Source organism: Clostridium hominis, assembly GCF_014287825.1.
In the GTDB taxonomy this organism is placed as follows: domain Bacteria; phylum Bacillota; class Clostridia; order Clostridiales; family Clostridiaceae; genus Clostridium; species Clostridium hominis.
Window position 1 is genome coordinate 1 of the sequence record NZ_JACOOO010000029.1, and the last position, 42,464, is coordinate 42,464.

General features: G+C 29.2%; 40 protein-coding genes and 2 pseudogenes. 7 read left to right on the forward strand and 35 right to left on the reverse strand.

Annotated features, from left to right (window positions below):
* The coding region (locus H8S20_RS12785; protein ID WP_186860374.1) for a hypothetical protein at positions 1–374 on the reverse strand (374 nt) is incomplete at its 3' end.
* A 468-nt stretch (positions 375–842) separates the two neighbouring features.
* On the opposite strand from H8S20_RS12785, the gene H8S20_RS12790 reads away from it, so the two are divergent.
* Entirely contained in the window at positions 843–1,646 is an 804-nt protein-coding gene (locus H8S20_RS12790) for an EcsC family protein (protein WP_186860375.1), read from the forward strand.
* 103 nt (positions 1,647–1,749) lie between these two features.
* Here the strand turns inward: H8S20_RS12790 and eutM are convergent, their stop codons facing one another.
* From eutM to H8S20_RS12900, 22 genes are all read right to left on the reverse strand, one after another.
* The gene (gene eutM, locus H8S20_RS12795; RefSeq protein ID WP_032118422.1) at positions 1,750–2,037 is read right to left on the reverse strand and encodes an ethanolamine utilization microcompartment protein EutM; all 288 of its coding nucleotides are present in this window, start codon (positions 2,035–2,037) and stop codon (positions 1,750–1,752) included.
* 41 nt (positions 2,038–2,078) lie between these two features.
* The gene (locus H8S20_RS12800) at positions 2,079–2,726 is read right to left on the reverse strand and encodes a phosphate propanoyltransferase (protein ID WP_032118421.1); all 648 of its coding nucleotides are present in this window, start codon (positions 2,724–2,726) and stop codon (positions 2,079–2,081) included.
* 1 nt (position 2,727) lies between these two features.
* Complete coding sequence (locus H8S20_RS12805; RefSeq protein ID WP_186860376.1) at positions 2,728–4,248, reverse strand: acetaldehyde dehydrogenase (acetylating); 1,521 nt, start codon at positions 4,246–4,248, stop codon at positions 2,728–2,730.
* 47 nt (positions 4,249–4,295) lie between these two features.
* A complete protein-coding gene (locus tag H8S20_RS12810; RefSeq protein WP_186860377.1) occupies positions 4,296–4,994 on the reverse strand; it encodes a cupin domain-containing protein in 699 nt (232 codons plus the stop codon).
* Positions 4,995–5,049: 55 nt separating this feature from the next.
* The gene (locus tag H8S20_RS12815) at positions 5,050–5,598 is read right to left on the reverse strand and encodes a BMC domain-containing protein (RefSeq protein WP_032118418.1); all 549 of its coding nucleotides are present in this window, start codon (positions 5,596–5,598) and stop codon (positions 5,050–5,052) included.
* Position 5,599: 1 nt separating this feature from the next.
* Positions 5,600–6,928, reverse strand: a complete 1,329-nt coding sequence (locus H8S20_RS12820) for a 4Fe-4S dicluster domain-containing protein (protein WP_032118417.1) — start codon at positions 6,926–6,928, stop codon at positions 5,600–5,602.
* An 18-nt stretch (positions 6,929–6,946) separates the two neighbouring features.
* Positions 6,947–7,210, reverse strand: a complete 264-nt coding sequence (locus H8S20_RS12825) for a EutN/CcmL family microcompartment protein (protein ID WP_032118416.1) — start codon at positions 7,208–7,210, stop codon at positions 6,947–6,949.
* Positions 7,207–7,509 (reverse strand): BMC domain-containing protein, encoded by a 303-nt coding sequence (locus H8S20_RS12830; RefSeq protein ID WP_032118415.1) that lies wholly within the window; start codon positions 7,507–7,509, stop codon positions 7,207–7,209. The genes H8S20_RS12825 and H8S20_RS12830 overlap by 4 nt, the downstream gene beginning before the upstream one ends.
* A 5-nt stretch (positions 7,510–7,514) precedes the next feature.
* Positions 7,515–8,360, reverse strand: coding sequence for an ethanolamine utilization protein EutJ (eutJ, locus tag H8S20_RS12835; RefSeq protein WP_032118414.1), 846 nt, complete (start codon positions 8,358–8,360; stop codon positions 7,515–7,517).
* Positions 8,342–9,016 carry an ATP--cob(I)alamin adenosyltransferase gene (locus tag H8S20_RS12840; protein WP_032118413.1) on the reverse strand — a complete coding sequence of 225 codons (675 nt, stop codon included), beginning with the start codon at positions 9,014–9,016 and terminating at the stop codon, positions 8,342–8,344. The genes eutJ and H8S20_RS12840 overlap by 19 nt, the downstream gene beginning before the upstream one ends.
* A complete protein-coding gene (locus tag H8S20_RS12845; protein ID WP_032118412.1) occupies positions 9,000–9,473 on the reverse strand; it encodes a EutP/PduV family microcompartment system protein in 474 nt (157 codons plus the stop codon). Before H8S20_RS12845 ends, H8S20_RS12840 begins: the two co-directional genes overlap by 17 nt.
* Positions 9,470–9,823: a BMC domain-containing protein gene (locus H8S20_RS12850; protein ID WP_032118411.1), complete on the reverse strand. Its 354-nt coding sequence runs from the start codon at positions 9,821–9,823 to the stop codon at positions 9,470–9,472. The genes H8S20_RS12845 and H8S20_RS12850 overlap by 4 nt, the downstream gene beginning before the upstream one ends.
* Positions 9,824–9,859: 36 nt before the next feature.
* Positions 9,860–10,813 carry a choline TMA-lyase-activating enzyme gene (cutD, locus tag H8S20_RS12855; protein ID WP_186860378.1) on the reverse strand — a complete coding sequence of 318 codons (954 nt, stop codon included), beginning with the start codon at positions 10,811–10,813 and terminating at the stop codon, positions 9,860–9,862.
* Positions 10,814–10,902: 89 nt separating this feature from the next.
* The gene (gene cutC / locus H8S20_RS12860; RefSeq protein WP_186860379.1) at positions 10,903–13,443 is read right to left on the reverse strand and encodes a choline trimethylamine-lyase; all 2,541 of its coding nucleotides are present in this window, start codon (positions 13,441–13,443) and stop codon (positions 10,903–10,905) included.
* Positions 13,444–13,483: 40 nt separating this feature from the next.
* Positions 13,484–14,971, reverse strand: coding sequence for an aldehyde dehydrogenase family protein (locus tag H8S20_RS12865; protein WP_186860380.1), 1,488 nt, complete (start codon positions 14,969–14,971; stop codon positions 13,484–13,486).
* 57 nt (positions 14,972–15,028) lie between these two features.
* On the reverse strand, positions 15,029–15,328 hold the full coding sequence (locus tag H8S20_RS12870; RefSeq protein WP_032118407.1) for a BMC domain-containing protein: 300 nt from the start codon (positions 15,326–15,328) through the stop codon (positions 15,029–15,031).
* Between the two features lie 27 nt (positions 15,329–15,355).
* Complete coding sequence (locus tag H8S20_RS12875; protein ID WP_032118406.1) at positions 15,356–15,652, reverse strand: BMC domain-containing protein; 297 nt, start codon at positions 15,650–15,652, stop codon at positions 15,356–15,358.
* A gap of 383 nt (positions 15,653–16,035) precedes the next feature.
* A complete protein-coding gene (locus tag H8S20_RS12880; protein ID WP_032118405.1) occupies positions 16,036–16,302 on the reverse strand; it encodes a hypothetical protein in 267 nt (88 codons plus the stop codon).
* A 4-nt stretch (positions 16,303–16,306) separates the two neighbouring features.
* Positions 16,307–17,398 (reverse strand): DMT family transporter, encoded by a 1,092-nt coding sequence (locus tag H8S20_RS12885; RefSeq protein ID WP_186860381.1) that lies wholly within the window; start codon positions 17,396–17,398, stop codon positions 16,307–16,309.
* Between the two features lie 244 nt (positions 17,399–17,642).
* Entirely contained in the window at positions 17,643–18,491 is an 849-nt protein-coding gene (locus H8S20_RS12890) for a MerR family transcriptional regulator (RefSeq protein WP_186860382.1), read from the reverse strand.
* A 408-nt stretch (positions 18,492–18,899) separates the two neighbouring features.
* Positions 18,900–19,556 (reverse strand): FMN-dependent NADH-azoreductase, encoded by a 657-nt coding sequence (locus H8S20_RS12895; RefSeq protein WP_186860383.1) that lies wholly within the window; start codon positions 19,554–19,556, stop codon positions 18,900–18,902.
* Positions 19,557–19,719: 163 nt separating this feature from the next.
* Entirely contained in the window at positions 19,720–22,995 is a 3,276-nt protein-coding gene (locus H8S20_RS12900) for a DEAD/DEAH box helicase (RefSeq protein ID WP_186860384.1), read from the reverse strand.
* Positions 22,996–23,184: 189 nt separating this feature from the next.
* Between H8S20_RS12900 and H8S20_RS12905 the strand changes: the two genes are divergently transcribed.
* Positions 23,185–23,886: a YoaK family protein gene (locus tag H8S20_RS12905; protein ID WP_032118401.1), complete on the forward strand. Its 702-nt coding sequence runs from the start codon at positions 23,185–23,187 to the stop codon at positions 23,884–23,886.
* Between the two features lie 126 nt (positions 23,887–24,012).
* Here the strand turns inward: H8S20_RS12905 and H8S20_RS12910 are convergent, their stop codons facing one another.
* The 11 genes and pseudogenes from H8S20_RS12910 to H8S20_RS12960 all read right to left on the reverse strand — a co-directional run bounded on the left by H8S20_RS12910 (position 24,013) and on the right by H8S20_RS12960 (position 33,862).
* Positions 24,013–25,437 carry a PTS transporter subunit EIIC gene (locus H8S20_RS12910; RefSeq protein ID WP_032118400.1) on the reverse strand — a complete coding sequence of 475 codons (1,425 nt, stop codon included), beginning with the start codon at positions 25,435–25,437 and terminating at the stop codon, positions 24,013–24,015.
* A gap of 533 nt (positions 25,438–25,970) precedes the next feature.
* Positions 25,971–26,279, reverse strand: a complete 309-nt coding sequence (locus H8S20_RS12915) for a nucleoside triphosphate pyrophosphohydrolase (protein ID WP_186860385.1) — start codon at positions 26,277–26,279, stop codon at positions 25,971–25,973.
* 91 nt (positions 26,280–26,370) lie between these two features.
* The gene (locus H8S20_RS12920) at positions 26,371–26,754 is read right to left on the reverse strand and encodes a hypothetical protein (RefSeq protein WP_186860386.1); all 384 of its coding nucleotides are present in this window, start codon (positions 26,752–26,754) and stop codon (positions 26,371–26,373) included.
* 167 nt (positions 26,755–26,921) lie between these two features.
* Positions 26,922–27,497: pseudogene (locus H8S20_RS12925) on the reverse strand (ATPase).
* 398 nt (positions 27,498–27,895) lie between these two features.
* Positions 27,896–28,204, reverse strand: coding sequence for a nucleoside triphosphate pyrophosphohydrolase (locus H8S20_RS12930; RefSeq protein ID WP_186860387.1), 309 nt, complete (start codon positions 28,202–28,204; stop codon positions 27,896–27,898).
* Between the two features lie 26 nt (positions 28,205–28,230).
* Complete coding sequence (locus H8S20_RS12935) at positions 28,231–28,689, reverse strand: hypothetical protein (protein WP_186860388.1); 459 nt, start codon at positions 28,687–28,689, stop codon at positions 28,231–28,233.
* 32 nt (positions 28,690–28,721) lie between these two features.
* Positions 28,722–30,299 (reverse strand): annotated as a pseudogene (locus H8S20_RS12940) (DEAD/DEAH box helicase); the annotation flags it as partial.
* 16 nt (positions 30,300–30,315) lie between these two features.
* Positions 30,316–31,365 (reverse strand): hypothetical protein, encoded by a 1,050-nt coding sequence (locus H8S20_RS12945; RefSeq protein ID WP_186860389.1) that lies wholly within the window; start codon positions 31,363–31,365, stop codon positions 30,316–30,318.
* A gap of 124 nt (positions 31,366–31,489) precedes the next feature.
* Positions 31,490–31,954, reverse strand: coding sequence for a hypothetical protein (locus H8S20_RS12950; RefSeq protein ID WP_186860390.1), 465 nt, complete (start codon positions 31,952–31,954; stop codon positions 31,490–31,492).
* 78 nt (positions 31,955–32,032) lie between these two features.
* A complete protein-coding gene (locus H8S20_RS12955; RefSeq protein ID WP_186860391.1) occupies positions 32,033–32,977 on the reverse strand; it encodes a helix-turn-helix transcriptional regulator in 945 nt (314 codons plus the stop codon).
* A gap of 93 nt (positions 32,978–33,070) precedes the next feature.
* Positions 33,071–33,862 carry a dCTP deaminase domain-containing protein gene (locus H8S20_RS12960; protein ID WP_186860392.1) on the reverse strand — a complete coding sequence of 264 codons (792 nt, stop codon included), beginning with the start codon at positions 33,860–33,862 and terminating at the stop codon, positions 33,071–33,073.
* Positions 33,863–33,972: 110 nt separating this feature from the next.
* Here H8S20_RS12960 and dndB point away from each other — a divergent pair, with 110 nt between their 5' ends.
* From dndB to H8S20_RS12985, 5 genes are read left to right on the forward strand one after another with little or no spacing between them, the layout of a single operon-like run.
* Entirely contained in the window at positions 33,973–35,052 is a 1,080-nt protein-coding gene (dndB, locus tag H8S20_RS12965) for a DNA sulfur modification protein DndB (protein WP_186860393.1), read from the forward strand.
* A 15-nt stretch (positions 35,053–35,067) separates the two neighbouring features.
* Positions 35,068–36,696 carry a DNA phosphorothioation system sulfurtransferase DndC gene (gene dndC, locus H8S20_RS12970; protein WP_186860394.1) on the forward strand — a complete coding sequence of 543 codons (1,629 nt, stop codon included), beginning with the start codon at positions 35,068–35,070 and terminating at the stop codon, positions 36,694–36,696.
* On the forward strand, positions 36,686–38,845 hold the full coding sequence (gene dndD / locus H8S20_RS12975) for a DNA sulfur modification protein DndD (protein WP_186860395.1): 2,160 nt from the start codon (positions 36,686–36,688) through the stop codon (positions 38,843–38,845). Before dndC ends, dndD begins: the two co-directional genes overlap by 11 nt.
* A 2-nt stretch (positions 38,846–38,847) precedes the next feature.
* Complete coding sequence (locus tag H8S20_RS12980; protein ID WP_186860396.1) at positions 38,848–39,237, forward strand: DndE family protein; 390 nt, start codon at positions 38,848–38,850, stop codon at positions 39,235–39,237.
* Positions 39,234–40,421 carry a cysteine desulfurase family protein gene (locus H8S20_RS12985; protein ID WP_186860397.1) on the forward strand — a complete coding sequence of 396 codons (1,188 nt, stop codon included), beginning with the start codon at positions 39,234–39,236 and terminating at the stop codon, positions 40,419–40,421. Before H8S20_RS12980 ends, H8S20_RS12985 begins: the two co-directional genes overlap by 4 nt.
* Before the next feature lie 63 nt (positions 40,422–40,484).
* Here the strand turns inward: H8S20_RS12985 and H8S20_RS12990 are convergent, their stop codons facing one another.
* On the reverse strand, positions 40,485–42,287 hold the full coding sequence (locus H8S20_RS12990) for a DUF262 domain-containing protein (RefSeq protein WP_186860398.1): 1,803 nt from the start codon (positions 42,285–42,287) through the stop codon (positions 40,485–40,487).
* Between the last annotated feature and the right edge of the window lie 177 nt (positions 42,288–42,464).

Consider the following 42,464-nt stretch of genomic DNA (forward strand, 5'->3'; position numbering starts at 1 on the left):
TAAAGAGATAATTTTACAATCATATTTAACTTAGTATTATTAAATATTCCAAATTTAATTTCAAAGCTTTCTAATGATATTTGTTTAGAATTTAAATATTCAAAAGCTAAATAAATACCTATTGATAATATGATATTTATTATTATACCTATATAATTAACTTTACCTACCTCTAACATGTCCATAAATGGAGCTTCACCCAAAAAAAGCTTATTTAATGTACAAACTAAAATTATTGATAACATATAAAATTTAAAAGAATATAATGTTGTAATTAAAATTCTTACTAATCCTTCTTTAATAAATATACAAATTAGAATTAATAATAAAATAATAGATACAATCAAATAATCACCAATTAATAAAAATCTCAAAAAAGTATCTACTAAAAATAGACTGGCTAGTATACTTATGAACGTATACTTACTCGTTTCTAAATTGTTCGATCTTTTTAGAGTATTTAATCTATAATTTATAATTATACAAATTAATACTATTTACATAATACACCATAACATTAATAACTTCATCTATTACTCCCTCTTTTTAAAATCATAATTATACTAAAATCTTAAACTTAATAATTTTAGTTAATACTTAAATTATTCTAATCTCTATTAATTTCAACTATTCAATTCTTTCATAAAAATAACTATAGAAAAAATAATTGTATTATCACTTTATCATAATTGGACATTAAAAAAAACTTTTTTATTTATACTTGGATAGCCTTAATATAATTATAAAAAAGTACAACAACTTATAAAATAATTGCATTTTTTATATTTACTATTTCTCTTATGATATAATTCTTTTATAGAATAAATTCTGGAGATATTTTTATGAGTAAAGAACGCAAAATTAATAATTTAATAAATAAGCAAATGAAACTAATAGAGAAAAAAGAAGCTAAGCTTTTAAAAGAACCTAAGGATAATTACATAAAAACTAAACTCTTACCTATTAAGGAAAAAATAGAATATAAAATACCTGATAAATTAATATCCACTCTTGAAGTAGCATTTCAAAAAGGATTTAAAACAGTTTTTGATAAAGGTGTTGGGATTATAGAAAAAACTTATAATAAAGAAGAAATAAGTATGGAATATGATATTAATGCTTATGCAGTTAATAAATATCCAACAAAAAAGAACTTAAAGAAGATAGATAAATCCGCAGGTAAAAAAACACTTATAAATAAATCTATAACTGTTTTAGAAGGTGGTGGACTTGGCGTTTTAGGCATTGGGTTACCTGATATTCCAATTTATATTGCAGTAATATTAAAATCAATATATGAAATTAGTTTAAGCTACGGCTTTGATTATTCATCAGCAAATGAAAGAGTCTACATCTTAACTTTAATTAGTTCAGCTGTTACAAAAGGTGAAGAAAGACTATCTTATTTTAATAAATTAGATATGATGGCTAATGAAATAGATAATAATATGATTTGTAATTATGATATTGAAGAAATACTACTTGATACTTCAAGTAAAATTTCGGCCTATATGCTAACATCAAAATTTATACAAGGTTTACCTATAGTTGGTGTTGTTGGTGGAGTTACTAACTTTATAGTTTTGCAAGATATTACGGATATAGCTAAAGTTAAATATAAAAAGAGATATTTAAATAGGTTGTAATAGAGAATTACCATTAACTATTTATTATACACTTCAAAAATTAAAATAAGGTATAATGATTTTTTGATCATTATACCTTATTTCACAGTATAACTTAATTTAACTATTCAATAGCTTTAGTTGATGGAAGAATTCCTTCAACTTCTGAGTGTGGTCTTGGAATTACGTGAACTGAAACTAGTTCCCCAACTCTTTGAGCTGCAGCTGCACCAGCATCTGTTGCTGCTTTAACAGCTCCAACATCTCCTCTAACCATTACAGTTACAAGTCCCCCACCTATATATTCCTTTCCAATTAGATAAACATTTGCAGCTTTTACCATAGCATCTGCTGCCTCTATTGATCCTACAAGTCCTTTTGTTTCAATCATTCCTAATGCATCATACTTCATAAATTTACCCTCCAAAATTTTATTATATTTATATTTTTTAATTACTTAATTATTCTTACTTTCGACTTACTATTAATGCACATTGCATTTGCTTCCTCTATATCAATATGACATTCAAGTACCGATTTTTCAGTAGCACGAACTATCACATTATTATATACTCCACCTCGTATATTATTAAACTCTATAGATACAACTTGACCATCATGAACACCAAATTTTTCTGCATCCTTAAATGACATGTGAATGTGTCTTTGGGCTACTATAGTGCCTTCACTTATTTGGACAGATCCTTTAGGTCCTATTAAAGTAATACCTGGTGTATTATTTAACTCTCCTGATAATCTTGCTTTTGGAGAAATTCCTAACTTAAAACAATCTCCTAACAATACTTCAACTTGTGTTTTATGCCTTAGTGGTCCAAGAATCCTTACCTTTTCAATTGCTCCTTTTGGTCCACATATAGTCAAAGTTTCATTACAAGCATATTGACCTGGTTGAGATAAATCCTTTATTTTAAATAATTTGTACTCATCTCCAAAGAGCACATTCAAATCTTTTTCGCAAAGATGTATATGTCTATTAGATACACCTATTGGTACCTCTTCATTATTATTTGCCATATCATTACTCTTAGAGTTCTGCGCTACTTCTAAGAAAAGTTTTAATATAGCATCGTAATTATTCATTTCACTGTTCCCCTTTCATAGTGAGAACGATTTGATTTATTAGTTTTATTAATTCTTCATTGTCATTACAATTAATATTTTCTTTAATAGCCTTAATAAATTGCTCTTGACTATTTCTTTCTATTTTACTATTAATACTGTTAAAATTCGGATCCGAAGATGCTAGTGTTTCACAATCTTTTAGTCCATATGCTACCTTTTTTATATTAATAAGATGCATTGGCCCTACATTCTCCGATACAGAACTTCCACCCCAAGTACCACATCCTAAAGTAAAGGATGGCATCAATCCTGTGCTCGCTCCAGTTCCACCTTGGCTTCCTCCTGTATTTACTAATATTCTAGCTGCAGGTTTTCTTGTAAACTCCATTACAATATCCCTATCCTCTGTATGAATACTCATGGTATGCCCTATTCCATTTTGTAATAATTCAATGCTTAGATCACAAGCTTCTAGCCAATTCTTAACTGTATAGAATGCTAAAACTGTTGTAAGTTTCTCGTATGATAAAGGATACTTTTCTCCTACTCCTTTTTGTTCCCCAATTAAAACTTTGATACCATCTGGGATACTAAATCCTGCTGCCTCAGCAATAACTTTAGGAGATCTTCCTACAAATTTGGCATTCATACTATGTCCATTTTTGAACAATAAATTACAAACCTTCCTAGTTTCATCTTCTGTCATAAAGTATCCACCTTGTTTTTTAAATTCAGATATAACAGCCTCTCTATTGCATTCTTCACATATTATTGATTGCTCCGAAGCACAGATTGTTCCATTATCAAATGTTTTACTAGCTATTATATTTTTAACAGCCTGCTCTACCTTAGCTGTTCTTTCTATATATGCAGGTGAATTTCCAGCTCCAACTCCTAGTGCAGGCTTTCCAGCACTATAAGCTGCTTTTACCATACCTGGACCACCTGTTGCAATTATGATATCTACTTCCTTTGACTTCATTAATTCATTAGTTGAAGCTAAAGTTGGCATAGAAATACATCCTATAATATCTTCAGGTGCACCTGCTGCTACTGCTGCTTCACACATTAACTTAGCTGCTCTAATTGTGCAAGCTGCTGCTGAAGGATGTGGTGAAAACACTATTGCATTACGAGATTTTATTGATATCATAGATTTAAAAATTGTAGTTGATGTTGGATTAGTTGATGGAACTATTCCCATTACTAATCCAACTGGTTCTGCTATTTCGATTATTTTCTTTGCTTTATCTTCGTTTATAATTCCAATAGTTTTAAGCTCTTTGATAGAATCATATAAAATGGTTGATGCTAAGTAATTTTTATAGGTTTTGTCCTCTACTTTTCCAAAACCTGTTTCATCAACAGCCATTTTTGCTAATTCTAATGAATGTTCTATAGCAACTTTAACCATACTTCTTAATATTTTATCTATTTGCTCTTCATTAAAGGTTGCAATTTTCTTAGCTGCTACTTTTCCTAAACGTGCTAAATCTCTTGCTTCCTGTATTGAACGTAAATCTTTATCAAAATTAACCATTTTTAATCCCCTCCTTTTACCTAATCTCATATACTAATCAAAGCTTATTATAAAAGGTCTGCCCAATTAGCTGGATATGTTGCATAGAATACCTTTGCTCTATCAGGTGATCCCCATACAACTTTAGACCCTGAAGGAACAAATAAAACATCTCCTGGATAAGCTACAAAGGTCTTTCCATTTATTTCGATAGTTAATGTACCTTCTATAACAAAATCTATTTCTTCATAAGTAAGTTCCCAATCAAATCTTGAGTTTTCAATTATAAGAAAGCCTGCACTCATTTTAGATTCTTCTTTACTTACAAGCTCCTGGAAATAAGCTTTAACATTTGGATCTCCAACATCGAAAACATCCATTTTAACTGTATTCCCTCTTATAACCTTTAAACCATTTGTATCTTTTTCAGCTTCGTATGGAGTATTGGAAATATTACTTAATGATGCTAATATATCTTTCATTAACCCTTTTTCCACAATTGCTTTGAATACATTTATTATTGTTTCAGTATCTATATTATCTGAGCTTATTTTGCAAGTATCATTTCTTTTTTCAACTTCTTCACTCTTTAATACTGATTGATCTTTTACATTACACACAGGTAATTCAGTAGTGAATATAATATTATTAATCTTTGCAGCATCTTTTGCCGCAGGGGTAATTATCATATTTCCATCATCATAAAATTCCTTTTTCCCACTCTTAATAAAATCTTCAATATCTTTTACACAAATTAACCTTTTCATTTACTCACACCCTTTCATTTAAAAATAAATTTATAAATCAAATCTGTTAATATTATTAAAGTAGCGACTCAATAAGTAGTCTTGAAGGTGATGGTATTATTTCACAATTAACTAATAAGCCTTTTTCTTCAAGAATACTCTTACCAGCTTCTGTTCCAGCTTCAACGGCTGCCACGTCACCAGTAAAAACAAAATATGATTTACCTCCAAGTCCAGTACCTAATCTTAAATCTATCGGTTCTAAATTTGCTGCTTTTAAGATTGCATCTGCAGCAATTACCATAGTTGCTAATGAAAATGATTCAATAATTCCTAGTGCCTGTATTCTCTCTGGCATAGTTGCCCCTGAAATAGCAGGAAAAACAAGCGGATTAACATTGGGAATAATAATCGAATCAACCCAAAACTCATTAGCTACTGATTCTCCTAATCTTACTGATTCATTTACAGCTGCTACATCACCATGGACTATAGCAATATATTTTCCTGGACACACAGTATTAGCTGTTACTATTTCTACTTCAGCAGTTTTAAGCATTTGATCTGTGGCATATATGCCACGAGAAATACTTGTAAACTCTACCATACCTATTGCTTTTGACATACTATTCCCTCCTTATTGATATAAATTCATCAGTAATTTCTGTAATAACTCCTGGTATACTTGCATGTATAGTAGCACCTAATGACTTTTCAGGAATACTTCCAATAACTTGTCCTTCTTCTACATAATCATCTATTTTCACACAAGGTATACAAGGTGCTCCTACATGCTGTGATGTTAGAATTTTTACTATATCTGAATTAATAGTTACCTCTTTCATAGGTGCCTTTTTATCAAAGACTTTCAACCCTAATCTTGCAATTAATCTAGCACTAGGTACTAATCTAAACTCTCTAGCATTTCTTACTGTATAATCATTTTGAACTTTATTAAACCTAATATTTCCTTCCATAAGCTTTTGCTTAAAATACATATTTGCTGCCTTTGGATAAAGCCCTGCTGGACACGAAAATAATTCACATAAATTACATTGGCAACATAAATATGAATTTTTAAGTTCTTCTAAGTTATCAAGATTATAACTTATAGCTCGCATCATCTTATGTGGCTGTGTATTATGACCAAGTAAAAAACGAGGGCACATGTCTGTACACATACGACATTGTTCACAACTAGTCTTATTTATCCTTTTTGATCTTTCCATAGTAACTGTTTTTTTTCTTATTAACGGATGACTATTTTTAAGTATTATAAATCCTTTATTTTTTTTAGTAATAGATCCTTTTAAATCTTTCATTACCGGTCCCATCATTGGACCTCCATCAATAACTTTAAAGTCATTAAAATCTTCTATTCCACTTAATTTTAAAACTTCCATTATTGGTGTTCCTACTGGTACCTTAACAGTTATAGGATTCGGTATATCTCCTGCTACTGTGATGTATTTATAAATTACAGGCTGTCCTAAAGATGCATTATATATATTTAATGCAGTTTCACTATTTAAAACTACACAACCTACCTGTATAGGAATTCCACCTTCAGGTACTATTCTTTTAGTTAATTCATAAACTAAAACTTGTTCATCACCTGCAGGATATATATCTGGAATTTCCTTTACACTGATAAATTCTTCAAATTCTAACTCTTTAATTTTTTCTCTAAGAATTTGTATAACTTTTTTATGTTTACCTTTAACGCCAATAATACCCTCTTTAGCATCTACTAACTTCCTAGCTTCTTCAAAACCTATTAGGATCTCTTTCGAATAAAATTCCATCAATTGTTGGTCTACTCTAAGAAGTGGTTCGCATTCTGCTCCATTTAAAAGTATATACTCTGACTTAGATGAAAGTTTTACATGAGTTGGAAAACCTGCTCCACCAGCTCCTATTACGCCAGCATCTTTTATCATATCTAAAAGACTCATATAAATCCCTCCCTAAATTTATTCAAATAGGCAATCTTCATCAATTATCCCTACAACAACTGCATCTACAGGAATATTATCATCCTCTAGCATCCTTCTTGCTGAAGATCCCTTTGTTACTATTACCCTATCTCCAATACCTGCACCAATAGTATCTATAACTACTAACCGTTCTCCCCCTTTACTTCCACAAATTTCTTCAGCTAACATTAGCTTAAATCCATTAAGTGACTCTACCTTTCTCGTTGACCATATATTACCAATAAGTTTTGCTGTTATCATTTAACTTTCCCTTCTCCCATCTTGAGTTTTATCTCTGCTATTGCCGTTTCGACAGAAGCTGTGTCACCAAATATACCAATAAGTATCATATTTTGTGGGCAACTACCTCTAATATCCTCTACTGTTACCCCTACTGCTTTTTCAGCAATATCAGCTGCATAAATCATATCTATAATTTTCCCTTGAACTAAACCTATTGCTGAAATATCTTTCAAATTCGTTTTACACTCTAATCCCATTCTTCTCCTTAAAATATCAAGTGTACATTGAGATGGAGATTTAATTATTCTATAATCCATTTATCTTAATCCATTATTTCTTTAGTGCAGCTAAGCGCTATTCCTAAAGGTGTTACGAACATTGGATTTCTAGGCTTATGAGTGTATATACCTGTTTGCTTTTCAATTATCTCCTCAATTCCTGTTAAACAGCAGGTTCCACCTACTAATGAGATTTCTTTTACATCATATCCTTCGATATGATGATTAATAATAGAAGAAACTTTTTCAACAACTGGTTTTAGAACTGGTAATATTTCTTTATGCTTTTCATTATTTCTCTTAAATTTATCTGCTTCATTGAAAGTCATTCCATAGGCACCAGATAGTACAAGTGAAAAATGAGTACCACCTGTAGGCTCATCTGCAACATAAATAACCTTTCCATCCTTTAAAATAGAAATTCCTGTTGTTCCTCCACCTATATCTACAACAGCACCATTTTTAATATGCAATACTTCATTTGCTGCTGTTGGCTCATCTAATAGGCTTGTCAATTCAAAACCTGCCGCCTGTACTACATTTTTAATAGCTCCTGAGTCTAAAGCATCAGTTCCTGGTGGTATAGCAGCTGCTGCATATATTAATTCTGCATTAAGCTTTTCTTCCAATTCATTTTTTAATTCTCTTACTATCTTTACTGCTCCAATATAATCAACAACCATACCATCTTTAACTACATCTGCATATTTAAATGCCCCTGCAACAGGGTTATAATCTTCGTCCATAACAGCTAAAACTATACATGCTGTTCCCAGATCTACACCACAATAATAAGTTGATGATTTTTTGTTAATTGGTCTTTTTATTACCTCTTCAAACTCTTTAACAAGCCTATCGCAATATTCAAAAGTTAACTTTTTCTCTGACATACTTTCCCTCCAACAACTGAACAAATAATTTGTGATAATGAGTTGATGAACCAGTTAACATACTTTATTAATTTATCCCCAATTTCATTATCTACTTCACTACCATCAAATTCTTCTATAATCAGTATCTCTAACTCTCGTAATTTACAACGTAATTCATGTAACTCTAAAATCTCTTTACTTTTTGACAATTGCATATAAAACTCTGTTATATCAAAGCAATCATCTATATCCTCAAAAAAGTTTTTACTATTCATTCCTGTACAACCTTTACAATTTGGAAGACTTATAGATTTGTCTCCTGATAATAACAACTTAATAGATGAAATTTCCTTTGATATCTCCATTAAATTTTGTGCCAATATAATATCATCTTCTATAACTTCTCTGATTTTTATAAGAAAATCTACTTCTATAGTTCTAATTTTATATAAAATTCTTTTATTTATATTTCTCTCTTTATTATCATCTTTTTTTGATTTTGGATTATCGATACTATCTTTTAAAGATTGAATATCTTCACATAGTTCTATCCTCTTATCTCTTAAAAATTGACTAGCACCTGGCGTAAGTCGTTGACCTTCTACTAGGCTAAAATTTGTAAAAGGATTTTTTCTATACATATCTCTTAAATACTCTTCAGTAATAAATTTCATCTTTGCCCCCTTCCTCTTCTCTTTTATCAAATAAGTAATTTTTTAACTTTTCAATACTTACCCGATCGTTGAAGCTAATATGAAAATATGGCTCTATGACTCCTGCCAGCTTTAATTGTCTTACACAATTAATTTCATTTTCCGGCATTAAATCACATTTAGTTATTACACCAATTACAGGGCACTTAAATAATCTTGCAAATCCAGGAGAGTATAAATTATCCCTTCTTGTTCTATCCATAAGAATTAACACATGTGATGCATCTTGTGCTGCCGCGATAATATGCTTATACTTATCTCCATTCTCAATATAAGATCCAGGAACATCTATTGTCCTTTTTCCATAAATCATATCTTGAGTTCTCTTTAGCTTACCATTGTAGTCGTTTATAGCATTAACCAATGTAGTTTTACCACAGCTTGAAGGCCCAATTACCATTATTCGTTTCTTTCTCATGTTCTTGTAATAGGGGCCGGTGTAAACCCAAGTAAATTTGTTAAAGTATCATTAACTGAAATAAGAGCAGTTTCAACACTTTCAACATCGCCACTTATAACTACTGATCCTGTAAATCTATCTAAAAAACCAATCTCAACATCTGCTGTCTTTGTTGCAATATCTGCTGCTATTATAGCTGACTCATATGGGCTAAGAGTTAAAATTCCAATAGCTCCTTTTTCATCTATTCCTAAACGATCATAAATATCTTCCATAGGTGATGCTATTATATGAGCAATTGTAATCTGTTTTCCTGGTACTGACTCTTGTATTACACGTTGTATGTTTCTATCAAAAACTTCTCCCATACCCCTTACCTTCCATTTTATTTTCTCTCAAAATTATTAGTGGCGTATTACTTTTACTGGGAAGTTATAATTATTAATCCAGCCTTCAATTTTATCTAAATCTTCATCACTTAAGCTTGGATCATCCACTATAGGATATTCCATATTAAGTTGATTATATTTATTAACTCCCATTTTGTGATATGGTAATAAATCAATTCCTTTAAAGTTCTTATAGTCCTTATACGACATTAAAAACTCTAGAACACTTTCAATATCTTCTTTTTGATCGTTAACACCCCTTAATAAAGGCATACGTATTTTAACATTATATTTACGTCTTAATAGCTGAACTAAATTTTCTAAGATTTGCTCATTTCTAACTCCTGTTAATTCAAAATGTTTATCTGAGTTTATATGCTTTATATCAAATAAAAATAAATCTGTGAATTCTGCAACCTTTAAAACAGATTCTAGTTTTGCATAACCACAAGTTTCAATTGCTGTATTAATACCTTCATGCTTACATGACATCAATAAACTTGTTGCTGCTTCTGGTTGCATTAGTACTTCACCGCCTCCTAATGTAACTCCCCCTCCGGAAACTTCATAAAAACTTCTATCTTCTAATACTATTTCTAATAATTCAGATATTGTTTTTACCTGACCTACTATTCTTAGTGCTGATTTTAGACAAGTATCTGCACATTTGCCACATCCAATGCAATCCTTCTCTCTACTTATTTCATGCTTAAATGTTTTATCGGAAATAGTATGTATTCCTACAGGACAGACAGAAACGCAAGCACCACAATCTACACAAGAATTCCTCTTAAACATGACTCTATATTTTTTTTGCATTCCTTCTGGATTAGAACACCACTTGCATCTTAATGGGCATCCTTGAAAAAATATTAAAGTTCTTACTCCTGGTCCATCATACATGTTATATTTTTGTATATTAAAAATTCTTGCTTTTCGTTCAATTACACCTACTTTTTCATTTACCATACTATTCAATCTCCAGTTCTTTTTATATACCACCAACATAGCCCACTAACGTTGATGGTATATATAATAAAAAAATCTATTAAACCTTCTTAAAAATGTGTAAGCATTGTTCTACTAATTATTTCATCTTGAACATCCTTACATAACTCAACAAAGAAAGCACTATATCCTGCAACACGAACAATTAAGTCACGATATTGCTCTGGATGCTTTTGAGCTTCAATTAATGTTTTATTATCTAGATAGTTGAATTGAACTTCTCCAAGGCCTAAATTACATGCACTACGTAATAATGTAATTATTCCTTCTTCACCTTCTCTAGTATCAAGTAAGCCTGCCATTAACTTAAAGTTATGAACCATCCCAATATTCATATTGTCACAAGCCATCTTAGATACAGATTTAATTATTGAAGTAGGTCCTTTATAATCTGAACCTTGTGATGGACTTATTCCATCAGATAGTGGCATCCACGCTTTTCTACCATTAGCTGATGCTCCTGTTAATTGACCAAATGGTGTATTATTTGATATTGATAAGGTACCATGACTTAGTACTGAATATAATGTCTTATACTTTCTATGCTCCATTTCAGTAAAATTAATTAAATCAGCTGCTATATAATCAGCATAGTTATCATCATTTCCATACTTAGGTGCTTCTAAGCAATCTTTTCTAACCTTTTCATATCCAATAAAGTCAGCCTTTAAAGCTTCATTAAACTCTCTTAAAGTATATTTCTTATCTTCAAAAACTAACTTCTTAATAGCTGCCATAGAGTCTGTATAAGTAGCAAGGCCTGTCCAAATTACACCTGGGCCAAAGTTATACATTGCTCCACCAGCTTCAACACCTCTACCTTTATCCATACAACCTTCATACATAATTGACATAAGTGGTTTCGGAGCAAGATCTTTATGCACACGTTGTGATATTACTGTAGCAACGCTAGTCCATTTAGTTATATATTTAATTTGTTCTTTAACAGCTGCTTCAAACTCCTCATAAGTTTTAAAGCTATCTACATCGCCTAAATTAGGTGTAACTTGCTTTCCATACCATAGTGGTACACCATTATTTAATGCAAGCTCTATACATATTGGCCATTGAGTATATGCTGTTGATGTCCATTGATATAATCTACCTGCTTTTTGAGGTTCAACACATCCCATTAAGCAATAATCCCTTGCATCTTCTATTGAAACTCCTTTAGCTAACATCATCTTTATATGAACATCATCAAAATGGCATGCTGGGAATCCCATTCCAGCCCTTACTACATCAACAATTTTCTTAAGATATTTTTGTGGTGATTTACTATGGATACGACATGCTAAAGAAGGTTGATAAATCTTAACATGACGAACAGCATCCATTAACAAATAAGTTAAATCATTAGTAGCATCTTTACCGTCTCTTGTCACACCACCAACGCACATATTTACAAATGGTTGATATCCAGCGAAGAACTTAGAACCACCCTCACTTGTGATCCACATCATTTCAGACATTTTAATTAGCATACAACCGGCTAACTCAAAAGCTTGGAAATTATTCATTCTACCTGATTCAATATCAGCTTTGTAGTATGGGTACATATATTGATCTACACGTCCAATAGACATCCCTGTTTGATTTTCTTCTACTACTAAAAGAGATTCAATAGTCCAAACAGATTGTATTGCTTCCCAGAAAGTTGTAGGTTTATGAGCTGGTACTTTAGCATTAATTTCTGATATTTTCAATAATTCAGCTTTACGTTTAGGATTAATTTCCTTTGATGCTAATTCTGCTGCATATTGAGATATACGCTTAGCATAAATCATTACACCTTCTGTTGTATCTATAACAGCTTTATAGAAATATATTTTTTCTATATCACCTGGATTTTCATAATCTAATTTCTCTAAATTTTCTTTTGCTTCATTTTGGATATCTAACATACCTTTTTTCATTAATATTACGTCATATCCTGGATTGGAATCTCCACCGCCATTTACAGCATGATATGAACAATCTGAAACAAAAGATTCTCCTGATAATTCCCAAACTCCAGCTTCCCTATATTGATCTTCACAAAACTCATCTACTGATTTTCCTTCCCAATATGGAAATAACTCTTCTTTCATTATTTTTTTATCTTCTTCAGAAATATAGAAAGGATCTTGAGCACGATTTCCTATAGTATCAATTTCATCAACCATCCATCTCCAAGCGATATCTGGTGAAAAAGCTCCTGCTCTAGGTGCCCCACATGGAGCTCCAACAATAAGTTCATTATCTTGGATTACTAAAGGTGCTGTCTCACAGCAATATTTAAAACATTTAGCTCTCAATAAAATTTTAGGCATACCTGGATTTTCTTTAGCAATTTTTGTTATTGCTCTAGCTCTATATGTTGTAATCCTCGGAACTTGCTTTAAATAATTATCCTTTAACTTACTTAATCTATCTGTAATTCCATTAGGTATATCTGTACCTTCATTACATTGACAGCCATTATTTATTTCTTCATCTTTAATTATTTCTTTTGATAGACACTCAAACATCTTTAAAAGACTATCACGCTCGTTTTGAGACATACTCTGAGTAGCTTCTCTAAATTTGGTTGAAAATTCTTTTATATCCAACTCTAATCCCCCTTTTTAATAAATAAACTTTAATCTATATTTACTTATGATTATTATCTAATAACTTTTTTAAAATAATTTCCATTAACTCTAAACTATTTATTCCCTCAGAATAATTTTTATTTGAAGTTATTTTACTATTCTTATTTGCAGCTAAAGATATTACATCTTCTATATTTCGTACCCCATATCCAACCTTACGTATATAAATAAGATTTTCTGGAGATACATTGTCAGAAGTCATACCTTGACCTGCAGAACCACTACCTAAAGTCATTGCTGGAAATAGGTTAGTAGTTGCTCCCATACTACCAAAAACACCTGGCGTATTAACAAGCACTCTTCCTACTGGCTTTTTTAGTGCAAACTGGCGAATAACATCTTCATTTCTAGAGTGAATTATTAAAGTATGTCCTAGCTTTTCATTTAATAATAGCTCAATGCACTTTTCACAAGCATGCATCCAATCATCTTCAACATAATAGGCTAGTACTGGACATAACTTTTCTTTTGAGTATGGATTTTTACTAGTTACATACTTTTGTTGTGAAATTAATACCTTTACAGTCTTATCAACTATAAACCCAGCTCTTTTGGCTAATTCTTGAGCTGTTTTTCCTACTATTTCACTGTTGCTTAATCCATCTGAATTATAAAATAATACTCCAAGTTTGTCCGATTCCTCTTCTGACATGAAATATGCTCCATAATTTTCAAGCTCTTTTTTTACTTCATAATGTATAGGACTGTCCACCACAATTGATTGCTCAGCTGCAGAAAGTATTCCATTATCAAATGATTTACTATCAATGATATCTCTCGCTGCCTTTCTTATATCTGCAGTCCTTTCAATAAATGCTGGTCCATTTCCAGTACCACCGTATATTAGTGGTTTACCTGATTTATATATTGTTTTTAGCAAATTAGGTACTCCTGTATTGATTATCAATGAAGTATACCTATGATAAATCAATTCATTGGTTCCATTAGGTGTTATATTGTGAAGATATGATAACGCTCCTTCAGGCAAGCCATTTTCCTCTGCAACCTTTATTAATATATCTAAGGCTTTAAAAATAGTATTTTTTGCTCTTGGGTGGGGTGAAAAAATTATTGCATTTCCTGATTTTATTGCAATCAACGCTTTATATATTGTAGTTGATATAGGACTTGTAGATGGGCTAAATGCAACTATTACTCCCATTGGAACGCCAATATCCATTGTCATATTTTCTTTATCTTCATTAATAATTCCTATACACTTCATTCCCTTAAGTCTTTGACGAAGAAATTTACATACGAAGCTATTTTTAATACATTTATCTTCATATTTACCGTACTCAGTTTCTTCATTAGACATCTTTGCAAGATCTATAATGTAATTTTCAATTTCATAAATCATTGCATCTACAATCTTATCTAGCATCTCCTGTGAAAACGTCGCTAACTTTTTATGCGCTTCATAAGCATTTTCTACAAGAATTCTTGATTCTTGTATGGAGAGCAAATCATTATCAATAATATTCATTTTTATCTCTCCTAAAAAATATTTTATATATACAAACTTAAATACTTTTTATTATTTCTATAAATTTGTTAATTTATATCTCTCTATTATTTTCTCTAAATCCTGATGTGGTCTCGCTATAACCACATGACTATATAAATTTCCATCTTCCATATTATTCACAGCTTGCACCCCTGCTTCTACTGCTGCTTTACAAGCACCTACATCTCCTCTTACTAAAACAGATATATATCCTGAGGCAACGTTTTCATAACCTATAAGCTCAACATCAGCAGCTTTGCACATAGCATCTGCTGCTTCTAATACAAAAACTAAACCAAAAGTTTCAATCAATCCTAAAGCTTCATATCTAGCCATTAATATTTCACTTCCTTTCAATATCTTTTAAGAATCAATATCATGTACAGAAACTATATCCCCAACTTCTCTAATAGGTCTTGGCATAACATTTTTTGCAGTTAGTTTTCCTATTTCAGATGCTGCTCTAGCTCCGGCATCTACTGAAGCTCTAACAGCAGCCACATCACCTTTAACCATAATAGTTACAAGAGTTGAACCAATATTTTCATAAGAAATTAGCTCTACATCTGCAGCTTTTAACATTTGATCTGCTGCATAAAGTGCTGGTACTAATCCTAATGTTTCTATTAACCCTAATGCTTCCTCTCCATAATATCTCATTTATTATCCCCCTTTCTTTTTAACAACACTAAAATAACTTTATGAATATACTATTAAAAGTCTTAATATTTATCATTTCTACTTTTCAAGTAAATTATAGTCCTTTCCCTTTGGGGGAAAGTCAACAGGTTTTTTCTTTAAATTCATAGACAAATTTTTGTAATAGTTTACAAGATTATTTTCGATTTATAGTTGGTTATTATTTATATCTTCAAAAATCCTATCTCTTTAATATAAAAGTAAGTTACTTAACATCTCAATTTTCATTATTTTTATAATATTTAGATATTGTCCCTTCCCCTTAGGTTAAGGTTGCAGAAATAAAAAAACTCTCTAGAACAATTTTTATAATCATTACTAGAGAGTTTTAATTTTATATTATTTTAATCTTTAATATATTTATTAATTGTTTCTGCACCTTCAGCATGAGCATGATAATACACTCTTAATTCTCCGCCTTTATCTAACTCAAATCTTGTTTCTTCTAAAAGTCCATTAGCTTCTGCTGTCATTAATGCAGTAACTACATCTTTTCTATTTAAAGCTTTAAAGCTACCGTATTCACCTTTTAATGCTTCTATAACATCCTCTGCACAAGCTTCTTCAACTTTAGTAAAATATTTTAATATAGCATAATTAAGTGGTTTCATACTTTTACTCCTCCTTTTTTCTAAATAACTCTAACGGATTCGTTGCTATTACTAAAATACCCAATACCATTAAAATAGCAGCGAACCATACTATAGGAGGCAAAGCCCAACCTTCCATTCCACCAAATACCCCTAATACTATCCAACAACAGAATGGTCCCCAGAATGAAAATGTTCCATTACAAGCCATTCCTAAAGCTGCTCCGCACATACTATTACCATTGTACCAACACATAAATGATACAAATGCACATAATCCAGAAAGAGCAAACCATATCATTGCTGGTCCACTAGTAAATGCTTGTACTATTAAATTAGATGCAAAACCTATTCCATCACCAAATATTATTCCAAACAATGGTACTAATATTATCAAATTTGATAATCCTGATGTTACTTGACGAATTGTAATTCCAATTTCTGAATCTATCATTGATGTTCCATAGCCTGCAACACATCCTTCAAATCCCCAACCTAAAGCCGCTATTAATGCGATACAAATTCCTAAGAACATCCCTTCTGGCGCATCCCCTGAAATACTTGTACTTCCTATCATAAAACTAGCTACTACACAAATAAAAATACCTAGAGCCATTCTCTTATTTAATTCTTGCTTATATAATATCCTACCTAATATTGCGCCAATAGCTGGACAAAGTGCAGCGATTGGGATAACTATTGACCCTGCCATCTGTAACCCTACAACATAAGCTGTACTAGCAATAGGTCCTCCTATCAATGCAGCTAAAATCATCATTCCACCTGGCTTAGTTTTAATACACCTAAAGAAATCTACAATCTTTCCTTTATATGCAGCCCATCCCATAGCCCAAATAGCACTGCAGATATCGTTTACAGCACTTCCAAGTGCACCTAATAAATATGTTGCTACAAGAACAGAAAGTACTGATGTTGTTGGATCATACCATTCAGCCCAGATGCCTTTGCTCATTCCTAAGGTTAAGAATGCTGAATAAAATCCATACATCAATCCTGAAAAAAGAGCAATAGAAATACCTTTTTTAAAAAAGTTAGAAGCTAACTTCTTTTTCGCGGCAACTGCTTTAGCATCAACCGCACGTGTCATTTCACCCATAAACAAAACCCTCCCATTTAAACGTTATCACGTTTTAATATATATTATCATTAAAATTATAATGACCATACTAACTTCACTTATGATTTCATAATAATTCTAATTTAATTATAGGGCTTTCCCTTTGGGGGAATGTCAATAGTTAATTTCCTACAAATTACTAAGCTAATTTAGTAATTTGTATACTAAAATAACTCTTATTAAATACTACATTAGCTTTATTACTTTACCCTTAGGGCAACGTTTACTTTATTTTCCTACACTTATCTTTTGTTAGCTTTACCATTACTTCAGTTACAAATTTATTAGTATCTTTAGTTGTCCAATAATCTATCACATATCTCTCATATGATTTCGAATCACAACTATAATTATTTTCCTTAGCCCACTTTTTAATTTTCATATATGTTTCGTTTAACTTCTCATGAGATCCTATATGATAACATGATGCAAACATACAACCTCCATAGTTAACTGTCAATTCATCTTCACACTCTAAAATTGTTTTTTGTAATATTCTAGCCCTTTTGCAAGTTCCTTTAATTTTGTCTTCTATAGATGGATATTCAATTATAACAGGTCCAGTTATAGCATTTTTTATACTGTCTATATAATTTGTAAATTCTATATTTATAATAGAATCCATGTAATCATATTTAAAATCTTGCTCTAAGCAAACTAATCTAGTTGGCTCTATATATTTTACTGAAATATTTTTCATATTATTTTCTAACACCATTTCTGCCTCTAAAATGAGCTTATACCAATCCTCAATTGACCTAATTTTCAATTTCAAGTCAATTTCTTCTTTTTTTAGTTCATCTATTTTATCTCTAAAACGATGCTCTATTACTGAAAAGTGTGTTCCATTAAGTAAAGCTCTCATTTCTTCAAGCTTAAAACCACTTTGCTTGTAATACTTTATCATTGGTACTGATAACAGTGTTTTTTTACTATAGTATCTATATCCACTTTCATTGGATACCTTATCTGGTGATAGTATGCCCATTTTGTCATAATATCTAAGTGTCTTTTTGGAGAGCCTACATATTTCTTCAACCTTACCTATGCAAAACAATCCATTTTCCTTCATACAGAACCCCCTAATATTAAATTTTCAGACTTTACCAACTATAATTAGTAAATATAACTATTGTTATTTCTGAAACAGTCATAATTAACAATATTCCCTTTTCCTTATAAAAATGCAAAAATGAATAAAAATACAATTTAATCTTTTAAGCTATACTATTCGTTACCTATTTAACATTTCCTTCCATTAAAATTCTTTAATTATATATTGCACAATATAAATACTAAAAAACCAGTATCTATATTGAATTAATCAAATAGATACTGGTTAATTATTTAATCTTAGTTTAAGAAAAACTCTTTATAAACAAATATAAAGTATTTCTTATTTCTACATTTTCATTTAGTATATTTATTGCTGAATCAACAGTTATTCCAATTTTATATAGATGCTATTTAGTACATTTTATTAATTAAAATCTAAGCCATTTATTATATCATTACTTTTTTCTTTAGCTTTATTTATAGAATTTTGTCTTTCTTCCTCAGTAGTTCCTGTTCCATCTACTTTAAGTTCAATAACATCTTTTATTCCCATTAGTTTCATAATAGAAGCTATGTAGTTTTCTCCTTTGTCCATTATTGGATCTAATATCCAAGGAATACTTCCACCTGATGATTGTATATATACTAATGCTCTTTTCTTATCCTCTAGTAACCCTTTAGGCTTCTTATCCTTTTCGATTAATATCGTCTTATTTACTTGAACAATACAATCAATATACTCTTTTAATGGAGCCGGAAATGATACACTCCACATTGGAGCAGCTATAACATACATATCTGCACTTATAAACTGATCACATAGTTCCCTTATTCTTTGTACCTCTTTTTGCTCCTTTTCAGGTAATTTCTTTGTTGCCTCTTCATTAATAATACAGTTACGACTTTCAAAATACTGATACTCTAATCTCGGTATATGTTCTTTATATAAATCTACTTCCTCAACTTCAAAATCTTTGTTTTTTTCAAGAAACTTATTAATAAAATCTCTCGCTACTGATTTAGAAGATGATAAATTTTCTGGTTTTGAATTAACGCTTATATATAATAACTTTCTACTCATAGCTACCACCTTTTGTATTTAAATTCTTTCCTGTAGCTATTTTTTCCTAAAATCAATTAATTATAAATATTATAAAAATATTTTTAACTTATCTATTTATTAAAATCTAAATTTTATTTTTAAATTATATATAGTAATACTTTGTTGCCTAAAGTTAAAATTATTAAAATTTAAATAGCTCTACTATCTCATTATCTTTTAAGTTCTTAAGGAAACTACCTTCCTTGAAATCGCCTTCCATAACTTGATTTATAAGCTCTTTCTTGCTCTCCTGCATAGTAATTATCTTTTCTTCAACAGTTCCTTGTGAAATAAGCTTTATTACTTCAACAATATTTTTTTGCCCTATTCTATGTGCTCTATCTGTTGCTTGATCCTCTATAGCAGGATTCCACCATGGATCAAAGTGAACTACAATATTAGCACTAGTTAAGTTTAGTCCTGTTCCTCCAGCTTTCAAGGATATTAAAAATACCTTTTTCTCTTTATCTGCGTTAAAGCTATTAACCATGTTTACTCTATTACTTGCTTTCGTTTGACCGTCTAAGTAGTAATATCCTATGTTATTATGGTCTAATACTTCTTTTATATTAGCTAAAACTGATGTAAACTGTGAAAATAATAGTATCTTATTATTACTTTCAATATTTTCTTTAATAATATCTAATGCTACATCTATCTTAGCACTTCCTCCTATATATCCATCTACTATTATTGATGGATCAAGACATAGCTGACGAAGCTTTGTTAAGTATGAAAACACAGTAATTTTATCTTTTGAAAAGTCTTGATTTTCCATCTTTTCTTGAATATCCTTAACAAAAGTGCTGTATACTTTTTTCTGTTCTTCTGTCATTTCTACAAAGAACTTTTTCTCTATCTTATCTGGAAGCTCCTTCATTACATTTATCTTTAGCCTTCTTAAAACAAATGGTCTTATTAGTTTTTTAAGCTCTGCTATTGCTCTGTCATCCTTTGCCCCTATAAACTTTTCTTGGAATCTTGATTTATTATATAAGTATCCTGGCATTACAAAATCAAATATTGACCAAAGCTCCATTAAGTTATTTTCAATAGGGGTTCCTGTTAAAGCAAACTTAACCTTTGCTTTAACTTCTTTTACAGCTTCACTACTTTGAGCTAATGGATTTTTAATATTTTGACCTTCATCTATTATGCAATAATCAAAGGCTAACTCTTCGTATCTTTCAAAGTCATTTCTTAATGTTCCATAAGTAGTTAATATTACATCATACTCTTCTACTTTTTCAAAAAGTTCTGCCCGCTCTTCTTTAGTTCCATGAAGTGTACACACCTTCATAGTAGGAGCAAATTTTTCAAATTCATTTTTCCAGTTGTAAATAAGTGAAGTAGGTGTAACTATAAGACTCTTTTTACCCTTTTCTGACAATAAAAAGGCTATAGTCTGTACAGTTTTCCCAAGTCCCATCTCATCAGCAAGGATTCCACCAAAGCCATAATGACTTACTGTCTTAAACCAATTAAAGCCTGTTATTTGATACTCTCTAAGGGTAGCCTTTAACTCCTCTGGAAGCTTATAATCAACTTTATCTAAGGTATCAAAGCTTTCCTTAATATTGTCTGCTACTTCATTTCCGTTTATAAAGTTAAGATTTTTATCTCTTATTGTATCACTTAAATATATAGCCTTATTTTTAGATATCTCGAACTTATTTCCCTTAAGCTTTTTATCTCCTAAAATATTATCAAGAAGCTCTAAAAAGCCTTGAGTTTCCTTTTCTTCTAGACTTATAAAACTATCATTTTTAAGCTTATAAAATTTTCTGTTACTTCTAAAAGCCTTTAAGATATTATTAAACTCATTAGGATCAACTTGGTCTATATCAAAGCTAAACTCTAAAAATCCACCTTTTTCTCCAACAGCTGCACTTATTGCACCTGATTTATAAACCTTCTGCTCTTTAAATCTATCTGAATAATAAACTTCACCAATGCTACTCAAGCTTTCTATACCTTTAAATAGAAAATTATATAATTCCTCATCATCACCGGTAAATTTAAATTTGTCTTTATCTATATAAAACTTAAAATTACTTAAGCTATTTATTACGTCATTTTCTTTTTTCAAATCTCTTATTAAGTACTTTTCGCCTTTATAACCTTGAAGCATATCAAAAACTTCATTTCCATATTTGCACTTAACCATGCACCATGAAGAAGTTCTGTCTCTATCAAAGTAAAATTCAAGCTCTAGCTCCTCTGAAGTCACCTTTTCTTCTATAGCTTCATCAACAACTAACTCATTAGCTATAGCTTTTATAGCAGGAACAAGTGTAGTAAAAACTTTTTCTGCTTGAGCTTTTTTAAATATTGCACTATCATCCCTACTAAATATATTTACAAAAGGTAATAACTGCTCCTTTTGATCATCTGTAGGAATATATATCTTTTCATCATATAAGAAAACTCCACTATTTCTTATTAACTCTCTAGGAAACTCACCATTTTTCTCTAATATAATATTATCATTTTCTTCCTTAAGACTTAAGCTTAAAGGTATATTATCCATAATTATATTAGTTTTCCCTTTAAAATAAGTAGCTTCCATATTTATAGTTTTATCAGAAGCAAGCTCTAAAAATCTCTTTAATGCTGGTCCTACAAGTATCATCACCTTATTTTTTATAAGTCTTGCAGAGTTTCCCCTATTATATCCATAGTATCCAAAACCATATCCTTGATTACTGCCTTCATTTAATGCTTCTGAAATATTAGCATACTCCCTTATGAAATCAATAATCTTCATATCTTCCTTTGAAAACTTATGTATACTACCATCATACACAAAACCTTTTCCGAACTCTAACTGACTCTTATTATCCATAGCCTTTATAAATTCGAAAATATTTTTAACTACATACAGTTTCTTATTTCCAACCTTAAAAGATGCTTGATAACTATTATAATCCTTCTCAATTAAAGAGATTTCAACATTTACAAGCTCTCTATTGCTTACAATACTACTACCTAATCTTTCAAGAAGTTCAAACCCCTTATTATATTTCTCCTGCTCTGCAAGCACCTCTAAATTGGGATAATCTATTTTGTTACATTCAAGCATATTTATATACTTATAATATGTAGCTGCAATATGCTCACAAGCTAATCTCTCACCATCCATTGTACTTTGATAATGATGATAGCAGTCACACTCAAATTCATTTATTTCATTACTTCTTAAATCTATATTAATATGTGTTTCCTGAGAATCAGTCAACCACTCCTTAGACTTCACAACTCCAAAGATATCTAAAAAGCCATCAGAATAATCCTCACTTACATCTATCTCCTTTACAAGATTTATGCCTTTTTTCCCTTTATCTCTTATAATATCATCACTATACTTTAAAAAATCTATTTTAAGCCAATCAGCAATCTTCCTATTTTTCTTTGTCAAATAATCACTTCCTCCAATGTATCCACATATAATTCTGCTCACATTATTATACCATTAAACTTAACCTATTATAGACGAAAGCTTTAATAATTTATATAAACATAAAGAGCTTAAAAGAATTCCATATATCTTATAGGGAATACTATGTACATAAAGTTTACTAATTAAAAGAGTCAAAGGATGAATTACATGAAATATAAAGCCAAAGATAAAAGAAAAGAAATAATTCCACCTTATACAAGGCCTATTTTCCTTATGATAATAACCTTCGTAGGTGGTTATATGAACGGATATACCTATGTTACAAGAAATGAAATACTAGCTAATATGCATACTGCTAATATGTCAAAACTAGGAATAAACATAGGTCTAGGAAACTATATTGAAGCACTAAACTACTTTATTCCCATTATTGCCTGTATATTAGGAGCTGCATTTAGTGCATTAGTAAAAACTATTATTATAAAGACAAAGTTTAAAGGTGAATGGAGAATATTAGCTCTTATTTTAGAAAGTACTTTATTATTTTTCATAGGATTAATTCCTAGCACTTTTCCTGATCTAATTGTAACTAATCTAGTTTCATTTTTAATGGGATATCAATTATGTTTATTTAGAGAATGTCTTGGCATTCCATTTAACACAACTATATGTACAGGAAATATTAGAAATGTTGGTCAACTATTATTCAAAGCCTTAGACCAAAAAAGTATAAAATCATTAGAAACACTTATTTACTTTACATCTCTTACTTTTTCCTTTGCTATTGGAGCTATTCCAGGTACACTAATATCACTACTTTTAAATACTAAGGCTGTATGGGTTTGTAGTATTATTTTGTTTATTCAAGCTATTTGGATATATAATAGCAAATTTAATAAGGTACAATGAAAAATTATCATTGTACCTTACCCACTTTGGGAAGTAGTATATATTGGATTAACAATAGTTTTTTAACAAGCAGTACCTGTAAGTTATTTAAAAATCACTTACATGACATCTCTTTATCAATTTTATCTATACATTCTTTACATCTTCTTCTTTTATTACAAAATAAGTTATAATAAAGCCAGCAATGTATGAAATACAAAGACCAAAAAAGAAATTTAACATTGACTGAGGTTGCATTATTGGAATTGCAACTAAACCTGAAGGCCCCCATGAATTTGCTAAAACGTGTGTAAGCATTACATAGGCTCCACCAAATCCTGCTCCTAACCCAGCGGTTATAAATGGTTTAAACATAGGCAAAGTAACACCATATATTAAAGGTTCTCCGACACCTAAGAATCCTGCTGGCAATGCACCTACAATAACCTTCTTTAATCTATCATTATGAACTTTTTTAGCTATTAGATATATAGCTATAGCAGCTCCAACTTGTCCTGCACCAGCCATAGCAAGTACTGGAAATAAAGAAACTCCACCCATAGCTTCTAATTGAACTGCGTAGATAGGAATTAATCCATGATGTAATCCCAATAAAACCATTGGTAAGAAAAGTGCCGCTAATACATATCCACTAATTATACTTACAACTGGGTTTGAAGAATTTATTATTACACTTAAAGCAGAAACTAATCCATCAGATATAAATCCAGCTACAGGCATTATTATAAATACAAATAAAATAGCTGTTATAAGTAATGTTAATAAAGGTGTTAATATTAAATCCAATACGTCAGGCATTCTCTTATGTATAGCCTTTTCTATTTTTGCCAATAAGTAAACACCCATTATAACACCAATAATTCCACCTTTTCCTGTAGTTAAAATAGAGTTTAGAGGAATCTCTTCATTATACAATCCAAAGGTTTGAGATAAAGCCACTATATTAGCACTAATAGACATAGCACCAATCATTCCACCTAGCCCTTCAGTAGCCCCAAATTGTTTAGCAGAATTAATACCTGTATAGATAGCAAAATACCCTAAAAATCCTCCTCCTATAAGAGAGAATAATAACTGAGTTACATTCCAAAAACCAACTGTCGAAAGTGTTCCTTGCCCTTGTAATGTAGAAATTAAACTTGCTAAACCATTAAAAATCCCCGCAGCTATAATAGCAGGTATTAATGGAATAAATATATTAGCAATAGTTGCAATTATTCTCTTAAATTTACTTTCTTTTTGTGCTCCTTTAATCGCAGACTTATTTTCCTTCCAATCCTCAGTTACTCCACTATCTCTAGGAACTCCTAACTCATCAATACATATATCAGTTATCTTCTTAGCTTTACCTGGCCCTAATACGATTTGAATATAATTACCATTTTTAACTACACCAAGTACCCCATCAATATTTTTTAACTCATCTTCTTTTATTAGCCCTAAATCTTTTACAGTTACCCTTAATCTAGTCATACAATTTGTAGCTTTAACAATGTTTACTTTTCCACCAATAACTTCAACAATCTTTTTAGCTAACTCTAAATTCGACATGTATAAAATCATCCCCTTATTAAATATATTATAAATTCATAAAAAATACATATCGTAGTAAACCTTTACACCTAAAAATTACAGCGTTTTAATAAACTACATTATTATATATTCATCCAAATTTCACTTTATACATATTAAAAGGATAGTTTAAATACAATCTACTAGTCATCACCATTATCAAACTAGAAAATATAACCTGTTGAATTATATACTTAATTTTGATAATATAACGGTACGGGTTTTAGTATCTTACAAGTGGAGAGAATAAATTCTATTTAACACATAGTTGTTAGAGCAGGTAGTGAGTACTGGCATACTCACTTTTTTTGTTTAGATTAATAATATCTATAGTTTTAGTAGATTCAAAATATTGATTCTTCGCACAAATTATATAATACAAAGCAATTTTATTATTATTTTTTAAATTATATCTTTTTAATTATGCTTTATCTTTATACTATTAAAGATGATTATACGTATCAAATAGTAAAATAAGGTACAATGAACAAACTATCACTGTACCTTATTTTTTAATATACCTTTTTTAATACTACTCCCTCTTTAAAGCCACCACGAGCTTTAAACTTTTCATTTCTTTTATTTAATAAATCCTCTTCAGAATATCCAAGATTATGAGCTAATCCAAATAAAACTTCCATGACATCTGCAAGCTCTTCTAAGTTTTTATCTTGAAGATATTCGTTTACTTCTTCCATAAGCTTAGCCTCTAAAAGTTCCCCTCTATTTTCCCTTGAAGCTATTTCTATATCACAGTCTTTACCATCAGCTTTAATTACTTCTGGTATAAGATCTCTAACTAACTTATTATAATTTTTCATAACTTTTATCCTCTCTTATTGCAAATCCCATTAAGTCAAGTTACATCTTATCTTTCATAAATAAGACCTAACGTTTTAATATCTTACTTTTTTATTTATAAAACACAGCAGTAATCATAAAATTAGTACCATATTTTTTATTTTCTATAATCCCACTATCTGACCATTTACCAAATCCAGCTTCCACTGCTAAAGGTCTTAAATCCCCATAAAATGAAAATACACCTTTAGCCCAAACCTTTTTGTAACCATAGCTTTTAACTAACTTTTTAATTTCCTTCAGATTTTTATTTGCTATATTATTTACTTTTAAAACATCTTTTGAAATCTTAAAAAACTTCTTATAAAATAAAGTACTATCACAGTAATGTGCAAATATTAAACAATTAGTATTATTACTTATTTTTATATTTCCTTTTAATATTACATTATTACTATCAGCTATTTTATAAGCCTCATCAACTAAAGAAATCATATTCAACACTCCAAACTTAAACTATACATATTTTACAATTAATATCTGTAAACACAAGCTTTTTATACCTGACTATCTTTAGCTTCCATATATAAAAAAGTGTACCATTATATATAGCACACTTGGTAAAATTCATTTATTCTATAATACTTCTTATCTTTTTAAATTCACATACTACTTTTTCTAAATAGGTTATTACTCCACTGTGGTATTTTGTGATCTTGCCAAATTATTTCTCCATCTTTTATTGAGATAACCAACTTAAACATATCTGAATTGTCATAAATATTAATTTCATCACATATCTAAATAACACTATTTAGATTGTTAAGCGAATCATAATATCTTCTTTCTATAGCCTCATCTGCTATTCCATGTCCACCTTTGCTTACCCTTATAGCAACTCTTTCTTTGGCGATATTAATACTTTCCACTCCTATATAATTCATAACAACATAAAAGTTGTTTTCTTTTGCCTTCTTAATATTATTGATAATACTTTTTCCTGATAAAGTAGTCTCTTGATTAAAAGATATACCTCCCTTAATATATTCTCTAATCAACTTAACAGCCTCTCTAGCACACTTAATCTGTAAGTTATTGTCCTGCCATGAGCCAATTCTAGCTACCATTTCATCAGTATTTATTCTTTTTTCATCTTTATTCTTTTCATAATAAGTAGCTTTATAAATAGATGTTTTCCCTGCTCCATTTACTCCTGCAAAAATTGTATAAGTTGCCATACTACTTACCTATAACCTTTTTAGCTTCTCTTTGAAGTACTAAATTAGATAAAGTAACATAAAAGTCCTGTTCTTCTTTTGTTTTAGCATCTTTAAATAACTTCATTAAATCATCATATGAATAATTTTAAAAAATATCATATAATTTTTGTTTATTATCTTCCACTCTAATCTTCCTCTAATTTATATTTAATTCAATATTCAGTCCCACAAATTCACATAAGTCTATAATTGCACAATGTCATTTATTTCTTACAAACTCACACTTAGCCATATGAAACGTTCTTATACCTATATCTAGATACAATTATATCTAAAAAACAATAATATTAAACAGAAAAAACTATAACAATTATAATTATAAGCTTAGTAACCATAACTAAACTACAAGCTTTTATCTAATATACGTTTTTCAATATAATTCCTTCTTTAAATCCACCACGAGCTTTAAGTTTTTCATTTCTCTTATTAAGTAAATCCTCTTCTGAATATCCTAAATTATTAGCTAATCCAAATAAAACTTCCATAACATCTGTAAGCTCTTCTAAGTTTTTATCTTGAAGATATTCATTAACTTCCTCCATAAGCTTAGCTTCAAGAAGTTCTGTTTTTTCTTCATCCTTAGCTATTTCTATTTCACATTCCTTACCATCAGCTTTAATTACTTCTGGTATAAGATCTCTAACTAATTTATTATAATTTTTCATTTATTGCCCTACTTTCATTTAAATAATTAAAACACATAATTATTTAAATTTTTAGTTATATCAATAGGTGTAGCATCTGATTTTACTCTTGAATCAATACAACTTCTTCCAATAAAATGAGGGTACATATCATAATCTATCTCATCATTTTTCTTTCTTTTTGATATATTGCTAAAATGAGCTACTAACTCATTCCTAGTAAATACTAATGATTTCTCTAGATTATCGCTGCATATTACCACAAAATAATCATTATTCTCTGAATTCTCTAATTCCTCTTTACTAAATGAAACCCATAAACAATGTTTATTTTCTTCATTCTCAGTATAATCTTTACTTGTTTTAATTTTAATATTAATTTTACCACTGTTAGTCATAAAAGTTATATTATTTGCTTTCATTTCTACATCATTAATTTTATCTAAATTAGAGTTTATAAAATTAGATAATACCTTTAATGTGATTTGTCTTCTTGTTAACTTCAAAGTTATCGCTCCTTTATCTTTCATAAATATAGTTATTTATTTAAAAACCTATTTTTATAATAAGTTTCTACTCTTAAATCTATAGCATCCTTCATATGCTTTTTAAATGCTTCATTATTTATAAACTGCTTTAAGTCATCTTGAAGTGCTATAACGCTGCCTTCCTTAACTTTAAAGAAATCGCCATGAGTTTTTAGTAGGAACTTAACTGGATTATTTTTAGCTAAAGCAATATACTTTTTCTTATCCCAGTTAATAAAATCACTTGTATTCTTATCCTTCAACATATCAACTTTATTAGATCCTTTTCTATAGAACTCATAAAAGCTCTTATAAATATCATCTTCTGTAATTTCCATTTTTATGTTACCATCATTATAGAAAGCTAATAAAATAGGCATTTTATATGTTTTACTCATACTTGTAGTTTCTATCATGTTAATAAATTCTCTAGCTCTACTGTTATATAGTTCTTCTTCCTCTAAAGTTAATGTATCATTTTCTTTAATATACTCTAAGTAATTCGAAAATGGATTCATTGCTTTATTTTTAGATTTTATATTTTCATATACTGCATCATCCATATAAGTAAATAGTTCTACTCTAGATGGTCTGTATCCTAGAATATCTTTTACTATTTCAAACTGTTCTTTTATCTTATCTTTAATCTTCATTTCTCTTTCAGCTTGCTTCTTGAATATATCTATAAGCCTAAAATCAAAATCTACTACACAGTTTTCGGGAAATTCATAGTCACTTTGAGTATTTCTCTTTGCTTCTGTAGTTGAATAATCTTTTCCACTTAACAAGAATGGTGCTAAGTTAGCTTTTTTGTAATTCCCTATAAAATCTAATACATTTAAGTATTGCTTGTCCTTAGCTTTTCTTAATCCTCTACCAAGCTGTTGTAGGAATATTGTTGGAGATTGAGTTGGTCTTAAAAACATTACCATATCAATACCAGGTACATCTAAACCTTCATTAAACATATCTACTGAGAAAATAACCTTTAATTCTCCAGAAGTTAACTTTGATAATGCTATATTTCTTTCTTCTGAATATTCTCCAGATTCTCCACTATAAACTGCTGCTGAAGGAATATTATTTTCATTAAACATCTTAGCCATATATTCGGCATGATGTCTTGATGAACAGAAGCCCATAGCTCTCTTTGAATTATATTTAAGGTAATGATTTAATATAAGCTTGCCTCTTTTATTAAGCATTAAAGCTTCTTCTAATTGTTTATCATCATATTTACCATTCTTAAAATCTATATCTTCATAATTAACTGTTTCATCATAGATACCATAATATCTAAAAGGAACTAGCCATCCCTTATTTATAGCTTCCTTTAGTCTTACTTCATAAACCATATTATAGTCACAAAGTGCAAATACATCCTTAGAATCTAATCTTTCAGGAGTTGCAGTAAGTCCAAGTAAGAACTTTGGAGTGAAGTAATTAATGATTCTTTTATAATTGTTAGATACTGCATGATGGAATTCATCTACAACTATGTAGTGAAAGTAACCATCGATAAAATAATAGCAATACAAAAAACTTATGCTTTCATAAAAATGGACAAATTTAAATACTTTCAACTTGTCCACTTTCCTTATAAGTTTATTCTTTTTTTATTGCTTTTAAATAATTATCTAATAATTCTTTCACTACAATTGTAGCATGAGAAATTTTCATATCTATTTTAATTTTCTCCATGTCTTCTCGGCTATATTCAAAGTTAATATTTACAATTGGGTTTAAGAACATTTCAGAACTATTTCTCACTTTTTCTAAAATATCATCTTTAAAGACTTCCATAAGTTCATTAATTTTATGATAATCATTCGAATCAAAATCTTCTCTAATTAACCTTAATGATATAAATAGTCTTTTAAATGTATAACCATCTCTATGAAACGGGTCTTTTTTCCAATTTATAATTTCTTTTATTTTATTTTTGTTTATTATAATGTCGTTTATTATAATTTCAAATCCACCTTTTTCATTTTTCATTTTATATAGGATTACTCTTGTATCAGGATCAGTATTAATAATACAATCATCTTTATTTACAATGGTAGCATCAATGGGTTTACATACTATATCTTGTCCAAATATTTTAATATTTAGTTCTCCACTTAAAGCTTCTCTATAGCTTAAGCTTATATTATTCCTTAATTTTCTTCTCATATCCCCCTCTAGTAAACCTTTACCCTTTGTAGTCAAATTTGCTGTATTAAACCTAAATTCTATACTTTCACTAAAATTATCTGTTTCATCAATGGCTTGTTTGCTAGCATTAATTAAATCTTTATTAATCGCTTCAAAACTGACTATCTTCTCTTTCTTTATTCCATTCATAGTTGCTATTATCTTCACCTGTGATGCTATAAATATAATAGCTTGTAAAAATATATTGTCATTTAAATTCTTAGAATAATCAATTTCATATAAATTAGATACATTTTTACCATATCCCTTTATTACTATTACAACATCTTTATCTTCTTTGGAGCTATCTTCAAGTATCTCAATTATCTCCATATCACCTTTATTTCTAGTCATTGCATTAAATATAATTTCTATACTATCTATTATTGATAGTTTCGATAATATATTTTCTTTTCTATCCATCCCTTCAACCTTATACTTAAAATCAAATTTCTCCACGACCTTCCCCTTCAATTATATTAATAACATATTAATTTATATTCTGCTTGTCCTATAAAAATGAAATACTATTCAAATAAAGGTGTATTGCTTAATTACAATACACCTATATATATATATATGTTTACTTTATACTATTAAAGAAATACCCCACAGCCCATCTGAATATCCTGCAAGTTACATACTCATCTGGTAACCCCTGATACTTTACTGGTAATTCTTCAATTTCTGGTATCATTGAAATCATACCATCTTCAATTTCTATTTCCCATTCCTCAAATTGATAAAGACATCTTGCTCCTTCTTTTGGAACTATTGCTAAATGAACATTATGAGGATAGTTTTTCTTTTGACTATATCCTTTATTTATAACACCACAGATATAAATTGCCTTAAACTTGTCTTCTGGTTGTTCATCAAATATTATAGTAGTTTCATTATTAAAATTCTCATTATGTTTACTGAATTTCTTGCTGTACTTTCCTTTTAATGAATTTGTACAATGTTTTTCATCATTCCCGTCCTCAACGTATTTGCTCCATAACCACTTGAATTTTGTTGCATCTAAATTATGTTTTATCTTTATCATTATTAGCACCTCTTCTGTAATTTACTTTATGTACTAATAATAGCTCTTAATAGTGACTTATATTGTCCTTTTAAAGATTTATTTGTACTTTTTTAAAACTTCTTTAAATGCAGCTATAACATCTTCTTTTAAATCTGCTGGCTCTAATACTTCACATGCTGTTCCCATTCCCATTATCCAAGTGATAACTTGAGTTTTACCTTCTACAGTGGCTTTATATATAATGAATCCTTCATTTATGTGATCTTCTATTTCTTCGTTATCGACCCAGCAATATTCTTTAAATCCCTGTGCATATGGATACTCTATCTTTAACTTGATACTGTATGATTTATCCTTAAATATACCTATGGTTTTACCAAGATACTCTTTCAAATCAAAATCTGGCTTATCAAACTTTTCATTTAATAATTTAATACACTTAATTCTTACTAGTTTAAATTGTCTTAATTCCTGTTTTTCTTCACAAAACCCCACAAAGTAATTTGATCCATAATACGTATATAACTTATAAGGATGAATTACCCTTTCACTATCTTCTCCATTAGAGTTAGTATAAGTTATCCTTATCTTTTTAGAGTTTATTATCCCATCATTAATAGTTAACCACTTATTACTTTCCTCTTCTTGATTAGCTCTTATCTTTATTACTTTAGAATAAATCTCTTCATTAATATCTTCATTAGCCTTTGGCTTTGTAGCTTTAATTTTTTCTATCGCACTACTTAAGTCATTGTAAAAATGTAACCCTTGATCCCTTAAATATTCTTTAGCTTTAATTAAAGATAGCTCTTCAAGATTGCTTAACTCAAGATTTAATAGATAATCTTTATTCTCTAATATATATCCACCATATCTACCTTTTACTTCTGTAATTGTAACTCCTGAATACTCTAAAGCTTCTTTATATCTCGTTATTTCTCTTATTCCAACTTCAAGTTCCTCTGAAAGTTCTTTTCTTGTAACTTTTCTTCTACTACGAAGAATTGCTAACATTCTTAGTGCATTATTTACTTTCCCCATAAAAGCTCCTTTGTATATGTTTTTATACCATATATTTTATAATACTTAAAATTTCATATATAAATAATAATTTTTCAATAAAATAACCTTCTATTAATCCTTTCTGAACTTCTTAGATACATCTGTAAGCCATGTTAGCATACCCATAAGTACTCCAACCTCAGCTGATATAAAAGCTTCTAAACTCAATAAGTTATTATTATAAAGTTTATACACTATTACAATCACGAAGCTAAATATTAACAAAAAAATCAAATCCTGAATACTAAACTTTTTTATATTATTTTCTTTCCTTACTATGTTTATTAATGATGTATAATCCTTTTTCCATTCAACATTTCTACTTTTATTTACTTCCTTTTCTAAATGGTATCTTTGCTTTTGAGTTAGATTTTGCTTAAATCCATTAAACTCTTTTGGCATTAAATCATCTCTATTTTGTGAATTATCCTTCATTGTTTTATCACAACCTCTTACTTTGTAAAACATAACAGTAACTATACTCTCACCGCACCTTATCTTCTTTACTAATTTAGTATGATTAGTCAATGCGATTAGTGAAGCTCCAAAATATTCAGGATCTAAAGTTGTACCAATATGTGAGAATCCTTCTGTTACTAATGAGACTTTTGAATGATATGTACCACATATATTTCTTCTAGTATATATCGCCTCTTCTGTTTGAATTAAAACAGTTTCTCCTGGTGGAACAACGATTTCATCTTTTCCATTGATTGCAAGCATATAATTTGAAGCAAGATATGCAACCTTGCTTGCTGTCAAGTTGTAAGAAGTACCTTTCAAATTTGATTCTTTAAAAGGATAAATAAAGATATCCTTACCTATTCTTTTTTTTATTTGTTTATTACCCAGTACATAACTCAATAATTTTTCCCCCTTATCATTTGCATTTAAAAATATTAATCATCCCGTTTACTTTACGTACGTAATATTGTATAATAATATTATATCTTATTACGTACGTAGGAGGCAACATGAAAAATAATTTTTTCTACACTTTTCCAGCTATAAAAGGAATACAATCTTCAAAAGAATATTTTGTAATAATGTGTCCTTTAAAGATTCTATCCAAACTATTCATATTTAATGATGATGAACTTCCGGCTGAATATAGATCTCAAAGAATTTTAAATAAAACGAGAATACCAGAAATGGCTAATTATATAATAGAAAATCCAAAAGATTATGTATTTTCTTCTCTTACTGCTTCAATTGATGGTGAATTTGAATTCTCTGCTTTTGATGCCAAAACTAATGAAGATATAGGAATACTTAAAGTCTCAATGGATAGTAAACTTCTTATTAATGATGGTCAGCATAGACGCGCTGCAATTGAAGAAGCATTAAAAGCCTCTCCAGAACTTGGAGAAGAATCAATTTCTGTTGTTTTATTCATAGATGAAGGTTTACGTAGAAGTCAGCAAATCTTCGCTGATTTAAATAAACATGCAGTAAATGTATCTAAATCAATAGGTATTTTATATGATTCTAGAGACCCTATTGCAATAATTACTAAGAACTTATTAGAAAAAAATGAGTATTTAAAAAACTTTACTGATAAAGAAAATACCTCTTTACCAAAGTACTCGGCAAAGTTATTTATACTAAGTAGTATTTTTGAAACTAATAAGAAACTTCTACATAAAATTAATCCAAATGATCCCGAAGTATTTAATTTCGTTCTAGAATTTTGGAATAGTTTATGCAATAATATAAATGAATGGATGTTCGTTTTCAACAAAGAAATGAGTGCCCATAATTTTAGAAATACATACATAAACTCTAATGGCGTCGTTCTTGAGGCTATTGGTATTATAGGTAACTATTTATATACAAATAATTATAGTGATTGGCAAAATTATATTGCAAAGTTAAATACTATCGATTGGAATAGATCTAATCTTAAAGATTGGGAAAATCGTGTAATTGCACCTAATGGGCGCATCGTAAAAAGTGCTAGCTATGTAAAATTGACATGCAACTTAATTAAATCAAAAATAGATTTACCTTTAACTAAGGATGAAGAAAAGCTTGAAAAAGAATTTAACAAATAAAGGATGTATATTGCTATGACAACTAATGATATAAACCAAAAGATAAATGAAGTAATAGCTGAAATGAAGCTTGTATATAAAAATGACAGCCGACCTTGGATTATAGGCTATAGTGGTGGTAAAGATAGTACAGTTGTTGTTCAACTTGCTTTTCAAATGTTAGAATCACTATCCCCTGAAGAAAGACATAAACCAATTTATGTTGTATCTTCCGATACATTAATTGAAAATCCTATAGTTCTTGGCTATTTAAATGAAGCATCTAAATTAATCAATGAAGGCGCTAAAGCAAAAGGTTTACCTTTATATGCTGAAATGGTTCACCCAGACTATGATAATACCTTCTGGACTAACATAATTGGTAAGGGGTTACCTACTCCAACTTCAATTAGATTTAGATGGTGTACTGAACGTTTAAAGATTAAACCTTCCAATACATTCATTGAAGAAAAGGTTAAAGAAAATGGAGAAGTTATTGTATTACTTGGAGTTAGAAAAGCTGAAAGTATTGCTAGAAAAATAAGAATTGAAAATAGAGCTATTGATGGATATTTATTAACTCCTCATGGTTCACTTCAAAACACCTATGTATATAATCCAATTGTCGATTATACTACAGATGATGTTTGGAGAACCTTACTAAGTAATAATGGAGTAACTCCTTGGGGTGGAAACAATAACGAGTTATTTGCTTTATATGCAGGATCAGATGCTGGTGAATGTCCATTTACTATTACTAAGAATGCTAAAGGTGAAGTTGACTCCCCTTCTTGTGGTAACTCAAGATTTGGATGCTGGATTTGTACAGTCGTAAAGGAAGATAAATCTCTTACTGGCTTTATAAAAAATGGTGAAGAATGGCTAATGCCACTGCTAGAGTTTAGATCTTGGTTATTAAGTATAAGAGATAAGCACGAATACAGACAACAATATAGACGTGATGGAAATCACTATTATAAGAGATTATACTTAGAAGACCTTCCAATGATAGATGAGTTAACATTAAATAAAAGTTATATATTTAAAGATACAGAAACTAATAAAGAATATATTGACTTAAGAAACACTAGTGAAGACTTAGAATCTGGTAGTAGAGAGTCTACTGATAAGGAAAAGATATTCTTAGAATTACTTCCACTTTCATCCAATTATAAACTTGATGAAACTAAGATATTTGATAAAGATTCAAAACCATATGTAAATGTTGTTGGTTATGGTCCATTTAACTTCTTTGGTAGAAAAGAAATACTTAGAAAGTTATTAGAAACTCAAGTAATTATGAGTGAATATATTGACTTTCCTCTTATAACAATTGAGGAACTAGAACAAATTGATAAGATTTGGGATGATGAAGAAGATTTAACAAGAAGAAGTCTTGTTGACATTTATTATGAAGTAATTGGGGAAAAACTACCTTGGCATGATTTTAAAAAGCCTATTTTTGACTCAGAAACTTTAGGTACTATAAGTGAACTTAATAAACAATTTAATTTATCTGATCACTTAATTAATAAATTGCTTATTGAAACTAATAAATCAAAGCATTTTACTAATAAAACTGTATTGGATAAATCAATTTCTAAGGTGCTAAACCAAAGATACCTACACAAAAGCATAGTTGAGGAGATAGAAAATGATAATTAACAGCATAAAACTTAAAAACTTTAGATCATATGAAGACCAAACTGAATTTTCTTTCTCTCCAAAAGACAATAAAAATATAGTTTTAATTGGTGGAGAAAATGGTGCAGGTAAGTCTACTCTATTTGAAGCTATAAAACTTTGTATTTACGGACCTATGAGCTATGGTTACTTAGGAATAAATTCGAACTATTTAACTAAGATAAAGAACAATATAAACAACAATGCATTTAAGAACGATATAGTTAAATGTGATATTTCTATTTCATTATCATTTAAAGAAGGTACTCAAGTAAATGAATATACTTTAAATAGATCTTGGGAATATATTAATCAAAGAATAGTTGAAACTTTTGAAGTTATCAAAAATGGTACTATCCTAAACGAAGATGAAGTTAATTACTTCAATAGGTATCTTCAATCTGTATTACCTCCTAGCCTTTTTGACTTCTTTTTCTTTGATGGTGAAGAACTTACTGAATTCTTTATCGGTAAAAATTCATCTAACGGTTTAAAAGATGCAGTTTTACAATTATTCAATTATGATACTTTTAATATATTAAAGAAGCAACTACTTTCTTTCCAAAGAAATATATCTAAAGGTACTGATAGTTTAACTGAAATACAAGCTACATATGATGAAACTCTTGAAAGGGTTAGAAATATTAAAAGTAGAATTACTGAGATAAACTCTGAATTAGAAGTTAAAGAAACTGAATTAGATGAATTATTAGTTAAGAAAAATAACTTAGATGAAGAGTTTAAAAGTTCTGGTGGTATTTTAGAAAATGAACGTTCTCAAATTACAGCTAAAATTAATAAACTTGAAAATGAGCGTAGTATTATTAATCAAGAAATTAAGGATTTCTGTAATGATATATTACCATTCCTAATAGTAAGTAACTTACTATCAACTACTAAAAATCAAATTGAACAAGAAGAAAATCTTTCTTCTTATAATGCTGTTAAGAATAAACTATCAGGTGAAGTAATCAAAAAATCTTTTAGTACTCTGCCTAAGTTAAACTCTACTACAGCAGACTTTGATGAAGTTGCAGTTACAATATTAAATAATATGTTTAATGTTGAAGAATTAGAAAGTATATATCAAGTTCTCCTATTATCAGATGATCAAAAAGTTAATGTTCTTTCGACAATAAGTTTAATACTTTCAAAAGAAGATCAACATAAACAGTCCATAGTTATTAATTTTAATAAATTAAAATCTATAGCTAATGAACTTAAAATAAATAGAGATAAATTAAATTCAACTATCTCAGGAGAACTCGTTGAAAGTTACCTTGAAAATATATCAGTCCTTAATGAATTAATAATTAAAACGCAGAATTCTATTGTTTCATTAAAACATACGCTAGATTCTTATCATGAAGAATTGAGAAATGCTGAATATCATTATACAAGAGCCAAGAATCAATATACTTCATCATTACAAAACAATAATGTATTAGAGTTATCATCTAATGTAACAGAATACCTTGATGCTCTACTAGCTACATTGACTAAAGACAAATTAAGATTAATTGAAGATAACTTTATAGATATATTCAAAACTATAATAAGAAAAAATGAATATGTTTCAAGCATAGTAATTGATGATTCATTTGAGTCTACATTGTATGTAGGTAGAGATTACACTTCATTTGAAGTATTAAATATAATTAGTAACTTAGGAATAAATGATATTTCAAAAAAATATGGGCTTAAGTTTATAGAAGATTTACTTAATAAATTTAAAGTAGAATCTATCGATGAATTAATTACTCACTTTAATGCTAATCCTACTTTTGAATTAATAGAATTAAGAACTAAAGTAAATGTTAATGATTTTTCTAAAGGTGAAAAGCAAATATACATCCTTTGCTTGATCTGGGCATTAATTAAGAGTTCTGGAGTTGAAGTTCCATTCATAATTGATACTCCTTATGCAAGAATAGACGAAAGTCATAGAAAATCATTAACTGAAGATTACTTACCTAAGATTAGTAAGCAAGTTATTATTCTTTCTACTAATGAAGAAATTGATTCTAACTTATATTGTGCAATTAAGCCTCATATTTGTGATGAATATTTATTACTATACAATGAAGGTGCTAGAAAAACAGAAGTTAAGAAAGGTTACTTTGAGGTGTAATTATGGGATTTAGACTTAAGACATCAAAAAAGACAAAAGAAATATTTGAAGAAGTAGGTTCAAGTAGCAACCTTAAACCATTTGCATTATCAAAGATTGCAATTGCATTATCATTAAAAGATGATAATTCTATAGATTTATATGAAGAAACTGATACTAATGGTTTAGAACTTCAAAGATCTACAGTAACAGGTGAATTTGATAATATGTATAAATCATTAATGGAAGTTAATTTAAATAAACACTTAACCGATGATGAATACTATCCTCTTTATACCAAAAAACATATAGATAAAGGTGCTGAAATACTTCAAAACCTTTATAAGTATTCAGGTGGTAATTTAGAGAGGTTCTTAAAGACACTAACTCAAAAAGGAGATGTATCTATATGATATATTTAGATAATAGTGCTACTACTCCTATTGATCCTGAGGTACTGGAAGCTATGCTTCCTTACCTTAAGGAGGAGTTTGGAAATCCGTCAAGTAGACATTATACTTTAGCTGTAAATGCTGAAAAAGCAGTTGAAAAAGCTCGTAATCAAGTCGCTGAGCTTATTAATGCAAAGCCTGAAGAAATAATATTTACTAGCGGTGCTTCTGAAAGCAATAATTTTATAATTAAAGGTGTTGCAGATTATATGAAATACTATGAAGAAAAAGGTAATCATATAATCACTTCTACTGTTGAACATAAATCAGTTCTACAAACTTGTAAATTTTTAAATGGTGAAGTATTTAATAATCTTCCTAATAAATCAGTCGCTAGTAGATTTGTAAAAAAGAAAGCTGAAAAGAAAATAGATCGAGGTTTTGAAGTTGATTTCTTATCTGTAAATGAATACGGACAAGTAAATGCTGATGACTTTAAAAATTCAATTAAGGAAAATACTATCCTAGCTTCATTTATATATGGAAACAATGAGATTGGATCATTAAATGATATAGATACACTTGGCAAAATTGCAAAAGAGAACAATGTACTATTCCATTCAGATGCAACTCAAGTTTTAGGTAAGATTGATATAGATGTTGCTACTTTGCCAGTAGATTTCCTTTCATTCTCTGCTCATAAAATGTACGCCCCTAAAGGTGTAGGTGCTGCATACATAAAACAAAATGGATTAACTAAATATAAAATGACTTCTTTAATTCATGGTGGTCAACAAGAGTTTGGATATAGAGCTGGAACTCATGGAGTTCATAATATTGTTGGATTTGGTAAAGCATGTGAAATTGCTAAAAGAGATATGCATGAATATATGAAAAAAATTGCTGAATTTGAAGTTGAGGCTAAGAAAATAATATTAGCTAAATATCCTGGAACAGAATTTTTGGGTGATCCAGTCAATAAAATACCTGGTATGATAGGTATGCTTATTCCTGGTATAGTTAACGAAATGCTAATTAAAGATTTAGCTAATGAAATTGCAATTTCTGCTGGTTCTGCATGTGGAATAAGTGAGCCTTCTTATGTGATTAATGAAATAAATAAAACCCCTAAAAGTTCTCTATTTATTAGAACTACTTTATCTAAATTTACTAATATTGATAATATCAAATCTATAGGAAGATAATATTTCCTATAGATTTGATATCTTAATAAATATATCATTTATAATTAAAATATTATATAATTGTTATTCAATACAAAATATTTTTAAACTCATCTTTATATACTCCTTCTGTCTTGCATCAATGTTTCTTTTTTTCCAACCCTTATATTTGCTTAATTGCTTTGTTAACTGGATTCTAGATTCTCTATAAGATTCTTTTTTTTGACTAAAAGGTGCATTCTGTTCTGCTTGATTGTCATCTGAAGACCAAAAACTTAAATTCCCTATATTATGTTTTATTGGCTCTAAAGATACATCTAAATTCTCCTGTCTAGCAGTTTGTGGATAAATATGTTCCACCTGAATGTTTTCTAAATTTATAATCATAGTTTTGTCTGGTTCTCTTCTAGCACCATTACGTGCTTTACCAGATGCCCATCTAAGATTAGATTCTAAATTAGTTAATAAATATCTTATCTTATAAATGGTATTATTAGAATATGTTAAATTTTTCAGTGCCTCACTAAAAATAGTATCATTATATTTTGTTGAATAAATATTTATAAGGTCAGTCTTAAATTCATCTTGCCATTCCTTACCTGATCGTATTTTTTTTATTGCATCAGAATAGATTTTAGTAAATTGATTTGCTCTTCCTCCACATATTGTCATGACACGAAATATAATCTTTTCTAACATTTCTACAGTATTAATAAATATTGAATCATCATTTTTGTTATTTTCATAAATAGCCATTAATAACGGAATACATTGAGTATGCTTTAATTGTTTTATTAATAACTTAAGTCTACTCTTACTCCACTCACTCCCAGATTGGTAAGGGTACTCTCCATTTGTAATATGATTATATGAAACATATATCTCATTTAAATTTTTAATTCTTTCAATTATTTGTGTTTGTTTATCACTTTCAGAAATATCTAGATCAGATTTAAAAAATTTGTCTCTAAACTGCTTATGTAAATTTGTTCGTTTTACACTACCTTGATGCGAAATTAAATAATCCTTTATATATGTGTCACCATTTGAACTCAGTCCTATATTATTCCATATACCTAAAATATCATCTTCATCTTTATGCCCATCAATCATTTCAAGCGTAGAACTTCTTAAATAATCACATATAGCCAAACTTTTTCCCCTATCATTCAATACTTCAAATAGTTCATATGCATATTCAGGATCATTGTCATACATATGTGCTACACGGCAACACTCAATTATTTTATCTTTTATATTGCTTAATTTAATAACCTTTTCCGAAAAACTTAATTCACTATTTACAATTGGATTTACAAATTTATTATTAATAATTTCGATAGCATTATATATTTTTTTATTTGAATCATTATTATTATTATAATTATATACAATTGGACAGTTAACAATAATATCATTAAAAAATTCTTTATTTGTCTCAGATAAAACTAATTTTGATAGCGTTTTAGGCGGTCTTTCAGTCTTATAAGTTAAAAATGTATTCTGAATATTTTCAAATGTAGCTTTTGCACTTTCTTTATCTTCTGAAATTTCTGTATCATTTTCTGTATCATTTTCTGTATCATTTTCTGATAAATTAAATAATGCATCTCTTAATACAGCTAATGCAAGAAAAAATGTAGCTAATCTTTGTTGTCCATCTACTATCTTAAAGTGTATATTCTTCACATCATTTGTGTCTAAAATACTTACAATTCCACCAAAAAAATATGTTTTCTCTTCTTTAATTGCTAAAATATCATCACAAAAAGCTTCTATCTCCTCTTCTTCCCAACTATATGGTCTCTGGTGCTTAGGAATTAAAAATGGATTTCTTGAGTTTAGTAGATCCCCTATATTAATTGTAGGTGATTGATTTCCGTTCATAATAACACTCCCCTTTTGATATAATATACTTTACTTGTATATTATACCTTTTTTTGCAACTTATTGTAAATATATATATTTTTTTATACTATCTCTAATTAATTTGATAGATATTAAATACCTATAAATTTTTAACATAATAAAAAGCCATACCAATATTATTGATACAGCTGTTAT

Coding starts and splice junctions, on each gene's coding strand:
- H8S20_RS12790 (WP_186860375.1), top strand. CDS start 843: ATGAGTAAAGAACGCAAAATTAATAATTTAATAAATAAGCAAATGAAA.
- eutM (WP_032118422.1), bottom strand. CDS start 2,037: ATGAAGTATGATGCATTAGGAATGATTGAAACAAAAGGACTTGTAGGA.
- H8S20_RS12800 (WP_032118421.1), bottom strand. CDS start 2,726: ATGAATAATTACGATGCTATATTAAAACTTTTCTTAGAAGTAGCGCAG.
- H8S20_RS12805 (WP_186860376.1), bottom strand. CDS start 4,248: ATGGTTAATTTTGATAAAGATTTACGTTCAATACAGGAAGCAAGAGAT.
- H8S20_RS12810 (WP_186860377.1), bottom strand. CDS start 4,994: ATGAAAAGGTTAATTTGTGTAAAAGATATTGAAGATTTTATTAAGAGT.
- H8S20_RS12815 (WP_032118418.1), bottom strand. CDS start 5,598: ATGTCAAAAGCAATAGGTATGGTAGAGTTTACAAGTATTTCTCGTGGC.
- H8S20_RS12820 (WP_032118417.1), bottom strand. CDS start 6,928: ATGAGTCTTTTAGATATGATAAAAGATGCTGGCGTAATAGGAGCTGGT.
- H8S20_RS12825 (WP_032118416.1), bottom strand. CDS start 7,210: ATGATAACAGCAAAACTTATTGGTAATATATGGTCAACGAGAAAGGTA.
- H8S20_RS12830 (WP_032118415.1), bottom strand. CDS start 7,509: ATGGATTATAGAATAATTAAATCTCCATCTCAATGTACACTTGATATT.
- eutJ (WP_032118414.1), bottom strand. CDS start 8,360: ATGTCAGAGAAAAAGTTAACTTTTGAATATTGCGATAGGCTTGTTAAA.
- H8S20_RS12840 (WP_032118413.1), bottom strand. CDS start 9,016: ATGAAATTTATTACTGAAGAGTATTTAAGAGATATGTATAGAAAAAAT.
- H8S20_RS12845 (WP_032118412.1), bottom strand. CDS start 9,473: ATGAGAAAGAAACGAATAATGGTAATTGGGCCTTCAAGCTGTGGTAAA.
- H8S20_RS12850 (WP_032118411.1), bottom strand. CDS start 9,823: ATGGGAGAAGTTTTTGATAGAAACATACAACGTGTAATACAAGAGTCA.
- cutD (WP_186860378.1), bottom strand. CDS start 10,813: ATGGTAAATGAAAAAGTAGGTGTAATTGAACGAAAAGCAAGAATTTTT.
- H8S20_RS12865 (WP_186860380.1), bottom strand. CDS start 14,971: ATGAATATTATTGATAATGATTTGCTCTCCATACAAGAATCAAGAATT.
- H8S20_RS12870 (WP_032118407.1), bottom strand. CDS start 15,328: ATGGCTAGATATGAAGCTTTAGGATTGATTGAAACTTTTGGTTTAGTT.
- H8S20_RS12875 (WP_032118406.1), bottom strand. CDS start 15,652: ATGAGATATTATGGAGAGGAAGCATTAGGGTTAATAGAAACATTAGGA.
- H8S20_RS12880 (WP_032118405.1), bottom strand. CDS start 16,302: ATGAAACCACTTAATTATGCTATATTAAAATATTTTACTAAAGTTGAA.
- H8S20_RS12885 (WP_186860381.1), bottom strand. CDS start 17,398: ATGGGTGAAATGACACGTGCGGTTGATGCTAAAGCAGTTGCCGCGAAA.
- H8S20_RS12890 (WP_186860382.1), bottom strand. CDS start 18,491: ATGAAGGAAAATGGATTGTTTTGCATAGGTAAGGTTGAAGAAATATGT.
- H8S20_RS12895 (WP_186860383.1), bottom strand. CDS start 19,556: ATGAGTAGAAAGTTATTATATATAAGCGTTAATTCAAAACCAGAAAAT.
- H8S20_RS12905 (WP_032118401.1), top strand. CDS start 23,185: ATGAAATATAAAGCCAAAGATAAAAGAAAAGAAATAATTCCACCTTAT.
- H8S20_RS12910 (WP_032118400.1), bottom strand. CDS start 25,437: ATGTCGAATTTAGAGTTAGCTAAAAAGATTGTTGAAGTTATTGGTGGA.
- H8S20_RS12915 (WP_186860385.1), bottom strand. CDS start 26,279: ATGAAAAATTATAATAAGTTAGTTAGAGATCTTATACCAGAAGTAATT.
- H8S20_RS12920 (WP_186860386.1), bottom strand. CDS start 26,754: ATGATTTCTTTAGTTGATGAGGCTTATAAAATAGCTGATAGTAATAAT.
- H8S20_RS12930 (WP_186860387.1), bottom strand. CDS start 28,204: ATGAAAAATTATAATAAATTAGTTAGAGATCTTATACCAGAAGTAATT.
- H8S20_RS12950 (WP_186860390.1), bottom strand. CDS start 31,954: ATGATAAAGATAAAACATAATTTAGATGCAACAAAATTCAAGTGGTTA.
- H8S20_RS12955 (WP_186860391.1), bottom strand. CDS start 32,977: ATGGGGAAAGTAAATAATGCACTAAGAATGTTAGCAATTCTTCGTAGT.
- dndB (WP_186860393.1), top strand. CDS start 33,973: ATGAAAAATAATTTTTTCTACACTTTTCCAGCTATAAAAGGAATACAA.
- dndC (WP_186860394.1), top strand. CDS start 35,068: ATGACAACTAATGATATAAACCAAAAGATAAATGAAGTAATAGCTGAA.
- dndD (WP_186860395.1), top strand. CDS start 36,686: ATGATAATTAACAGCATAAAACTTAAAAACTTTAGATCATATGAAGAC.
- H8S20_RS12980 (WP_186860396.1), top strand. CDS start 38,848: ATGGGATTTAGACTTAAGACATCAAAAAAGACAAAAGAAATATTTGAA.
- H8S20_RS12985 (WP_186860397.1), top strand. CDS start 39,234: ATGATATATTTAGATAATAGTGCTACTACTCCTATTGATCCTGAGGTA.
- H8S20_RS12990 (WP_186860398.1), bottom strand. CDS start 42,287: ATGAACGGAAATCAATCACCTACAATTAATATAGGGGATCTACTAAAC.